Genomic DNA, 57,671 nt, shown 5'->3' on the forward strand with positions numbered 1-57,671 from the left:
CGGTCACAATCCTGCTGGAGGTTGGATGGTCGTCAGTTTGTTGCTTTGTTTATTTTTGCAATGCATCTCAGGTTTAGTTATTGCTGGCTTTACTGATAATTTACCACAGGCAGAAACTTGGTTAACTGATAGGTCATATGATGTTTTTTATATGATCCATAATGCACTTTTTTATGTATTACCGGCGCTTATATTTGTCCATGTTGCAGCTGTTATTGGTTATAAACTGCGTCATAAACCGTTAGTGTTAGCGATGATCACGGGCTACAAGGCTAAATGTGGTGCTGTTTCTTTGCGTTTTTCATCAAATTTAAAAGCCTTGTTGGTGCTTATTGTCGCAGTATTAGTTACCATGACAATAGTTGCGTATTCATAGTTAGTGCTGCACTGTCATAATTAGTGCTGCGCTGTCATCATCATATTAGGTACAGAATGGAAACAAAATTTGATCGTCAGAATAGTTTTGGTTGGTTACTCAATGTTGTTGCCAACAAAGCGTCTAAAGATTTTGATACTGAGTTAAAAAAACACGGCTTGTCGTTAGCATTATGGCCTACGCTAATGTGCTTATGGGAAGAGGAGGGGGTTACTCAACGTGAAATAGCCTTGAAATCTAAAGTTGAGAGTTCAACAACGACACGGACACTGGATAAATTAGTGGCTTTAGAACTGGTAGAGCGCCGGGATGATCCGAACAGTCGCCGCTCTTTTCGTATTTATCTAACTGATGCTGGCAGAGCGCTAAAAGAAGAATTATTACCTATTCCGCTTGCGATTAACCATGATTTATTAAGCGCGTTAGATGCACAAGAGCAACAACAGATGATTTTATTGCTAAAAAAATTAGTTGCTGATATTTAATCTCTCATATTTAGCACCTACTGCTCACCACTTTACTTTTATTATTAGCGGTTTAGAACAATCATCACTATATTTAAAGCTATATGTAAAACTATATTTAAAACTATATTTAAAACTATATTTAAAACTATATTTAAAACAGTCCTATAAATAAGTGAGAAGCAGAAATGAAAGGGATAATTTTTTCTGAGTTTTTAGAGCTAGTGGAAGATAAGTTTGGTCTAGAAGTTTGCCAAAACATGCTAGATGGAAGCAGTGACGAAGGTGTTTATACGACTGTTGGCACGTATGACCACAAAGCGTTAATTAAACTGATCATGACATTGAGTAAGCTGACGGGGATCTCACCTGAAGACCTGCAAGCTGTTTATGGCGAGTCTGTCTTTAAGACTCTCTATAACAGTATGCCAGGACTAGAGGGTAAAGCGTTGTCGACCTTTGATTTTATCGAAAAGGTGGAAGAGTACATCCACATTGAAGTGAAAAAATTGTATCCTGATTCTAACCCTCCGACATTTAAATTTATTTCCGTGACTGAAATGGAAATGGTCATGGACTACATCTCCGTCCGCTGTATGTCGCATGTCTGCTTCGGTTTAATTAAAGGATGTAGTCACCATTTTAATCAACAAGTAGACATTAAAATGGAACCATTGAAACAAGACCAATCAGAAGTTCGATTCACGTTACGCTATCTGTAATGCACATAGCCTATCAATGGGAATGTTGATGGACGGAGTTAAAATGGATTTAGAACAGCAAATTGTTTTATTAATGAAGAAAGTGGCGCGTGAAAAAGCCAGCCGAAAATCAGCCGAACAATTGCTTGAAGAGAAAAGTAATGAACTGTTTTTAGCAAAAAAAATGGTTGAGGACACATTAGTGCACGTCCAACATCAAGCTGAACAGGATATGGCCTTGTTGACCTTGAAAACTTATCTTGATTCTATTCTGCTTGATTTCAACCAATTATTTCTTAAAAATTCAATTTCAGATACCTTATTACAGCGACTGTTAAATAATCTCTCCCATGTTGATACGATAAATGCGGTGCAGTTAAAAATTCAATCCATCAATGTTGTGGATGAAATGACCGTATTGAATGCGGGCATATGTACGCGATGGGATGAGTCTGCCGAACAAGTTTCATCGTGCCGTTGGACTGACGACCATCTACAATTACACATCATTATTGATGGTGAAGACGCTCAACTTGGGGTGTTGTCGGTGTCTCTTGAGACGAAAAAACAATGGCAGCAAACCATTGAAAAGCAATTGTCCTTATTTTCAGAGATGATCAGCGTTGCCTACCAACGAAAATACCTGCTTGACCGTACTATTTTGGAAATGCACAGAGCTGAAAACTCCGAAAAATCGACACGTGATTTTGTCGCTATGATTAATCATGAATTACGGACGCCATTAAATGGCTTACTTGGTTCTGCAGACTTAATGTCAGACACCAAGATCAATAAACAACAAGCCAGACTACTTACGACAATTCATCAATCAGGCGAGTTATTACGTGTCATTATTAATGATTTGTTAGATTTTAGTAAAATGAGCGCAGGCATGCTGGAACTCATCATTAAACCTTTTGACGTTGTCAGTGTTAGCCGTGTTATCGAGGATATTTTTTCGATTCGCGCTGAAGAGCAAGGGTTACAGTTTGAACTTATATTTTCCGAGCAGATCCCAACAGAATTACTCGGTGATGCCGAGCGCATAAAACAAATTTTAGTTAACTTGATTGGTAATGCATTGAAATTTACCAGTGACGGAAAAGTCTCGGTCTATTTCTTATGGGAAAACGAACAACTGGTATTTAATATCGTCGATACTGGTTGTGGTATTCCAGCGGACAAACAAAGTAATCTGTTCGAACCCTTTGTACAGGTTGATAATTCCAGTAATCGAAAACATGAAGGTACGGGGTTAGGCCTGTCTATTTGTTTGCATTTGATTAAAGAAATGCAGGGCGAATTGATCCTCACGAGTGAGTTGGATAAAGGCTCGGAATTCAAAGTCTGTCTGCCTTTGGCTATTCCGGCTGAAAATATTAAAACGACGGAAGAGCAGGACGAGATTGATTATCCTATTCATCAATTAAAGTTACTTATCGTTGAAGACATCAAAATGAATCAAGTCGTTATTGAGATGATGTTGAAAAAGTTAGGGCTGAATTGTGATATCAAAAATAATGGCAAGGAAGCACTTAGCTATCTGGAACACCATCATGTCGATATTATTTTAATGGATTGCCGGATGCCAATCATGGACGGGTTTGAAGCAACGCGCATATTACGTCAACAGGGCTATGATAAACCCATTATTGCATTGACCGCGGGTACCACAAATACCGAACGTGATGAATGTTTAGCCTGTGGCATGGATGATATTGTTAATAAACCATATCAATTAAAAGACTTACAAAGAACGTTAAATCATTGGGGAAAGCAGCTAAGCAATCCCCTATGAGTATCGTAAAGTGTTTTTTCTACGGATGTTCACTGTTAACGGTCTTTAAGGTGTGATAACCGGCCCAAATGCGGCTTGCTGTGGTGATCCAGCACAAGGCTGCAAAACCATATGCAATTTGCGAGAAGTACTGTGGAAACAAGCATAATAAGATAAAGCAGGATATTGTTTCAGTGCCTTCCGTTAGTCCACCGATATAGTAGAGCGATTTATTCTTATACACCGGATTTTCAATGTTTTGTTTACTCGCCATGATCGCAAAGGCTAAAAAACTAGTGCCGGTGCCAATAAACGCAAAAATCAAGAATGCGCCTGCCACAGCATTGGCGCTCGGGTCTGCCACTACAAAGCCAAACGGTACTAGCGAATAAAACAAAAAATCTAAGGTAATATCTAAGAACCCACCACTGTCAGTGATGCCTTGTATTCTGGCTACTGCACCATCTACCGCGTCAAGTATGCGGTTTAAAGCGATGAAGCCTAACGCGATATTGTATTCTTGCAATGCCAATGCAGGAAAGCACATTAATCCAAGCACAAAACCCAACAGGGTCACTTGGTCGGCTTTCATGCCAGTCTTATGCACTAATTTTGCAGTGATATTAATCGGCCAGCGGATAATTTTTATCGCATAACGGTCAAGCATCTAGAGTTTCCTTATTCCATGGCCAGTGTAGGCATTTGCTCCCCACAGGGACATCGTCAACGTCGTGCGTCACCATTAACACGGGTAATTGTCTGCTGCGTGTTTGGGAAAATACCCAGTTTCTAAATTCACTACGTAATGATTTATCTAACTTGCTAAAGGGTTCATCCAGCAATACCACGGCAGGCTCTGCCAGTAACAACCGCATCATACTAATACGCGCACGTTGACCGCCCGATATTTGCATGGGTGACTTATCTGCAAGCTCGACTAAGTTGAGCTCGGTCAGTGTTTTCAATGCCTGTATTTTTCGTTGCGCTTTTTTAATGTGGTTGGGTAGGGCGATAGCTAAGTTTTCCCAGATATTTAAATGCGGAAATAATAAATCATCTTGAAACAAGATGCCGATATTACGTTTTTCTGCAGGCAGGGCATTTAATAATCGTTGTTGATAATAGCATTCACCCTGATAGCTAAAGTCAGCCGATTTATGCCCGGCAACGGCGCTTAACAAACTGGACTTGCCACAGCCGCTGGGCCCCATTAACGTTAATATTTCACCGGGTGAAACTGTGAAAGTGATAGGCGCAAACAAAGGCTGTTGAGCACTATCAAGAATACTGAGATTATTTACTGATAGAGACATTGTGTGTTGTTACTCTATTGGTTGATGTTAATGAAGCCGAATTAGCGCGTTGCTGTTCGAGAGAGCCGGTTTTACGGCTGGCAACGATGGCGATAATATAAAATACAAATGGCGTTATTGATTGCAGCAACGCATAGATGGCGCTGATACGGCGATCTTGTCCGCTCGAGAGTGCGACCGCTTCTGTTGTCAGTGTTGATATCCGCCCTGCGCCTAGCATTAGTGTCGGTAAATATTGCGCCAGACTCACGCTAATACCCACGGCCCACGCGATCCAGATCGCGGGCAGTAATAACGGGCGTTTTATCTGCCACCATACTTTGAAAGGCGACATGCCTAGACTGGCGCCGACTTTATCTAAGCGCTGATCATAACTGCGCCAAGGGCCATCGAGGGCAAGAAATACATAGGGGAATACAAAGAACGTATGCGCCCATGTGACCCAAAGGTAATAATGTTGATGGGCGATATACAAGGTCGCCACCTGCATGCCAAACAATAACGATAACTGCGGTGCAAGCATCGGGATTGAAATCAGTAATCTGGGTACTTTAAATTTACCCTTATTTAGACTGGCCTTGATACTGTGCTCGTGTATCACAATGGCAAAAAACAAGGCGATTGTGGCGCTAACTAACGCAATCATGATGCTATTGGTGATGATGTCTAATAAGTAATACCATTCTTGTTGCCAAAAACGGAGCGACCAGGTCGACGGCGTAATATCAGGAAATCGCCAGCGTTGAGCCACCGACCACAACAGCAACATTGGCAATGTCGTCAGCGTGATGAGGTAAGTGATGGTAATAATACTCTTACCACCAATCGGCAGCGAAAAACGTCCACTTGACTGCCAAGTTCGACATTTTACCGTCATTATCCATTCAGTTAAGCGTATTCCCAGTAATACCAGCAAACATAACAGCAGCAGTAATAACGCCCCTGCCGAGGCTTTGGGTAATGTGGCAAGGTCGGCATCATTCAACCACTGCCAAACCAATACCGAGAGCGTCGGCGGCTGAGTTGGCCCGATGATCAAGGCGACATCAACAACGGAAATGCTGTATGCCATGACGGCGAATAATGAGAAACGGATCTTCGGTAACCATTGTGGCAGGATTATTTTTTGCCATGCCTGGGCGTTGTTGTAACCCAGACTTTGCGCGGTGATAAGCGTGGTATTTATATTTAATTGTTTCAGCAGTGGAATACTCATGAACAACAAAAACGGTATTTCTTTAAGCGTTAGCGCCGCAATAAGGCCGAGTCCATATTGGTCATGTACCAGTTGCCAATTGATTTGCTCGCCCAATAGCCGCGCGATAAAGCCACTGGGGGTAAACAAAAACGCAAAGCCGACCGCAAAAGCCACATGTGGCAGCGCCATAATCGGTGCGAGTAAGGTTTCTATTTGCTTCCACCAACGGCTATGCCAGCAGGATTGTAGAATTGCAAAGCAGCATAACGCGGATAGTAAGGTACTGGCGACACTGACAAATAACGTCAGCACAACGGATTGTGATAACCCTGGCCAAGCCAGCAATTGCGTAAATCCATCAAGGGATAGCGCGTATTGATCGATAGCTGGAATATAGCCAAATGCAGCGAGTAGCAAGCCAATTAGCCCTGGTAATAGCGGCAAAAAACTAATAATAACAGTCAGTAACACGACCAAATTAAAAGTGAATGCGGTGGCTGACTGTTTTTTTAATGTGGTGAATATAGCGTTCAATTAGTGCCCGTAGCGTTTTTGCCATTCCGCTTCAAGCGCAGTTTGCCAGCTTGGATGTGGTTCTGGAATTGATTTAAACAGCTTGGTGTTTTTAGCTGAACCGGTGATGTGTGACGCTGATAATACCGTCGGATCACCCCAAATAGCTAAATCGCCTTTGCGTGACTGGGCTTCAGGGCTTAACAAAAAGTTAATCGCCACTAATGCGCCTTCTTTGGCACTGGCATTCCAAGGTATCGACAGGAAATGAATGTTTGAGAGTGCCCCTGCTGCCATCGCATAAGCCACCGTCGTTTCGCTAAGCTTACCGCTTTGCTGTGATGTCGTCGCTTCGTTAGGGTTAAACGAAATAGCAATATCGAGTTCACCATCATCTAATAGCTGAATTGTTTCAGATGCACTGGCAGGGAATTGCTTGCCTTGACGCCAAGCGACTGCATGGAACTTGTCGAGATAATCCCATAATGGCGCTGATATAGTCGTAAACGTCTGAGTATCTACCGGTTGGTATAATGGCGCGTTGTTGCTGGCTAATTCTAATAAGGCTGCTTTAAGAAAGCTCGTGCCATGGAATGACGGTGGTTTTGGATAGCTGAGTTTATTTGGGTGCTTAACCGCGTAAGCGAGTAGATCGTTGAAGCTTGCTGGTGGATTACTGAGTGTTTGGGTATCGTAAATAAACACCAGTTGGCCGACACCCCAAGGTGCTTCTAAGCCTAAGGTTGGTTCAGAAAAATCGTTATCAACTGGCAAGGTCTTATCCACATATTGCCAATTTGGTAATTGCGTTGCGAATGAATCCGTGATCAGGTCATAACGTTTCATTGATTTGAAGTTTTCACCGTTAACCCAAACCATATCAACACTGCCGTTACTGTTCTTTTTTGCGGTTTTTTCTGCTGCTAAACGGGTAATGGCTTCGGCAATGTCACCGACTTTAACGTGTTTTATGCGCACTCCGTATTCACTGTTTAGGCGTTTATCGGCCCAGCGTAAATAGTTATTAATTTCAGGACTACCACCCCATGCATAAAAATAGACCGTTTGTCCTTTGGCTTTTGCTTCAACAGCTTGCCAATCGAGTTCTGCGGCTTGACTGAAGGTACTGACGAGTAATAAGCCAAGACCGACGAATAATTTACGCATGAAATATCCTTTTCTTAGTGAATGCACACTACAACCTGTAATGTTTATAAATTTAATTATAACTGATTGTATTTATATTCATACACTCATCTTGGTCACCGTGGGATATATGCACATAACCTACAGCGAATAATGCTGTACAGTGGGGGCTTCATTTTGGGTTAAGGGTGTAAAAGCGAAAAACATGACTAAATTTAAACCGGCGTTAGGTCTGAGTAATAACCACCTGCAATCCATGCTGTCTAGTTCTGGCCCACGAAAATACTTCGAGAAACGCCGTGCTAACCAATTATTGTGTCTAGCGAAACAGCATATTATCACCACGCCACAAGGGGTTCGGTTAGAAGGGTTTCTAAGCCGAAATAACACCACAACGCCATCGAAAGGGCTTGCTGTTATCCTCCATGGTTGGGAAGGCTGTGCTGATTCGCTGTATGTATTATCCAGTGGCCAAAAATTACTGGAAGCGGGGTATGATGTATTTCGCCTTAACTTTCGTGATCATGGTGATACCCATCATTTAAACGCGGAACTGTTTAATTCATCACGCCTAGAAGAAATCGCCGAAGCGGTTAAATACCTTTGCGTCCAATTTGGTGGTCAGCATAATCTGTTATGTGGTTATTCACTCGGTGGTAACTTTTGTCTGCGAGTGGCGAATATCGCCAAAGTTGCAGGTATCGACTTACATCAAGCAATTGCGGTTTGTCCGGTATTACACCCGCCAACCACAATGGCAGAATTAAGTGCGGGTTTTCCATTATATGAACAATATTTTGTCGCGAAGTGGAAACGCTCGTTAATCAAAAAACTGCGCTATCATCCGCAATTAGGTTATGGCAAAGCATTGAAAACCCTAAAAACGCTCGATGACATGAACTTGTTTTTTGTCGACCGCTATACTCACTTTAACAGTCGTGATGAATACTTTGAAGCTTACTCAGTGGTGGATGACGGCTTAAGCCAATTGGCAATACCAACGACAATCATTACTTCTGAAGATGATCCAATGATCCCCGCTCGTCACCTCAACCACTTACACCAATCTGAATGGTTAAGCATTGATTTACAGGCGCAAGGCGGGCATTGTGCGTTTATCAAAAACTGGAAGTTTGAAAGCTGGGCCAGTGAACGTATCGCCGAATTAGCGCAATAAGTCGCAAGCATAGACCTGACGGCTTATTGCTCACGCTATTTATTGCTTGTAGCTATAAATAGCGTGCGCGTTAACGTGAGCAATGCTTGTTAATACTGTGCATGAAATCGAGCAATGAAGGCACGTGATTAGCGACAAACGGCAGCCCTGTATTGACTAATGACACGGAAATATCGCGGTCTGGATCGGCCCATAATAATTTATTGATTAAGCCGATATGGCCAAATGCTTTGCCGCTATGTAGTCCCCACAAACCTACGGGATCTGCACCTAACATGAGTCCCGCGCTGTATCGCATAGGCGCCATTAATGTACGGTCAAATTCGAATGAACCCTCTTCACGTATTAGCTTTCTGACCGTCAGTGGTTGGCATATTTGTTTACCTTCCCAAACACCATTATTTAACAGCATTTGATAAAAACGGCCAATTTCTTCTGCAGTGCCCATTAAATTAGCAGAAGGGATAACGGCTTGCTGGAACAGTGGGGTATTACTAATTTCAGCCACTTGCTCAAATGTATCGCCGAGTGCACGTTTAATAAAGTACGAAATGGGGTACATGGCTTTTAACCCTGTGGCGTAATTATCCGCGAGGTCGGTACGTTGCTCATCACCTAATCCATAACTAAAGTATTTCATCTTCATCGGTTGACGAATTCTTAAGTCGAGGAAGGCTTGTATGCTCATGCCCGATACTTGCTCAATAAGACGTTCTAAAATATAGCCGCTGCTCAGCGCATGATAGGCAAGTTTTCCTGTTTGTGTGGCGGGTATTTGTTGTGTGCAAAGTTGCTGCCATATCTCGTCATTGTTAGTCAGCTCATTAATACCTAATGTACTCGGCATCTTGGGCATACCGCTACGATGTGATAATACTTGGTGAATACTAATGTCTTGTTTACCACATTGGCCAAACTCAGGCAGGTGCAGGCTGACAGGATCGTGTAAATCAATCAATTTGTCTTCATGGAGTAAATGAATTAAAAATGCCGTCACCGCTTTTGAGCCAGAAAAGTAACAAATAGGCGTTTCAGGTTGCATCAACCTGGCGTCAGAGTCTGCTTTTTGATTGGGCTTATGGCCGTTGGCATAACCAATAGCACGGCTAATAATAATTTTACCTTGACGACGAAAACACAGCGAAATAGCAGGGTGAGTTCCGGTTTTATAGAGTTCTTCAACGGTAGCCCAAATAGCATCGACTCCCTCTTGCGTCATACCTACTGATGTCGGTTCAACTTCTTCGTCACGATTGACGGTGGTGACTGTTGCAAGTGATTTTGGCAGCTGGATGGTATTACCAAGGCGCAGGTATCTGTTTGCAACTACTAAACTCTTCAAACCAAAATCAATAATCATGTCGTTAACTCAAATCTTAGGGGATAGATTGAAGATAGAGTTATATTTTAGAATATACAATTAGGTTTAATACATTTATCACATCAATATATTGAAAATAAATTACCATAACTTTGATCTCGGTACTTGTGCCCGAATATGAAGGTTAATATACTCGAGGTTAATGTTTACTAGCGTTAAGATTAAAAACACAAGATTTAAGATATTGATAATAAATGAAATATTGTGTTTTGGAGTGAGAATGGAACAGAGAACTCAACAATATTTGAATGAATATTTAGCTACGCTGACAGAGAGTGACCGTCAACGTTACAACTCATTCAGTGCCGACTATTTTTGTAATGATGAAGTGAATGCTAACCGCTGTGCTGATTTAATCAGTAAAGGGATTAAAACCGCGACTTGCAGTATGAAGTATTGGTACGAATCGGGCGCGGAACCTATGCCAACAGCAGGACATTTGCTCGTGGTCACGAATTGGAGTGGTGAACCGACATCGATTGTTGAGATCACCGCGGTGAGTGAATGTAAGTATGTCGATGTTACCGCTGAATTTGCCTGTTCGGAAGGCGAGGGCGACCGCACGCTAGATTGGTGGCGCGTTGCGCATTGGGATTTTTTTTCCAAGGAGTGTCAGACTGCGGAGATCGACGCTAACGAAGATATGATGCTAGTCCTTGAGCATTTTCAGGTTGTACACGGCGCCGCTGCCTAATTGTTTTTAGTTATGATGGTATTATCATCCCGATATGGTTAACTTCACCTATCTTTAAAGGTGAGTCTAATTGAGGGAATAATGCTTTATGAGAATAATATTATTAGCGATCGTCGCTGTGTTTAGTTTAACAGCCTGTAACGATGAGCAATTGAACAGTGTTGTGAGACAAGCGAGTGATCCGGTTTATAGCGGTAGTCAGGAAGGGCTATTAAGCTATGGTGAACAATTATGGAAAGACCCTAGTATTGGACAAAGTGGCCTTGCGTGCGAGACTTGTCATACTGGCGGCGCTGCATTAAACGCGACCTTTAAACAACCTTATCCCCATCAGGTCGCGATGGTTGAAGATCAAACCGGTCTCACCTCTATAACAGCAGAACAGATGGTGCAATTTTGTATGTTAAAACCAATGCAATCAGATATCTTTGCTTGGGATTCAAAAGAGCTAGCCGCATTAACCTTATACGTTGAAAGCGTCGTCCAGCCTAATTACATCAAACAACATCCTTAAAACTATATTCTTAAGACAATAAAAAAGCAGTACTCAGTGAGTACTGCTTTTTTTATTACTTATTACTTATTACTTATTACTTATTACTGATTAAACATTACGATGACACTGCAACTGCAGGGCGTTTGTTGTGAGAGATGATTAATAATATAAGCGAGATAACACCAACCACAGCCCCAATTGGCTTGCCATATTCACTTGGTAGACTAAAACCAATACCAGCCGTCATAATATAAGACGCCGTCACACTGGTACCAATTACCGCTGGTAAACTCACGATCCAATGGAAGGTGCCGCGATCAAATAAGAACTTCGTCGCTAGCCACAAAACACTGGTAGAAAGCAGCATGTTTGAAAACGCGAAATAACGCCAGATTAATGAGAAGTCTAACTTCGTCATGAAATAAGCAATGGTCAAAATTGGCACTGCAAGTAATAGACGATTACGTAAGTTTTGCGGGATATTGAACGCATCAACTAACGTTAAACGTAATGAGCGGAAAGCGGTATCACCCGAGGTAATAGGGAATACTGCCACCGCAATAATGGCCATAATGCCACCAAGTGCACCAAGATAACTGTTCGCCACATGGTTAACCACTAAACCTGGACCGCCTTGATCAAGCAATACTTTAAGCTCTGAATAACCTTCAGGAAATGCTGCAATACCGGCTAATGCCCATACACAACCAACAATACCTTCACACATCATCGCGCCATAATAAACCGGACGCACGTATTTTTCATTGGTTAGACAACGGGCAATAATGGGTGCTTGAGTCGAATGGAAACCACTGATCGCGCCACAGGTAATCGTCATGAACAATAATGGCCATACAGGTAAACCATCAGCATTCGGTTCTAAGAAATCATGGCTGTAATGATCCGCGTTAAAATAACCAAGGAAGTCACCTGCAACAGGTAAATGTGGTGCATTGAAAAGCAATGAAATGGCGATAAGAGACGTCATCACAATCATTAATAAACCAAAGATAGGATAAAATTTAGTGATGATTTTATCAATTGGTAGCAAGGTTGCGAGTAGGTAGTAACCCAAAATCACTAATACCCAGAATGTATTCCCAGCCAGGAACGTGCCTTCAAAATAACTTAAGTTACTTAATAGACCGGCAGGGCTCATGATGAATACCACACCGACAAAAAACAGTAGCATGGCAGTAAATACCAGCATGACTGCTTTAAAGAATACGTTGTAATAGTGTCCGGCGATTTCAGGTAAACTTTTACCGTCTTCTTTAATACTCATAACCCCAGAGAAGTAATCGTGTACTGCGCCACCTAAGATATTACCTAATACGATCCAAACAAGGGCGATTGGACCATAAAGTGCGCCTAGAATAGGGCCGAAAATGGGACCAACACCGGCAATATTTAAAAACTGAATAAGAAAAGCTTTAACAGGGTGGATTGCGACGTAATCGACACCTTCTTCAAACCTTACTTGTGGAGTTTTAGCGGTAGGGTCGATACCAGCTTGTTTCTCAACAAAGGGGCTATAAAATTTATACCCTAATATTAATAGTGTGATGCAGATAAAAAAGATAATCATGGCTGTTATTACTCCGTCCTGGATTAATAGATTTGGTAGGTAGGGTGTAGGGCTGTGTATGTGCAGATCGCGCATACAAGTCTTAACGCGTGGATTATTAACTATTTATAGGTAACTTCAAGTTTGTGGACTGTATTATGTGACATGACGTTATTTTGTTGTGAATTAACCAGTTAGGAGTAAGAAAACTTGGCAGCAGCGTCAACTATTACCAAGTTGTTCATTTCGTCAGTCAGTCAGTCATTCATTCAATCCAGCAGTCATTCAATTAATGTGGCGATACGTCTTTTAGCTTCAATGCAATTAAAGCTGAAATAGCGATAAATAGCGCCGAGATCCATAAGCACATTTCTAAACCATAAACTTGAAATATCCAGCCAGATAATACCGTACCAATTAATCGGCCCATCGCGTTAGCCATATAGTAAAAACCAACATCCATCGACACGCCATCACTGTCAGCTAAATTGACAATCAAATAGCTGTGTAACGAAGAATTAATGGCAAACAAAGCACCGAAAATCAGTAAACCAACGATAATCGAAAACTGCACATAGAATTGATAATGCAGTGCGATGGCAATCAATACAGGAATAACAGCGAGGTAACTGGCCCAAGATGCTGCTGAACGTGGCGAGGGGTTTTTACCTGTAAAACGAGGCGCGATTGATTGCACCATGCCATAGCCGATAACCCAGCTTGCCATAAAGCCGCCAACCCACCAATGGTCCCAATTAAAGGTCGTCGCTAAGAATACCGGCAGGGCAACGACAAACCAGACATCACGGGCACCGAATAAAAATAACCGCGCTGCAGAGAGCAAGTTTATCGAACTACTTTTAGAAAATATCTCGGTAAACTTAGGTTTGTTTTTAGCTTTGCCGAGCTCGGTCTTTAAACTGAACAGGCTCCAGAGCCAAACGAATAATAAGATGACAGCCATCAGCAGAATAGCGTCTTTAAAACCAAAGGTCGTGAGTAGTACACCGCCTAAGAAAAAGCCGACACCTTTTAAAGCATTTTTAGAACCCGTTAAGACCGCAACCCAGTGGTAGAGTTTATTGTCATTAGCTGTGTCATTACCTTTTGGTACCAGCAGCTTAATGGCACTTTTGGCGCTCATTTTATTCAAGTCTTTGGCAATACCGGACAAGGCTTGGGCTATCATCACATAAACGACAGTCAACATGTCAGCGGGTACGGTTAACATCATCAAGGCAATAATTTGCATCGCCAAGCCAATGTTCATGGTTTTATTTAGCCCTAAACGAGCGCCTAACCAGCCACCGATCAAATTAGTGATGACACCGAACACTTCGTAAAACACAAACAACATCGCGATATTAATCGGGCTATAACCCAGCTGGTGGAAATACAGCACCACCAACATGCGTAACGCGCCATCCGTTAAAGTGAACGCCCAATAGTTACCGGTAATGATGAGATACTGTTTTATTTGTGGCGAAATACCCGCTAACGCTTTTATCATTTGTCTGAGCGACCTACCATGCGAGCCAATTCAGCGGCGCGATTTGCATAACCCCACTCATTGTCGTACCAAGCATATATTTTCACTTGGGTACCATTAACGACCATAGTGGATAAGGCATCAATGATGCTTGAACGAGGGTCAGTTTTGTAATCTACAGAGACTAACGGGCGTTCTTCATAACCCAAAATGTCTTTCAGTTCTTGTTCAGCAGCTTGCTTGAAGTAACCATTCACTTCTTCTGCGGTGGTTTCACGCGCCACTTCAAAAACACAATCGGTTAACGATGCATTCGCCAGAGGTACGCGAATAGCATGGCCGTTTAACTTACCGGTTAATTCAGGGAAGATATTGGTAATTGCCGTTGCAGAACCTGTGGTGGTTGGAATTAAAGACGTACCGCAAGCGCGGGCACGACGTAAATCAGCATGGGGCGCATCAAGAATTGTTTGGGTATTGGTGATGTTGTGGATTGTCGTCATTGAACCGTGTTTAATGCCGATTTTTTCGTTTAATACTTTAACCACAGGGGCAAGGCAGTTGGTAGTACAAGACGCTGCTGTCACAATCGGGTGTAGGGCTTTGTTGTACAGGTTATCATTCACCCCCATGACCACGTTCAATACACCTTCTTCTTTGACTGGCGCTGTAACGACAACACGTTTAACGCCTTGGTCTAAATAAGCTTGTAGCAGTGCGGTTGTTTTTATTTTACCAGACGCTTCAAGTACCACATCACAGCCTGACCAATCGGTATCTGCCACGGCGGTATTGCGAGTGCAAGGGATAAACTGATCGGCGATAATCATTTGATCACCAAGGTAATCAGCTTGGTGCTGCCAGCGGCCATGAATTGAATCAAAATTAAGTAAATGCGCTAACGTTTCAGCATTACCGGCTGGATCATTAATTTGCACAATTTCAACATCATCCCAATTAAACGCAGCGCGCATTGCCAGACGACCCATGCGGCCAAAGCCATTAATACCGATTTTAATAGTCATTTTATTCTCCAAAATACTGATAATTCTGATTTATATTAAATTTATGCATTTAATATTTTAATCTAAGCGCTTAACCTAAGTGTAGCAATTAAGGTTTTGAATTGTCTAACGAATTGTCTAATGAATCGCTTGGTAACCCGCCTGAAGAATCGTCAGATGAATCGCTGAATGAGCCATGGCTACGGTTAATAATCGCCACGAGCGATAACATAATCGGTACTTCAACAAGCACTCCCACCACAGTCGCAAGAGCCGCACCAGAATGCAGGCCAAATAACGAAATAGCCACCGCGACAGCAAGCTCAAAGAAGTTTGACGTACCAATCAAGCACGCAGGACCGGCAATGTTATGCGGTAGTTTTAGCTTTTTAGCAGCAAAAAACGTAATCGCAAAGATCATGTAGGTTTGTAACGCCAACGGAATAGCGATAAGCACGATAGTCGTCGGGTCGTTAATTAAGGTGTTTGCCTGAAAGCCAAATAATAACACCACGGTCGCGAGCAAGCCTAAGATAGACCAAGGTTTTAGCTTCGCAAGTACATGTTGAATGGCTTCTTTGTCATTGGCTTTGTTTAACTTTCTACGCGTAAGAATACCGGCAATCAAGGGCAATACTACATAGAGTACAACTGAGTACAGTAAAGTTTCCCAAGGTACATTGATATCACTGACTTCGAGTAAGAATGCTGCAATCGGCGCGAACGCAAAGACCATGATGATATCGTTCACTGATACTTGTACTAAAGTATAGTTAGCATCACCTTTGGTTAGTTGTGACCATACAAATACCATGGCCGTACAAGGTGCAACACCAAGTAAGATCATACCGGCGATATATTCTTGGGCAGAACTGGGATCAACCATATCGACGAAGAATACTTTGAAGAATAACCAGGCAAAAGCAGCCATAGTAAAAGGTTTAATGATCCAGTTAATGAATACCGTGAGGAATAAACCTTTGGGATTTTTGCCGACATCTTTAATGGCCGAGAAATCGATTTGCACCATCATTGGATAAATCATGATCCAGATAAAGACAGCGACAACCAAGTTAACGTGTGCAATTTCTAAACCTGCGATAAGCTGAAATACGTCGGGCTGCCAAACCCCTAAAATAACGCCTGCGGCGATAGCAAGTGCTACCCATACCGATAAATACCGTTCAAATATACCCATGATCATTTACTCGCAGTGTAGTTGTATGCGTTCAGGGCGGTTGCCCATGTCGTTTAAGCGCTGTATATCTGCGCCAATTAAGCTATTATTTTGTTTAGCACTGAGTGCGATAATGGATTTGATCCACGGTGCTAACTCTGGATTGATGGCATAAAAAACCCACTGTTTGTATTTTCTAATAACCAGTAATTCTGCTTTACGCAGCTGGGCTAAATTGCGTGAGATACTTGGCTGGCTTGCAGTCAGCGCAGAGATTAATTCACATACACACAGCTCTTTTTCTTGATCAATGAGCATGATGATCCTGAGTCGAGAGTCGTCAGATAAGGTTTTGAAAAGTTGTACTGGTTGCATATACCCTCAGTTATATATCTGTTTTTTGTTATATGTAGTATATGCGTAAAATGTTATATGCGTCAAATGTTATATGTGAAAAATGTTATGTTCACTCGTTGTGGTATTTGGACTTTGTTATTTTATCTGTTTACTGTGTATTTAAAGTAACGCTGGTGACTTCTGCTTTAATCAACAAGCGGAATATAAATATTGGTTATACATAATATAAATTTAATACCTAAGTAGTATAAAGGGATTGTTCTAATCCATAAACTATCTTAAAATTAGTAAATTACATCACGTCTCAATGCTTAAAAAATTTTATCGCTAATCATGCTCAGGGTTCTCATGTCGAGGGTATCAGCACTTAGTTCACCTTAAATAGGCCATCGTAAATGGACAGTACTCTTTTACTCTTTATCGCCACTGCATTCAGTTTTGGTATGATCGTTAATCTTACAGGGTTGCCACCTATGGTTGGTTTCCTATTAGCGGGTTTTGCGCTTAATTTTTACGGTTTTGAAGCGACTGCGGGTTTGCAAACATTTGCCGATTTGGGTGTCACCTTACTGCTGTTCTCGATTGGCTTAAAGCTAGACATACGCACCTTGTTTAAAGCTGAAGTATGGGGCGGGGCAAGTGTGCATATCTTTGCCAGCATTGCTTTTTATGCCGTGGTGCTATTTGTTTTAAAGCAAATTGGTTTGACCTTCTTTACTAACCTCGATACCTTCTCGCTGGTATTGGTTGCCTTTGCATTGAGTTTTTCGAGTACGGTATTTGCGGTGAAAATTCTGGAAGAAAAGAGTGAAACCAACTCGTTATATGGCCGTATCGCGATTGGTATCCTGATCATGCAAGATATCTTTGCTGTGGTCTTTTTAACAGTATCAGTCGGTAAGATCCCATCGTTGTTTGCGGTTATATTATTAGCCTTACCGTTAATTCGACCGCTGTTGTTTAAACTGTTAGACCGAGTGGGTCAAGGTGAGTTACTGGTGTTATACGGTATCTTCCTTGCGCTTGTACTGGGCGCTGGATTGTTTGAATCGGTAGGCATGAAAGCTGATCTCGGTGCCTTGATTGCGGGTATGTTGTTAGCGGGACATGCCAGTGCCAAACAGATGGCCAAAGCCTTGTTTAATATGAAAGAGATGTTACTTGTCTGTTTCTTCCTCAGTATTGGTTTGGGTGGACTGCCGACCGTTGATCACTTGTTCGTCGCGATGATTTTAGCGGTGGTATTGTTTGGTAAAATAGCGCTGTACTTTGTGACGTTAGCGCAATTCAAATTACGTGCGCGTACGTCATTGTTTGCTGCTTTTTCACTGGCTAACTACAGCGAATTTGGTTTGATTGTCGCCGCGCTTGCCACGTATAAAGGCTGGTTATCACAGGATTGGTTGATTATTACCGCACTGGCAGTATCACTGAGCTTTGTGATTGCTTCGTTACTGAATAAGTACGCAGACGATATCTATAATCGCTTTACCCATCAGTTAGCGCGTTTTCAGGCCACGGAACTACACATTGACGATCGTCCTGTGTCACTGGGTGATGCAGAGATCTTAGTCATGGGTATGGGGCGTATTGGCGCTGGTGCGTATGATGAATTGAAAGCGCAATACGGTGATAAAGTATTGGGGCTTGATTACAACAACCAGAAAACCTTAGATCATTGTGAATTGGGTCGCCGCGTTATGACGGGCGATGCACTTGATACCGATTTTTGGAATAAGTTGGAAATGACCGATAACATTAAATTGGTGCTATTAGCGATGCCTGATCACCACGGTAACCATTATGCGGCAGAGCAATTACATAAGATGGAACGCTGTAGTTTCCAAGTAGCGGCACTCGCACACTTTAAAGGTGATGAAGACGAATTGAAAGCGCTTGGTGTTAATCCTGTTTATAACATGTACGAAGAAGCGGGTGCTGGTTTCGCTCATCATGTTTGGACTGAGTTAAACATTTCTACGGCGCACGTTGTCGATAAGTCATAATGTAAATCGACGAAGATAACGAGCATGACTGCTGGATTCAAGTAATTTGTTGCTCATTATCTTCGCTGTAGTTTTTAGCTGCGTCATGTCGCTCGTTTGACGTTACGCCTGTCTTTTGTCTAAGCCTCTTACGTCACTAGGCATCGCCAACATCAACACGTTTTTGATTTGCGCCAAGCATGTTGTAGATATCATATCGCCAAAAGCCAATCCATTCGTGCAAGGCAAAATCAGTCAGCGCAAAGTTATAACCCAATGGCAGCCATGACACCGTTGTCGACATATAATCGGCTCTGATTGGTGTTGCGCGCACACCAAAGTGTTCAAAGTACAGTTGGCTACGTTTGATGTGTAATCCAGATGAAACTAAGACGCTATTGTCGTAATCACCCTTACGCAGTATTTCACTGGTAAATTGGGCATTCTGCCAAGTGTTAAGGCTGTTAGCTTCGGTAATAATATCATCGGTGTTAATGCCAATTTGCACTAAACGTTGTTTATATACGGCTGCTTCTGTCGTACCCAATTTATGCGTATCACCACCACTGACGATGATCTTACATTGTTGCTCTGTACTGTTTTTATCTGTACTGTTTTTCTCGGTATTATTTTTCTCTGTATTATTGCATTCATTGTAAAGTCTTGCTGCTTCGTAAATCCGTCCAAAAGCATGGAAGGGCGGTTCGATATTATCAACCTTTTTGACAGTCCCAGCATCAACACTATCAACATCATTACCGACCTTTTCTAAGCCTGCACCAAGTACGATAATGGCGTTATTATCCTGCCATTGTATTGTTGGCTTTTGCGCATAGTCTTGCTGTAATTTATCCAGTAAATATTTCGGAATAACGCCTGTACTAATAAGCAGCGTAAGTAAAACAGTGCTGAATAAGACGATTGATTTGATGCGATGAAAGTTAAACAAGCGGAGTAATAAGTAGATAATAATAAGTAAAGAGATAAGCAGCAAGCTCATGGATTGTCCTTGTTGATGTGCGAATAACAGAGTATTTCACCGGAGTATAAAGCAATAAAATAATATATCATTGTTTAAGCCGCTGGTCGGATGCTATAAACAACTGAAATTTAATATTAATATACGCTCGTTGCTTTATACTGCTGAGCACAAGCTTACCGAGAGATAAATTATGGACGATTCAACACGACTGGGATATTTAGCTGCATTTGGCGCAGTACTGATCTGGTCGGGATTTATATTAGTGTCACGCATGGGCGGGATCAGCCCTTTGTTGTCTTATGATGTTATTGCTATTCGTTATGCCACGTGTGCGGCTTTAGTGTTACCTTTTTGGTTGTTTAAATTTCGGTTCAAATTATGGCAACCGAAGTTTATTATCTGCAGCTTATTTGGCGGCTTAGGTTATGCGTTATTTGCCTTTCAAGGATTTGAAACGACCCCCGGTTCACAGTCTGCAGTCTTGCTACCTGGTTTGATCCCAGTGATGATTATTGTCTTGTCTGTGGTGATAAATAAACAAGGTCACCCGTGGACTAAATGGCTGGGCGTTGGCATCATCACATTGGGTATTGTCGTGCTGTTTTTACAAGAATTCCTCGCCCAAGGGACGTTATCGATTGGCCATTTAAGCCTGACTGGCGCCGCGTTTTGTTGGGGTATATTTTCAGTGTTATTAAGCCGCTGGCAGGTCACGCCGTGGCAAGCGACTGCGAGCTTAGCCATCATCACCTGCACCATTTACATGCCTATCTACTTACTGTTCCTACCGAGTAACATTAGCTTGGAATTGATTAATGCTGGATTGTGGCGCGATATGTTACTGCAAAGCTTCTACCAAGGATTCATGGCGACAATAGTACAAATGCTGTTGTACGTGCGCGCCGTACAGGTTATTGGTGCCGCGAACATGGGTACTATGATGGCAATGGTGCCCGTTATTGCCGGTATCAGCGCGCTATTTGTGTTTGATGAACCTGTTAAGCTGAGTCTTATCATTGCCATGATAGCGGTGAGTATTGGCGTTTGGTTTGCGAATACGCAGTATTTTAATCGTGGGTAGGGGATAGACTGAATTTTAATATAGCTAACATGTTAAACTGAGTCGGCTATTTAATAACATGAACAAATCAATGACAAGGAATAAAATGGAAATTAGCATCGACGATATTATGAATATGGAAATAGAAACACCACCTCCGCTAGCTGTTCAAGAAAATATCGTTGAAGACATCACACGATTAATGTCTGAAGGTAAAAGTCAGGCCGAAGCGCTTCATTTAGTATTTGGATATTCTAAGATGGGCAATAAAGTTAGCTAAGTCTTAGATTTACAAAAGAGCTAAAGAAAAGCACCAAAAGTTATACAATACTCGAGTTGCAAGATCGCAGCATGGATACTCATTCACAGAAAACTTCAAAGTAGTCACATATGTCTAAAGATTTTGATTTCACCACAGAATACACCCTCGACAAGCCCTTTTTTGCTGAGTGTTATGGTCAAACTAACAGTCCTGCTAAATTTCCAAAAGCCTATTTAAAAGGAATGATTTTTCTTATTTTTGGTGTGGTTTTAGTGAAGTTTGAGCTATTACCCAGCAGTTACGTTGGTTGGTTCTTTATTACTTTGAGTATCATTGAGGCGTTCAGTATTTATTTTAAGAGAAGCTGGTGGTTATGCCGACAAAAGTTCAGTTTGAACTCAGGCAGCAAAGTGGTATTTCAGGGTGACGCTAACGGTGTGAGTTATAAAAACGGTAAAAACACCCGCAATATCACATGGACTGAAATCGACCAACTTCAACAAACCGATTTAGGGTTTATCCTTCATATGGGAAAACAGCGCCAATACGTCAGTAAATCTTGCTTAAGTGATTGCGTTCATGGTAGAGCAGCACGCAGTATCAAAAATGAACTAACATCAATGCGTGCCAAATAGAGGTAATACAGCGAATACGGTCAAGCCTTGCAATTAGCCGATTTCAAATGACTGAATAATTTTCAGTCCATTCGGGTAATAAAGGTTTGCTCGTCATCCACAAAAGCCACAAAGCAGCCGTGATAGATAAATACCCGACCACGCCCTTCCACTAGGCAGGCAAGCTGTGGGTTCAAATCTTCTTCGTTATCCTGGCTTTGAAAAGTGCCGGTATCGGTAATTACGCCCCTGAGTGTAGGCAAATATCCATAAGTGCGCTTGGCTTGATCAATCAGGTTCAATTCGCTGGCGGTAGAGAAGCAAAAGGTGATCGCAGCAGCTTCTTCGATAAACATAGTTTTCAGTTCTTCAAAAGCTGTAATCACCAGCCAGTCGATGCCGTTAACATGATGGATTAACATAGAGTTTCTCGGTTATTTTGGTGCGGAGATTTTATCACTATTAGGGGATAATGTAGTAGAGATTTAGTTGCTAAAGCTATATCCGGACATTCATTAGGTCAACTTGACACATGTCAGTATAAACAGCTGACAGGATCACTGACGTTAACAACCAAAATAAATCATCTATATCGAATTTTACCCTGACTAGGAGAAGTGCCTTGTTTAAAGCAGCTATAAAATCCGCCAGCCATATGCTGATCGTCAGCTTATGGCTGGGTATCAGCTCAGTTTCATACGCGACTGACCACACTGAAAAAGCCACTGTTGTTATCAACGATCTGCAGAAACTCCTGAGTGCGGCAGAGCAGTACGCTAAAGATACCGGTGAAGAGCTTACTATTACATCCGATACAAACCCTGCTTATGGCTATCTGAAAATTGATCACCTGATTGAAAATCCGGGTATTCCTGGCTGGAAAGGTCCCTATATTCCGTATAAGGACTACTGGCTCGGCGGCGAGCAGTATATTGATCATCCGGTTTATAATGCAGCTCAACTGCTCAGTAAAGAAGACGGCACCGACTGGGTAAAAGGCAGTTCGCCGGACGGCTGTAGAAAATCATCAGGATCCTGCTCTATTTCTGCCTGCATCTGGCTGATGCCTGGCGAAACAACCCGTCAGGTCAATGTGCAGATTGACGGCGTTGATAGCAAAGCAGATTCAGACTCAGCGGGAAGAGTCAGGTATGACAATGGAATGCTCGGTGGAATAGTCTGTCTGACAGGTGGCAAGTACCCAAAAGAGCTGTCTCCAGTTGAGTAGAAACCATCTCAAATTCATATGGCTACTGCGGCCGCCTGAAACACCTTCGGCGCCCCACACGCAGGCGTTGATCTCAATTTCGCTATACTTTTAGTAATGCGAAGCATATTCTTTGAATCGTAAGCCCTAAGCCATTTTTGTCCAGTAATGGCTTAGAGCACCACCAAGCCAAGCTCCTCAAAAACCAACACTGCCAATAGCATAAATACTATATCTCAGGTAAAGTTATTACCTCTAAAGTAATGCAGGATGCAACACTATGCCGTATATCAATATTAAAATTACCGATGAACAAGTCACGAAAGAGCAAAAAGCCCAATTAATCGCTGGTGCAACGCAATTGCTGGTGGATGTATTAGGGAAGAATCCGAAAACCACCGTTGTTGTTATCGATGAAGTGAATACCGACAACTGGGGTATCGGTGGCGAAGTCGTGACAGAACTACGCCAAAAAGCCCAATCTAAGTAATACCTGTAATAACGAGTTATGGGTCATTTGCTAATAGCTAGCTAAGCCGCTTAGCAATGGCCTCTATTGCCATCGTCACGCCAATGGGTACCGCAGCTTGATAAGCATGCAATGCATAGACATTGACCTTGTCGAGTTGGTGCTCTGGTAATAACTCTGCCAAGCTTTGGTTATGCTTAGCAAAGATAAAGTCTGGAATAATCCCCACACCAAAACCTTGCACTAACATACTCAGACAAGTGGGCAGGGTATTAGCTTTATGATGGGTTTTAAAATTAAGTTCAAAGCGTGGCGTGCCCTTTTTATCAGCCAGGTTTTTATTAGAGCCACTTTTATCACTGCGACTGTTCTTAGGACTAAAGCTGTGATGAATCGACTTTTCTTGCCAGTGATTCGCGACGTATCTGATATTCTCTACTTTTAATGCTTCAATATCACTCTGGCAGGCTTTAACTGTTTGTACTGAGCCACAAAGCACATCTCTAAAATCACCAATGCGCTTTTGTTTAAGATTACTTATCTTTGACTCGCCAACGCGTATCGCTATATCAATGCCTTCTTGCATCAAATCAGAACGACCATCATGACTAATCAATTCCAGTTCAACGTCTGGGTAAGCATGAAATACTTCGTGTAATGCGGGTAAAACCAGATGGTCCATTAACGCATGCGGTGCGGTTATCTTGATTAACCCTTGCGGTGCTAGCTGTAATTGCAGTGCATCTTGCCAAGCTTGTTCTGCCAGTTCATGCATGGTGCAACATTGTTGATAAAAATGCTCACCTGCAGAAGTCAGGCTTTGTTTACGGGTAGTACGTTTGAGTAGGGTAACTGCAAGCTCTGATTCTAGCTGTTTTAGGTGCTGACTGACAACCGACTTAGATACGTCGAGTTTTTCTGCTGCTTTGGTTATCGAACCAAGTTTGACGACATACATGAATACAGTCATCTGTTTCAATTTACTCATGGTTTATGCTTACCTAATGTCATCTGCCGCTGTTGGCTGTTGGCTGTTGGCTGTTAATTGTTAATTGTTAATTGTTAATTATAGCCATTGTTCTGTTTATCTTAACAGTGTTTTCTAATTAGTCTGTTTTTGTTTGTTAATTATAACGCTAAAGTAACGCCATACACTTATATAGTCAGTTAGGCATATAACAAACCTGTACTCATATAACAGCCAGACATTTCATCGGAGAAAGAACATGACACAAGCTCAAATCTTATCAGCATGTAAAACAGCAATCGCAGCATGGCAGACAGCTTTTAATAACCAAGATGCAGCAGGTTGTGCAGCGCAATATGAAGAAGGCACTGTAATGCATGCGCGTCCGTTTGGCACATTCACTGGTCGTGAAGAGATCCAAATATTTTGGCAAGGTATCATTGATCAAGGTTTTAGCGACGTTGATTACACTGATGTTGAATGGGTGGCAATGAATGATGATAGCTATGTATTAACAGCTAAATGGACAATGAACAAAGCCTTCGGCGCAGTGCATCACGAACAATGGCGTGTTCAAGCTGATGGCAGTGCATTGTTAGCAGCAGATGATTTTGAAGTGCAAGGCGAACGCTAAGCAACGCTGTTTATGAGCCCTTATCTTGTAAATAGGTAAGTAGATAAATTGAAAGGCCGAGTGATTACAATATCACTCGGCCTTGTTGTTTTTATAACGTTGGGTCAATCGTACCAGCAATCGAGTTGTTCGTTCTAAACCAGCCTGCAATTGAGTAACGTTCAGATCCTGCGGCAAGTACTTCATGGGGGAAGCGCTCACTTTCAAATACTACCAAGGTACCTGCTTTTGGTGCGACACGTGCGATCACATCATCTGAGTCTTGAGCATAGACAAGCAGTTCACCACCGATATCGGGTGTATTGAGATAACAGACAGTGGTAAATACACGGTTTGATTTACCTTTAAAGGCATCAAGGTGTTTTTTATAAAAATCACCCACTTCATATTTTGCGTAATGACATTCATAATCGAATAAACCTAAGAAAAAGTTGCGATTAACTTCTAATCTCAATTCATCCGTTAGTGCCATAAAGTCAGCTTGTGCAGTACTTGCACCCGTTAACCATAGGGTCTTATCTTTACGTATTTGTTCATTTAGTTGTGAGTCTTGGCGACGGCCAATGCCTGCGGCTTTAAAGTCTGGCTGGTTTTCAAGGCAATCAGTCAGTAATCGTTCAATAACACCTTCTGGAAAGGCATCTTCGATGACAGCATAACCATGCTCATGAATATTGTCTAAAATAGTATCCATGGTGGCACGAAAATTATTTTTTAACGTAATGGGAACAGTGTCCACTTGATTTCGTTATATGGGTAAATGAGAAAATCAGTATACGCTGTTTAATCCATTTAAATATGATAAAAGATAAGACCTAAGTGAATAATCACTAACTGTAAAATTTAAGTGATTGAAGTTGATAAATGAAATAACAATAACAAGGTGTTACAGTGAGCGATATAAACTACATTCGATAGGATACTTCAATGATAAAATGGCCCGCAGTGATTAAATATCAAGGTGAAGATGAACTCATCTACATTGCCTCGTTAAGTGATTGGTTGAATGACCACGATTTATGCCAATCGCATTTTGAAGTAGAAGACCGATTAATCGACATGAGCGGAGACTTGTTTTCGCTGCCTATCGTATCATCAGCTGTAAATACTGCCGCGTTTGTGGCTTTAGATACCCAGATATCAGTACCCGAATTTGTCGAGTTAGTGCGTAAACATGCGGTCATTGAAAATTATTGCTGCTCTGCAAAGATAAACGCTAAAACTCACCCGCAACTGATTGCGATGGTAAAAGAAATCAATTCACTGTAGGTCGGAGTTTTAGTCATGGACGAACACGTCGTTATTTTAATTATTGCCTTAATCGTTTTGTTTTATGGCTTCATTTCCAAAAAGCTCGCCCAGTATGATATATCCGGTCCCATGGTATTTACCGTATTGGGGCTTATTTGTTCACCGTTTGGCTTAGACATTACCGCCGTTGAGATTGACGCTGAATTTGTCACTGTGCTGGTGGAAATAGCACTAGTACTGGTTTTGTTTAGTGATGCAGCCTTACTCGATCTGAAATTACTCCGACGTTCATGGCAGATACCTGCACGTTTACTGTTTATTGGCCTACCGTTAACGATAATTATCGGTACCGCTGTGGCCGTATGGCTGTTTCCCGAGCAACCGATTACGTATATGCTCTTGCTGGCACTGTTGCTTACGCCCACAGATGCTGCGCTGGGTAAAGCTGTGGTATCCGATCCGAAAGTACCTAAAGTGATCCGCTCTAGTATCAATGTTGAAAGTGGCTTGAATGATGGCATTGTTTTTCCAATCATACTCACCGTCGTGACCTTGATAACCAGTGGCCTCACCAGAGCTGACGATTATGGCTGGGTTTGGTATGTCGCCGAGCAGATCGTGTTTGGCATGTTAGTCGGTGGTATTATTGGTTATCTCGGGGCAAAATTACTCAACAAAGCGATACACTACAATTGGATTGAAGAGAGTTATCAAAACCTGATCCCAATCGCGCTGGCTATTCTGGCGTTCTACCTTGCTGAAGCTTTTTTAGGTAATGGCTTTATTGCCGCATTTTTTGCTGGGCTATATATTGGCAATACCAGTCACAAAGCCCGCGAGCACATTGAAGAGTTCGCTGAGAGTGAAGGCGAGTTGTTTATTCTGATTAGCTTCTTCTTGTTTGGTTTAGCGTTTGTGCCGTTAACATTACATGATATTAGCCTAAACGTGGTTATCTATGCCCTGCTAAGCTTAACGGTATTACGCATGTTGCCAGTGGTCATTTCACTCATCGGCACCAAGTTAGACTTGGCGAGTCGTGTGTTTATTGCTTGGTTTGGCCCACGTGGTATTGCTTCTATTCTCTACGTATTGATTGTTGCCCATGAAGTTGGTGACGTCGGCGGTTTTGATGTTGTTTTCGCTGTGGTTACTTTAACCATTTTAATGAGTATCTTTGCTCATGGCTTTAGTGCGCAACCTTTGGCTAATTTATACAGCAAAAAACATCGAGATGTTGAGTAACACTTAGCCAGGTAAATAAAGTCGTTTTGCTTTTTATATAGCAATGACTTATGGTCATCGGCGAAGTTAAGGCAAGCTGTTCATAAACAGCTATTTATAAAATACGATAGGTAAATAAACGAATGAGTATGATCACGCGATTACACTATTTTAATTGTGTTGTGGAAACGGGCAGTATCTCTGCAGCAAGTCGTGCTTTCGATGTGCAGCCCTCGTCTATATCCAGACAGTTGGCTGCGTTAGAGGCTGAATTAGGTATTCGTTTACTGAATCGAACCACGCGTAATGTCGGTTTAACAGAAGCTGGTTCGACTTATTATCATTATTCTCAGCGTATTGTTGCCGAACTTGATGAAGCCAACCGCGCGGTAAATGATTTACAGCAAAGCCCGAAAGGTAACTTAAAAATCAATATGACGGTGGGTTTTGGTGAGTCGTGTGTATTACCGCTAGTACCCGGTTTTATGCAAGCTTATCCCGACGTTAATATTGAATTAGAGCTGACCGAAAGGGTGGTTGATATCGTTGAAGATAATGTTGATATTGCCATACGCAGTGGGCGCTTACCTGACTCGAATTTGATTGCCAGTAAGTTAGCCAATAATGACTTTTTACTCTGTGCGACGCCACAATACTTGGCTGACCATGGTAGCCCCAAAACGCCGGATGATTTGCGTGATTTCAACTGTATCTGTTATGGTTTTAGTGGCTGGCGCGATTGGTATTTGCTGGATGATAAACCGCGTCGATTAGCCATTAAAGAAGGGCTAATTGTTAACTCGGTTAATGGTCAAAAGCAATTAATATTAAACCATGCTGGGTTAGCATTAATACCGCGCTGGGCGGTAAGTCAGCAGCTCAACAAGGGGGATCTAATCCATGTTCTAGCAGAGTACAGCTTCAGCCCTTATGAAAAGCTCAGTTCAACCTATGCGCTGTACCTAAAACGGGATCTCATTTCCCCTAAAATTAGGGTGTTTTTAGATTACCTCAAGCAACACTTATGATGCCGTTAAAAATTAGCGTTAAAAATTAGCGTTAAAAAGTCTAAAACGTCAAACCTAACGCCGCTAACGATTTAGAATTACTGTTAATATCGGCGGCTTCACGCTCAACCAACTCGGTTTGTTGCAGGTTGTGTTGTGAAGCATCACTGATATTAACGATATTGCGGCTAATTTCTTGCGATACCATATTTTGTTCTTCCGAAGCACTGGAAATTTGAATCGCTAGATCTGAAATATCCGTGATCGCGCCATACACATTTTGCATCATGGCTTGAGTGCGCTCTGATTCATTGACGCAGAGTTCTGCAGACTCTTTACCTTGTTGCATGGTTGCCGACCATTGTACTAAGGTCTGTTGAATTTCGTTAATCGACGTTTGAATTTGCTCTGTGGCTTTATGGCTACGGGTTGATAACGCTCTGACCTCATCTGCCACTACCGAGAATCCACGCCCATGTTCACCGGCGCGAGCCGCTTCAATGGCCGCATTCAATGCCAGCAAATTAGTTTGATCGGCAATGCCACGGATCTCTAACATGATCGCGCTGATCTTCTGTGCTTCGTCCGATAGCATGCTTGCTGATGCGGCTGATTCTGACACATCCATCGCGAGTTGACCCACTTGTAGCATGGTATCTGACATGGCTTTGGTTGCACTTTCACAATCATCATGAGCCAGTTGTACTTTTTCCGATGTTAATAACGTATTTTGCGAGACTTCAGCAATCGTCGATGCCATTTCGGTGACTGCTGTTGCGACTTGATGTAATTCAGCTGTTTCTTGTTCAACCCCTGCTTTGGCTTTGTGGGCTGCAGAGGTCAGGTTGTCAGCGCCAGTTTCGAGTGAGCGACTACTATCAACAACGCGGCCTAGAATAGTTTGGATCTTGCCTTCTTCTATCTTCAACTGAAAATCAACAATACCTTGTGGTTTTAAACCAGAGAACACATAACGAGAAACGCTGTCATAGCGTAATTTTAAGCTGGCGAAGTAGCGGGGTACGGTCACTAATTCATTGTGGAAAATAACAAAAGGCAGTAGGGGTAATAACAAACTCAGGTAAGGCATTGTTTGACTAAAATGCAGGATTAATGCGCTTAAGCTGAAGAAAGTTAGCGGTTTTAGGACCGGACGTTGGTACCATTTAAATAAGCTCTTGCCATTATTAATGGTCGTATAGGCCGCCTGCGCTGCTTGTTTGTCTTGCTGCGCTAAATTTTTACGTACCGATTGATAGCCGACTAATTTACCTTGTTCATGGATTGGCGTAACGAAGGCATCAACCCAATAATAGCGACCGTCTTTACAGCGGTTTTTCACTGCACCGCGCCAAGGTCTTCCGGCTTCTAAATTAGTCCAGAGGTCTTTAAATGCCGCCGCGGGCATATCTGGATGACGAACAACATTGTGATTCTGACCAATTAATTCATCGAGTTCAAAACCCGCGACTTGGCAGAACGTGGCGTTGGCGTAAGTAATGACCCCGCGAGTATCCGTGGTAGAAACGAGTTCATCTTGCACATCAAATGAAACTTCTTCATTAATGACCTGAGTGTTTCTTTTATTCATTACTTGTTTATCTCCGCTGTCGCTGTTGTCGCACGAACTAAATCGTAAATAGTAGCCAATATTTTAATAAGGTTTTTAATAACGATTTTAATAAATAGGTTAATCGGTATTTAGCATGCCTCTTAATAGGTGCATGATACCTTAAATTTTTTAATAAATGGGGTTGGGAAGTTAAATTAGTGTAAAGAATTTATTACTAACTATATTATTATTCATTGTATTCTTATCAAAGCGTTAGCTGAATATTATCTGCAGTCATGTTAATACTATTTTATTGAACAGGGGGTTAAGCAGACTTTATGCTAATTCCGAGTTATAAATACGGATTAATGTTATCATTGTCTTCTTTTTACCATCGGTTCTGCAGGCATGATTGCTTTAATGAAAAATAACGCCTTGTTTAATTGGCAGAAATTAAGCTTTAGGCGTCGATTATTATTGATCATGACTTTGTCTGGTATTGTTAAATTATTGATCTTGTCGGTTGCTGGTTTTGCTTATTTAAAGCACTGGGAAGAACAAGACAGTGGTAATAACGCCCTTGGTATTGCTAAATTCTTATCAACTTCCCCCTGTGTCATTAAAGCGATTGAGACAAATAATCCTGCGCTGATTAAAAACAAAATTGAATATTTGCGCGCCTCGGTCAATGCTGCGTTTATTGTCGTGGGTAATAAAGACGGGATACGTTTATCTCATCCTATTGATGCGCGGATCGGTAAGCCGATGAAAGGGGATGATAATGATAGAGCCTTAAAACAAGGATTATCTTATATCTCCGTTGCCGAAGGTTCGTTAGGGCGGTCTGTCAGAGGCAAGACCCCGATTATAGATGCCCAAGGTAATATTGTTGGCGTCGTATCGGTTGGTTATCTGTTGACGAGTATTGAAAGTAAAGCCGATCACTTTCTTATATTTCTGCTTATCATGATCGCATTGGTTGTACTGACTAACGCCGTGATCTCTAATTTTACCGCCAAGAAATTTCAAAATGCGATATTTGGTTTTGAACCTGAAGAGTTCGGGCGTTTGTATATGGAACTCGAAGTCACCCTCAGTACCATTAAAGAAGGCGTCGTGAGTATTGATGCCAACGGTAACTTACGGTCTATTAACCGCAGTGCCTGTGATATTTTTAAAGTGAATGCGGAAGATGTGCTGAAGAAAAAGATGGATGAGGTATTACCCGAGAATAATTTAACTGATATTTTGACCAGTAAAGTCAGTGAGTATAATGTTGAAATGATGATTAAAGGGCAAGCCATCGTAGCGAACAGGCAAATCCTCATTGTTGATGGTCAAGTTGTTGGTGCAGTATCCAGTTTTCGGCTTAAAGATGAAATTAGCGAACTGACCAAACAGTTATCACAAGTACGTGAATACTCCGATCTATTACGCTCGCAAACCCATGAGCATAGCAACAAATTAAATACCATCAGCGGGCTTATTCATTTGGGTAAAAATGAAGAGGTGCTGAGTTTGATAGGGCAAGAAACAGAGCGCTATCAACACCTGATTCAGTTCTTACGCGATGCGATCCACGAGCCGATGATTGCTGGTGTATTACTGGGTAAAAGTGAAAGAGCCAGAGAGTTAGGCCTATTATTAGAGATTGATGACGGTTCACAGCTATTAGCCTTGCCTGCGCATATTCGTGCCGAGGATATGGTGACGGTAATAGGTAATTTTATTGATAATGGCTTTGATGCTTGTATCAGCAGTAATACCCCTAAGTCAGAAAAGAAAGTGACCGTGAGTCTTTCTGATTTTGGCGATGAAATCATAATTGAAGTAGAAGACAATGGTTGTGGCTTACCAAAAAATATTGCCCAAGAAGAGTTAATTAAGCAAGGCGTATCGAGTAAATCAGAAAGTAATCGAGGCGTAGGACTTCATCTTGTTAATCAGATTATTAGCCAGTACAACGGGCAATTAATAATGGAAAGCATAAATAATAAAGGAACAAGAATGACGGTGTATTTACCAAAACAGCATGCGAATAAGGACATTAGCAATGACATCAACTAATCCGATTAAAGTCTTAATCATTGAAGATGATGTGGGTATCGCTGAGATCCACCGTCGTAATTTAATGAAAATAGATGGCTTAGAAGTCATCGGCATTGCCACAACGAAAGCAGAGGCCGAAACCTTACTTGAGGTATTAACACCGGATTTAGTCTTGTTAGATGTGTATTTACCCGACGGTAACGGCTTGGATATTCTGCGTGATTTACGTCAACAGCAACACCAATGTGATGTCATTTTGATTACCGCAGACCGTGACGCTGATACTCTACAAGCAGCCATGCGTGGTGGGGTGGTTGATTATATTTTAAAACCAGTGATCTTTGCGCGTTTAGAAGAATCATTAAATAAGTACCTGAAACAGAAAAACCAATTTGTTAACCTCGATGATTTAGACCAGCACTTAGTTGATTCGATGATTTCGGTTAGCGTTAAAAACTCAGCAGCATCACGTCTACCGAAAGGGATTGATAGTGTAACCTTGGATAAAGTACGGGGTCTGTTTACTGAGCATAAAGATATTACCGCGGATAACGCTGGGGTATTGATTGGTGCAAGTCGTACAACAGCAAGGCGTTATTTAGAGCACCTCATTAGTACGGGTGAATTGGTGGCTGATTTAAACTACGGCACAGTCGGCCGTCCAGAACGAACCTATAAAAAGCAAGCTAGATAATGTTTGTTTATTCAAACTGTTAGTGAGTGAATGACTATTTTATGGATGAAAAAAAACAGCGCTTAGAGCGCTGTTTTTGTTTCCGTTACCGAGCAAACCGTATTGTTAATCACAGTCATCGACAAATTCTGACTTCTTCACTCGACGGCGGTTAAACGCGGTCAGTAGCAAAGGCGTGATTAGCACTAAGGCTGAAATAACCGTGAACGTCAGTGTTATAGGACGTTCCCACAAGAAACTTAACTCACCATCACTGATCATTAATGAACGGCGTAGGTTTTCTTCCATCAAGCCACCGAGAATAAAACCCAGTAATAATGGCGCTAAAGGGAAGGTCGCGAGCCTTAAAAATATCGCTATCACCGCCACTAAGATCATGATAAAGACATCAACAGTATTAAAGGAAACCAGATAGACACCAGTGATTGAGAAGAAAATAATCATCGGCAGTAATACCGTTCTTGGTACCGCGAGCAGTTTGGCGATATACGGGATCAGCGGTAGATTCAGCACCATCAGTACCAGGTTACCGAAGTACATAGAGATGATCACCGACCAGAATATTTCCGGATTATCGACAAACAAACGCGGACCAGGTTGGATACCGTAAGAGATCATTGCACCCAGCATAATCGCTGTGGTACCAGAACCTGGAATACCTAAGGTTAATAGCGGTACAAATGAACCACTCGATGCAGCATTGTTAGCAGCTTCAGGGGCTACTAGACCACGGATACTGCCTTTACCAAATTCATCACGTTTATCTTTAGGAGCAAGATTACGTTCTAAACCATAACTTAAGAACGCCGCAATCGTTGCGCCTGCACCGGGTAATACCCCGACAAAGAAACCCAAAATAGAAGAACGAATTGCCACGGGCGCGACTTCTTTGAATTCTTCTTTAGTCACCTTCATGCTACCTATTTCAGATAAGGCACTGTTTTCTTCTGCTGATGTATCGGGTTCGGGTTTTAAAATACTGAATAATATTTCACCGAGGGCAAAGGTCGCCATCGCTAATAATAAGAAACTAAAACCATCCATCAAATCGGTCAAACCAAAGGTGAAACGTTCAACGCCAATGCCTTTATCAATACCGACGGTAGATAACATTAAGCCAAAAATAGTCATCATCCAGGCTTTTAATACCTGACCTTTACCCGCAAATGCAGCGACGGCAGACAGACCAACGAGCATTAGGGCAAAGTAATCTGATGATTGAAAGCTCAATGACACTCTGGCCAGTGCAGGGGCAGCGATTAATAACATGATCGCAGACAAGGTACCGCCAGTAAATGACGCGTAGGCAGCAAGTGCTAAGGCTTTACCAGCTTGGCCTTTCTTGGCTAACGGATAACCATCAAACGCGGTGACCACGGTGGATGAACAACCGGGCGCATTGATCAGGATTGACGATGTTGAACCACCAAAAATGGCACCATAGTAAACACCCGCCATTAAGATCATGCCCGAAGACGGATCTAAACCATAAGTAATGGGGATCATTAACGCAATCGCGGAAATCGGTCCAAGACCGGGCAACATACCAATAAAAGTACCAACAAAACAACCGACCATCACCATCATTAAGTTGGTTGGCATGATTGCTGTGGATAAGCCTGCTAAAATTCCATCTAACATAATTATCGTCCTACAAGCTTAAAAAGAGGTAACCAGGTTCAAGATAAATATCCAGAACTTTGGTCAGTAGTAACCAAAACACAGTTACAAAAGGGAAAGAGGCACCAAACAATACCGCTTTGCGGCGCTCGCCAAGTAGCCAAAATCCGACTAATAAGAATAAGCTGGTGGCCAATACGAACCCAAGCCAAGTGAGTCCAATACCATAGGCTGTCATTAAGGCAACGAATGCGCCGAGTAGACGCCAATCTAAACTGCTTTCATCAGCAGTTTGTTGTGCGCAAGCAATAGCTCTAGACTTTGTCGCGGGTGACATGACAATAAGTAGCAGTGACATGATGATGCCACCGGCGGTAAGTAAATAAGGTAAAGTACGTGCCGTAAAGGCCTCGTATTCGTCACCAGGAAAAAGCTGAATTTGGGTAGCTTGGTAGCCGTAGATTAAACAGACAAGCAGGAATATTAAGCCACTGACTCGGTCGCGGTTTAATACCGGTAAAGGTGTTGATTGCATGGGATGCTCCGATTTAAAAGAAAGCCACAGTGAAGGTGATTACTGTGGCTGTATCATGGGGATGAGTTAGTTTATTTTAGGAAGCCTAACTCACGCATCAAGGCACCCATTTGCTCTTCTTGTTGTTCTAAGAATGCATAAAAGTCTTTGTCTGCTCTGTAGTTATCAATCCAACCATTACGGTCACGCACTGTTGCCCATTGGTCAGTCTTATACATTTTACTTAATACTTTGTTCCATTCGGCTACTTTCGCGTCACTGATACCCGGTGACGCAAAGAATCCACGCCAGTTAGCAAATACAGTGTTGTTACCCATCTCGGTAAGCGTCGGTACATTTGGCGCTGCGGCTAAACGTTCTGGTGCTGTGATGGCAAGAATACGGACTTGACCACTTTTAGACATTTCCAGTACTTCACCTAAACCTGTTGATAGTAGTGGTGTTTCACCTGACAACACCGCTGCCATTGCTTTACCGCCAGCGTCATAAGCGATGTAGCGCACTTTACGGGCATCAAAACCTTCGCCTTTAAATGCCGCTGCTGCAATTAGATGATCCATGCTACCGCGCGCAGAGCCGCCAGCAATTTTTACTTTTCGTGGATTTTCTTTAAATGCGGCAACAACTTGTGACCAATTTTCAAATTTAGAATCTGCTGCAACGACAATCGCGCCATAATCGGCAATCGTTGTAGCGACTGGGGTTAGATCTCGAAACGACTGTGGGAAAATACCAGTCAAAGAACGGATCACAATCGGTGTAGAGTTAACCATCAAGGTATCTTGCTGACGTGCAGCCGTTTCAATCATGTGGGCAATCGCTTTACCGCCACCGCCACCAGAGAGATTTTGATAAGACACTTTGTTAACTAAGTCGGCCTTCATTAATACATCGCCAGTCCCGCGGGCTGTCATGTCCCAACCACCACCTGCACCGCCAGGTACAATAAAGTGAATCTTCTCTAAATCAGCAGCCCAAGCGGCCGATGAGAGTGTTGCAATACTTGCCACGATAAGTGATGAGGCTACACGCTTCCTAAATTGCTTTAGCATGGTTTCCATTCCTTGTGTTTTTGTTAAAAGCTGAATAATAAATAGCTTAATAGTTAAGACCAATATTGTTGACGTTATGGATCACTGGTTAACATCAATGAATCGATGTTACGTTAATGTTATCGGTATTATTGTGATGGAAGGGAAACTGTAAATAATGGTAATTAACGACGTTGTGGCCATTTTGTTCATAATGTTCACGGTGGGGTTTAGATTTATAGAGGATAAAAAAACCGCCTGCTTTATTGCGATAGAATAAAAGAGGCGGCTTTTTATGTCGTTATTTGACTGCTGGTTAGTGTGGTTAACCCTTAGTCTTTATTTTTCCAGCGTGGTCTTGTCTGCCGCTGTTGTTTCTGTGACGGTCGTATTTGTGAGCGCCGCATGACTTTGCGCCATGGTTTCTAAGATAGCGTCTTTTTCTACCCAAATATCATTCAAGTGTTGTTGGAAGCCGATTTTAAATGCACGGTCTTTTTGATAATCGCCGCGCATTTTAGCATCAATATCGGATACTCGAATATGCACATGTACATCTTTCACTTCACCACACAGGTATTGCCAAAAGGTCGGTGTTTGATCTGGGTAATAAATCGCGACATCAACAATTTTGTGAATATGATCGCCAAGTGCCGAGAGTGCAAACGCTAATCCCCCTGCTTTTGGTTTTAGTAGGTGTTTGAACGGCGAGTTTTGCTTGTCATGCTTTTCGGCAGTTAAACGTGTACCTTCCACAAAATTCATCACACTCACTGGGCTTGATTTGAATTTAGCGCAGGCTTTACGTGTTACTTCGATATCTTTACCGCGTAATTTCGGGTTTTTCTTGAGTTGCGCAGTGCTGTAACGACGCATAAATGGGAAGTCTAACGCCCACCAAGCCATTCCTAAGAAAGGCACAAAGATAAGATCTTTCTTTAAAAAGAATTTTAAGAAAGGGATCTTTTGATTCAATACCCGCTGCAAGATCAGAATATCAACCCAAGACTGATGGTTGGCAATGACCATATACCATTCTTCTTCAGACAGTTCGATACCAGTATTGTGCATATGAATTTTTACGGGGTGAATAAGGCGTTCTATCACCACGTTACCCCTGATCCAGTTACTGGCCAAGTAGACGAGTAAAGAAGAACATAAGGTCTGTAACATTTTAATCGGTAATAGTTTGATTGGGCTTAAAATAATGATTGGGATAACCCAAAACAATAGATTCAAAAACCACAATACAAACGCTAAACAGCCGCGTATAGATGACATAACACTTCCTAAAAATGACAATCAGTAAAAATAGAGTGTCTATACTACTGCGCAGAACAAGGCGACTCAATATTAAATTTACGTATGATGTATAAAATCATCGGATATGACTAAAGGTCGGAGCAGTCAGAGGTGATGCTATAAAGAATATTATTGATTTAAGTCACACTTTTGAGGTAAAGACTAAAACTACAACGATAATTTAATATAAACGCTGTCTCGTCGTCGGTAATCATTTATTCTATTATTAATTATATCTTTTTTATTTAAATTTGATGTAAGCCATTACTTAAAAAGTATTTTTTATCTTAATCCTTAAGGAAGCGAACTTATGAATACTGCAATAGACATACTTTTAACACCGTGGCTTTGGGTCGCAGTGGTCGTCATTTTCACCATTCAAAGAAGTGTATTATTTATTCCTCAAAACCGTGGTTATGTCATCTATACCTTCGGACGTTACAGCGGCACATTGCAAGCAGGGCTTAACTTTATTGTGCCTTTTGTACAGCGCGTTGCTGCAGATCGTAACTTAAAAGAACAGTCGTTAGATATTTCGTCACAACTGGCTATCACCAAAGATAATATTACGTTGGAACTTGATGGTATTTTATTCATGAAAGTGACGGATGCCGCGGCTGCGACTAATAATATTACCGACTATAAATTAGCGGTAGTACAGCTGGCGACAACAACAATGCGTAATGCTATTGGTTCGATGGAACTCGATCAGTGTTTCCAAAACAGAGATAACATTAACGCGTCTATCTTAGCGTCGATGACAGAAGCGACTCAACCTTGGGGTGTGCAGGTAACACGTTACGAGATTAAAGACATTACACCGCCTATTTCAATTAAAGAAGACATGGAAAAACAAATGGCGGCAGAACGTGAAAAACGTTCTGTGATCCTCACGGCTGAAGGTGTTAAGACTGCTGCGATCACGCAAGCTGAAGGTTTGAAACAAGCCCGTGTATTAGATGCAGAAGCGGCTAAAGCAGAGCAAGTACTGGCGGCTGAAGCAAGTAAAGAATCACAAATATTAGAAGCGACGGGTAAAGCCGAAGCGATTCGATTAGTGGCCGACGCGGATTCTAATGCGCTAAATGTAATTGGTGCTGCAGCTATCACTGCTGAAGGTCAGCAAGCGGTGCGTTTGACATTAGCACAAGATACCATTGCTGCGCATAAAGCCATTGCATCTGAAGGTTCTGTGATTTTAACCGATGGTAAAACGGGCGATAATATTGGTAATACGGTTGCTCAAGCGATTGCCGTTTCAAGCGCACTGAAGTTATCTGAATAGTGAGTTTGTCTTCTATCAATGGAGTTTACTAAATGGATACATTAATTAACTACTTACAGAACCATCACGATCAATTACTTTATATTATTGGTGCGATAGCATTGATTGTTGAGTTGAGTGTGACGGGGTTAAGCGGGCCATTACTGTTTTTTGGTCTTAGTTGTCTGATCACTGGGGTATTGGTTAGTACTGGCATAGTCCAAGGCTGGGAGTTTGAAGTATTATCGGTAGGCCTATTGTCTGGCGTGGTAGCTCTATTATTATGGCAACCGCTTAAGCGATTTCAGGGCAATCGGTTGGTACAAGATACCAGTAGCGACATGATAGGACAAACCGTACCGGTGAGCGAAGTTGTCACGATGAACGGCGGTAAGGTTCGTCATTCCGGTATTAATTGGAATGCGCGGTTAAGTGAAACCGCAACGGTTGAACTCCTTGACGTTGGTCTACGGGTTAAGATCGTTGCAGTCGATGGCAACATTCTAATCGTTGAGTAGTGACTAGAGATTATTTATAACATGAGCTAGATAATGCCTAGAGTAAAAGCTCGATGCATTTATCAGCGACTTAACTCATCCGAGCAGATGAGATGTTTAATACACAGTTCATAAAACGCTTGTGCTTGAGGAGAGATAGTATGTTCTGCAAGTCGAAAGATGCCCATCTTTCGTTCTAGCAGTGGGTCGATAAGGGGTAACCACACTAGGTCTGTTTCATTATTGGGAAAGGCCAATTTAGGCAGTGTGGTTATGCCAATTCCCAGTTTTAATACAGAGAATAAAGAGGTGATATTCTCTACCGAGTAAAGCGCTTTATCAATAAGCACCCTTGCTGCGGTTGGTTCTAGCAGTGTACAGGTGCCGTTATGAATAAATGGCTGATCCAATAATGCCCGCCATTCAATACCGTTAATATTACGTGCAATGGGATTATCCTTTAAGCATACCACCCCAATTGGGTCCGAAATCAGTGGTGTGAAATCCACTGCTGCAGCGTCTAAATTGGCACAATTCCCCAACGCTAAATCTACTTCGCCTGACAATAATCTAGCTTCGACGCCTGCCGCGTTATCATCAATTAAACTCACCTCGACATTGGGGTAGTCCTTACAAAACCGTCCCAGTACGTTAGGAATGAGTTTCGCCGCTACCGAGGGCACACTAGCAATACGCACGCGACCTTGTTGGCCTGCTGCTGCTGCCCGTAAGTCATTATCTAATGTTTTATAAATATGCAGAAATTGGGTGACTTTGGGTAAGCATATTTGACCAAAGGGCGTGAGCGTTGACTTGTTGCCCGATTCAAATAGCGGTTGTTCTAAGGTACGTTCAAGCTCTTTGATAGAGGTTGATAATGCCGCTTGAGAGCGATTCGCTCTGCTTGATGCTGCGCGGAACCCACCTTCTTCGACCACTAAAACGAAATGTCGCAATTGTTGTATTTTAATATCCATCTTTAATAGCCTATGAAGTATGTTGTGATAAAGCCTGTCTTGATAAAAAGTATGTCGTGATCACGCTTTTATGGGGTGATAAGTTTTTCTTATCAATCGTACAGAATTTACCGTTAGATTTATCAAGAGTCAAATGGCAATATTCACAACATTGAAACAAAGCAGCTACAAATGGATATAAACATGACAACTCAAAGCTACCCGGTAAAAACTGAATTATTTGCGTCTAAAGCGCCACTCGAATGGGCGATTGTAAATAATGGCACTTTATATACTGCGCAGATCCCGATTGATCAAACTGGGGCAGTTGTTGCGGGTGGCATTGAAGCACAAACTCGCCAAACCTTTGATAACCTGGTCCACACATTAGAATGTGCAAGCGAGTCGCTTAGTTCAGTACTGCAAGTCTTAATCTATGTCACTGACCGTGAATATCTAGCAACGGTGAATAAAGTATATGCCGAATATTTTGATGCACCTTATCCCAATCGCGCTGCCATGGTCGTGGCGGGATTAGCACGTGAAGAGATGCTGGTCGAGTTCGTCGTTTATGCTGCGGTCAGTGAATCGTGAACGCACTCTTAACTTAAATAAAAGCACTTTTAACTTAAATAAAAGCAAAATAAAAGATCAACTATACTCACGAGTGTAATCTAAATTAACTCAATATATCGCCGAAACAAGGAAAGTCGTATGACAACTCAAACACAACGCATTCAAGCAGAAAGCTCACTTTATATTGGCGGCGAATGGCAAGCAGGTGTTAGCACTGTCGCTAACATTAACCCGTCAGATATCAGCCAAAACCTGGGTAATTTTGCACAAGCAAGTACGGCGCAAGTACATCAGGCTATTTCGGCGGCAAAACATGCTCAACCAACATGGGAAAAGACCCCACTAGAACAAAAACAAGCGGTACTACAAGGTATCGGTGATGAGCTGATTGCACGTTGTGATGAACTGGGTCGCTTACTATCAAGTGAAGAAGGTAAACCATTCCTAGAAGGCCGTGGTGAAATTTATCGTGCGGGTCAATTCTTCCAGTACTTTGCAGCTGAGGTATTACGCCAAATCGGTGATAGCGCAGCGTCAGTAAGACCTGGTGTGACCGTTGAAGTAACGCGTGAAGCTGTGGGTGTTGTCGCTATTATTTCACCGTGGAACTTCCCAACGGCAACGGCGGCGTGGAAGATCGCCCCAGCATTAGCCTTTGGTAACAGTGTTATTTGGAAACCGGCCAACCTAACGCCAGCCAGTGCTGTGGCATTAACAGAAATCATTCATCGCCAAGGTTTACCAGCAGGTACGTTTAACCTGGTACTGGGTAGCGGTTCTGAAGTCGGTAATGTATTAATTAATTCAACGGAAGTGAACGGCGTAAGCTTTACCGGTTCTGTTGATACTGGTCGTAAAATTGCCGCTGCAACAGCACCTAACTTTGTGCGTTGCCAGTTAGAAATGGGCAGTAAAAACGCCTTGATTGTTGCTGATGATGCCGACATTAATATTGCTGTTGAAGCGACTATTGCCGGTTCATTCTCGGGCGCAGGTCAAAAATGTACAGCGTCTTCTCGTCTTGTGGTGATGGATGGTATTCACGATGCGTACGTAGAGGCGTTAATTAAGCGCATGAGTCAACTGAAAGTGGGTCATGCACTTGAAGACGGCGTATTTATGGGGCCTGTTGTTGATGGCAAGCAATTAGACGCTAACCTCGCTTGGATTGATACAGCACGTCAAAGTGGCGGCGAACTGGCCTTTGGTGGTGAACGTTTAAGCATGGAACATGAAGGTTTTTACATGTCGCCTACACTGTTTATTAATACTAAAAATGATTGGTCGGTGAATCAAGAAGAAGTATTTGCGCCGATGGCGAGTGTGATCCGTGTTGCTGATTTAGAAGAAGCGATTGCGACAACAAACGATACCCGCTTTGGTTTAACCAGCGGCATTATCACCCAAAGTCTACGTACGAGTACGCTGTTTAAACAGCAAGCGCAAACCGGTTGTGTGATGGTTAACTTACCGACTGCTGGCACGGATTACCATGTGCCGTTTGGTGGCCGTAAAGAGTCAAGCTTTGGTCCGCGTGAGCAAGGCCAATACGCAAAAGAATTCTATACAGTGGTAAAGACTGCTTATCAACGTGCTTATTAAGATTGGTTGAAAGCGGTATTGAAAGCATAGCCAAGTTAATAAAATTCAGATGAATAATGAAGGAGTCGGTATGTATAGCCAAAGGATTGTGATTGACGGATTGCAGTATTGCAATTGGGATCGAGAATACTTCCAAACATTAAAAAACAGTGGCATTACAGCTGTTCACGCCACGATTGTCTATCACGAGACTGCGCGTGAAACGTTAAGCCGTTTTGCTGAATGGAATTTAAGGTTTGAACAAAATGCCGACTTGATTATGCCTATCCACTCTGTTGCGGATATCGAGAAAGCCAAGGCGTTAGGCAAAGTGGGCATTTTCTTTGGCGCGCAAAACTGTTCATCGATTGATGATGAAATCGGTTTGATTGAAGTAATGCGTCAACAAGGTCTGCTTATTATGCAATTGACTTATAACAACCAAAGCTTACTGGCGACTGGGTGTTATGAGAAAAATGATAATGGTATTACTCGTTTTGGTAAGCAAGCGATTGCAGAGATGAACCGCGTTGGCATGATCATCGATATGTCACACAGTGCAGAGCGATCTACACTTGAAGCGATTGACCTTTCGTCACGTCCAATTTGTATCAGTCATGCCAACCCGACGTTTGCGTTTGAAGCACTGCGTAACAAGTCGGATACGGTGATCAAATCGTTAGCAGCGCGTGGCGGGTTATTGGGATTTAGTTTGTACCCATTTCACCTACCCAATGGTAGCCAGTGCACTTTGGATGATTTTTGCCAGATGGTCGCGAAAACGGCCGACATGGTGGGCATTGATCATCTTGGTATTGGTAGTGATCTGTGTCTAAACCAACCGCAAGCGGTATTGGAATGGATGCGTAATGGACGTTGGTCTAAAGCCATGGATTATGGTGAAGGTTCGGCAAGTAATTCAGGATGGCCTGATTCATTGCCTTGGTTCTGCGGTAGCGCAGGCATGGAGAATATATATAACGGATTAATGCGCTACGGATTTTCTGAATCTGAAGCGGGGCAAGTATTAGGCGAGAATTGGTTTAACTTTTTAAAGCAAGGATTAGAGCCTATTTCGTAAGTCGTTACGACACATAGAACGTCAGCCCACCCTTAATCGACAGGGCTGGCGTAAACACACCTTTGCAGTTGCAAAGCATACCTCTGGAGTCAGAGCATGTCAGATTTAACCAAAAGCGCGAAAGCGGCGAGCTTAAACAGTGATGGTAGTAATACCTCAAGCTCATCAAGTGATAGCGCAGTAAGTGAGAATAAGTCTACAGCGGATAAATTGGGTTTTAGTAACCCAGCCTTTTGGTACAGCGGTAGTTTTCTTGCCGCATTTGTACTATTAGCGTTATTCGATGAAGCCTTATTGTCTAGCCTTGTGAATAGCGGGTTCTTGTGGGCTGTAAAAGTCTTTGGCCCCTATTGGCAAGTTTTGTTGTTATTAACTTTTTTGATTGGTATTTGTTTAGCCGCTGGTCGTACGGGGAAAGTTATTTTAGGCGCGCTTCCAGAGCCTGAAATGGATGGTTTCCGTTGGATGGCTATTATCTTTTGTACTCTACTTGCAGGTGGTGGTGTGTTTTGGGCTGCGGCAGAGCCTATTGCGCATTTTGTGAGTCCACCGCCTTTGTATGGTGCACAAGATAATATTCAGCAACAGGCTGTTAATGCCTTGTCACAATCATTCATGCACTGGGGTTTTCTGGCTTGGGCGATTGTCGGTAGCTTGACGTCTATCGTGGTAATGCATTTGCACTACGATAAAGGCTTACCGCTTAAACCGCGTATTTTGCTTTACCCTGTTTTTGGTGACCGCGTACTCACTGGCCACACTGGCGCCTTGATTGATGCGTGTTGTATCGTTGCGGTTGCTGCTGGCACCATTGGTCCGATTGGTTTCCTTGGTTTGCAGGTGAGTTATGCTCTCAACTTCTTGTTTGAGATCCCTAATGGTTTTACTACACAGCTTATTATTATCTTATTTGCGATTGCATTATATACGCTCTCAGCGCTAAGTGGTTTGAATCGTGGTATGCAAATGCTCAGTCGCTACAACGTCATTCTGGCTTGTGTGTTGATGGTTTACATTCTTATTTTTGGTCCAACTAACTTTATCTTTAATGGTTATATCCAAGGTGTGGGTAGCATGGTCGATAACTTCATACCTATGGCGACATACCGTGGTGATGAAGGCTGGTTGAGCTGGTGGACGGTATTCTTCTGGGGTTGGTTCTTAGGTTATGGCCCGATGATGGCAATCTTTATCGCGCGTATTTCACGTGGTCGAACAATTCGACAACTCGTTACCACCATCAGTATTATTGCGCCGCTCACCACGTGTTTTTGGTTCACTATCGTCGGTGGTTCGGGTTTAGCGTTTGAAATAGCAGAACCGGGTTCAGTAAGCTCTGCATTTGAAGGGTTTAATCTACCAGGTGCGCTGCTTGCGGTGACAACGCAATTACCGTTCCCTATGATCACCTCGATTTTGTTCCTGATCTTAACGACGATCTTTATCGTGACGACGGGTGACTCGATGACTTACACCATTAGTGTGGTGATTAGTGGTGACGCTGAGCCGAATGCATTTATCCGTGCTTTCTGGGGCATCATCATGGGGATTACAGCCTTGATCCTTATTTCACTTGGTTCGGGAGGTATATCTGCACTGCAATCATTCATTGTTATTACTGCAGTACCGGTTTCTCTCATCTTATTGCCATCACTTTGGAACGCGCCACAGATCGCGATGAAAATGGCGAAAGACCAAGGTTTATAGACCTGTCTATTTATAACATGGAAGGTCGGTAACTCGGCCAGTTTATAAGTGGATAGTAACGACAAAATGTGAAGCAGGGCGGTTAGCAAGCCGCCTCATTAAAACAATTATAATTAAAATGGAAGTTAATAATATGGATGCTCGTCCTTCAACTTGCGGTGGCACTTATATGCGTGATCCTATAACCGTTATGGCGCCAGAAAGACTTGGTGCAATGCATCAGAATCGGATTAGTTTTGTACGTACGTTAATCCGTAAAATGGCACAACAAAAATGGCAAGTCACTAAGCACGACTGGCAGTTATCACCCCAAGGTTTTGGTCACGTAATTTACAAGTTGACGACGTTAAATCACGTTTATCACTTGGTTATTTTTTGTGATGAAATTGCCGATGAAGATCGTAATGATCGGGTTATCGCCGAGAAGTGGGACGTGACCTTCGCCCTTGTTTATGGTGATGTTGATGTTGAGTTGTTAGGACGCTTACGTGCCAATGTGCCGTTGCAAGAAGCAGGACGAAATCCAAATAAAGTATTGGTATTAGCCAGAGCTAACAAAAGTGTTCGCGTATTTGAACATCTTGTTTCTCACTTGGCAAAAGGCCAACAACCGAATGCCAAAGAACTTGCTGAAGTGGGTTACATTCTACGTACCACGGCCGTTTATGGTAATGGTAAATTTGGTATTGCAGATTTTAATTGGCTTGAAACAACGGAAGATTTTAATCAGTCATTCAGTGCGCAAATGTGTGCCGTGTATATTTTGCGTGAATTCAGCTTGGATTGGGTGCATTACATCGCGAATCAGCAAGGTGGTGATAAGGCGGTCAGTTTAGATATCGACTTGCAACGTTACCTTGGTATCGGTAATGCAACAGGTCTAGGCATGGCGCCATACTTAATCAATCATCCTTGTGTTGTTGATAAGTGGTTGTCGTCACGTGAGTCTGCGCTTACGGCTGTATTGAATACTGCGGTGACGATTAACAAACTTGAACCCTTACAACATTTATTGCAAAAAGGTCTTTGTCATTTAGATCAAATTATTACGATAAATGCACATCAAGACGGCCTTAATACCACCGCCATAGGTGAACTGCATGATTTATTAGGTAAGTTAGAAAGCCTGCTGTTACAAAGCACAACCTGGCATGAGTTGGTTGATTACAGCGGTCAGTATAGTTTGGAAACACAAGAGATACTGCTGTCGTGTTTGATGGAGATTTATCCTGAGTTAGTCGATAGCTATGAAACTAAGATGAATTGTGATGAAAACCTAAATCTACCGAGCGGTAAGCGTATCGAAGATTTGATTGCGGTTTTGGAAAATCGTTATCGCTGGGCCATTGATACTGACTTTAAGCAGCCAGAAAATAACTATTGGTTTTGGTATCGTTCACAAGACAAAGAAGAACCACGTTTAGGCGTTCGCGGTGAAGAACCAGGCGAAGACCGTGAGTTGCCACTTGATATTGGTCGTCAAGCGTACCGTCTTTATCATGCATTACTGATATGTAAACCAAACATGCAATTGGCTGAATTTTTAGTGCTACATCCTCAATATCGCGCTATTTCGCGTCGTGTTTGGACGCTTGGCAATAAAGAAATGGGCGAGATCCAGATGAACGTATTGCACAAAACAGCATTGCCAATGCATTTGTTACGCTGCAAATTAGCGGTCTTTGGAGCCACTAAATTTGACCCACGTTCAGAGCGTTGGGTACGGGTTACCTTTTTTCAAGGTGCACCTTTACTTAATGAAATACACGATGGCGAATGGTTATTCCCGTTGCTACCGAGCCATTCATTAAATCAAGCAATAGCAGAAGGAGAAGCGTCATGATTGTTTCACATAATGAATTAACAGCCGTAGTGAACAAAGCCTTTCTTGGCATGCGCCGTACCTGTGGTGAAGCTGATATTATTGCTAATATGGTTGCTGGTTTACAGATGGTGGGTTTGAATGGTATTGGTCATTTTAATAATGCAGCGCAGTTTTTAACTGCCGAGAAAGATTGCCCTGTCGATATTTTTATGACCAATGAGGGTGGCTTAGTCGTTGACTTGCATGGCTGTAGTTTGGCCTGTCACTTGCCTGTGGTGATTGACTATGCGATTGAAAAAATGGTGGGTAAAAAGCACCTGACGATTGAATTAAAAAATTGCCACAACCGTTGGCTGGCGTATAACGAACTGGTGAAACTCGCCGCTAAAGGCTTGGCTTGTAAAGCACAATGGAATAATGGTTCGTCACCACAAAACACCCTGTATATTTTAAATCAAGGTTGTGTGTCACCCGAGTTGTTTTTATCTGATCATCTCGATTTAACGGGGCGTACATTACATGATATGACCATTCAATTATCAGTGAAGAATTTTGATATTGCCGGTTATTCTGCGGGTTACGAAAGACATATTAACTCTTCTGCACTTAATAGCGCGCAACGTGATACTTGGTATGATGGTATTCTTGTTGATGATGCAGAGTGGGAAAAATTGAAGAAAACCGCAACGGCACTTTTGGTTGAAAATAGTGAGGCATCCGTTAAGGGCGCAGGGGAACTGGTTTAAACTTGCGAAACACCAACTAAAAACGAGCAAGTTTATCCTCGCTCGTTTTTTAGTTGTTAGAAGTAGTGGCCAGAAGTAGTTGTCAGAGTCGCTGACGTAATGAATTAATAAGATTCGTTACCATAAGGTGCGGTCTATTGGCATCGCCTAGGTAACTGATGCACTTCAACACTCGGCGATAACTGCTTATAAATATTCAGTATATCCATTAAGCAATGGTCAAACGAGGCTATTACGCTAGGATCAAACTTGCTACCTGAGAATTCTCGAATTTTATTAATGGCGATCTCAATTGGGATCGCATTTTTGTAACAACGAGGGTGAACCATGGTATCAAAGGTATCAACAACGGCGACAATACGCGCTGACAATGGAATGTCATGATATTGCAGTTGGTGAGGGTAACCACTACCATCCCAGTGCTCGTGTAAGGTCAGGGCTATATCATGCGCGAGTTTAAGGGTTGCAGATTCCGCATCTTGTAAGATCTTGGCTCCGATCACTGGCGCTGTTTTCATCATTTTCCATTCTTGTATCGTCAAGGCTGCCGGTTTTGATAAAATCTGTTCCGGAATACCTATCTTACCTAAATCATGTAATTTTGCTGCGGCACGCAACTCTTTTGCTTTGTCTTTTGACATGCCCATGTCTAAACCAATTAATTCACAATATCGAGAAACTCGGCGGATGTGGTTTGGCGATGAATCATTCTTATATTCGGCCGCTAGCCCAAGTCGCGTAATGGTTTCGGTATTGGTTTTCTCTAACATTAAGTGGAGTTGTTCATTTTCTTTACGCGATGCAATCAAACTATCGATCATATTGTTGAAGGCGTATTGCGTTTGCTGCAGCTCTACAAACGTCGATTCAGCGATATTGGTTTTAATGAATTGACCACAACGGATACTCTCTGCAATCAGTTTTATTTTTCGCAATGAATCGGTAATGTGATTAATAAAAAAGAACGAGGTGAGACAAGCGATAATACTGATCACCAAGCCAAATAGAATATTCAATTTTTGGTTATCAATGAGCTCACTGAGGAAAAAATCCTCTGGCATATAAATAGCGATGATCCACGGCCATTTATGATGGGTGAATTGTTTAAACAAACCATGGTATTTATTGTTATCGTAGCTAAACGTAACCGCAGTAGCTGTACTACCTGTTGAGAATAGTTGAGTTTCGTCCTGCAGCGCTTGCCAAGCGGTTAAAGCGATAGGGTTGTTAATTTCATTGATACGTGGAAAGCGTAAACTTTCACTGGCGGTATCTTGAATGATTTTTTGGTCAGGGTAGGCGATTATTTCGCCAAGCCGGTTAGTGACAAAGGCAGTGCTGTGTTCACCGAGATCCAGGTTATCGAAAAATGATGAAATAGTGGCTAAGGACACATCGACGCCAACCACACCGATTAACTGCTTATCTTTGTCATAAACAGGCATTGAACTGGTGATACCGGGTTTACGTGAAGAAAAGAATACATAGGGATCGGTCCAGGATAAGGCGGCGTTATCGAGTGCTTTATTAAACCAAATGCGGTCTCGTGGATCGTAAGATTCTTTGGCTATCTGTTTGACTGAAAGTTGTGCGAAATTGTTGTCATGGGTGAACAGCTGTGATGATGTTAATACATCCTGATCATCGAATATGATGAACTTGCGTGAAAACAATGGGTCTTTGAAACCTTGCTCGCGTTGTACATGCACAAAAGTACCGCTGGTATTGGCAAAGTAAATGCCGGATATATGTGGTGATTGTTTTAACTGCTGAAAAAAATATAAACTCAGATCTTCGGGGCGATTAATGGATAACACATCAGCGCTTAATAATTCACTACTTAATAATGTGGTTGCTTCTGCGGTATCAAGAAAACGCTTTGAATTGTTAATGATGTTATCTGCATAATCAATCATTAACTTGTGCGCATGGGCATTAAAGGAACGCTGGTTCGAGATGTAACTCGATACTAACAGTGTGGTTAATGTGACAAATTGCAGTAAAATAACACCGCTAAGAAGCGCTTTTTTTATGGTGATACGCACGGTAATTCGTCCTTGAATTATGCATAAGAGCTTGAATTGAAGGCTATTATTAACACCGAAGCTTAATAGAGTCAAGTAAGCTTAAAGGCTTAGACCCGGTAGTTATTTAGTGTATTAATCACTTCTTCTGACTGACGTAAGGCTCTTAATTGGGTAAACAAGTCAGCGGCTTCAGGATACTGCTTACGCAGGTAGCTAAACCATTGTTTTATTCTGTTTGGCAGATACTTCTCTTTATCACCTCGAATCTCTAATTGGCAATAATTTTGTAATAAAGTGACGACATCAGCCCAAGGCATTGCTGCTTGGTTATATTTAACCACCGCCCCTAAATTGGGTAAGTTTAATGCGCCGCGACCAACCATTAAGTCTTCACAGCCAGTCACTGCTAAACAACGCTGGCCATCTTCATAATTCCAGATCTCACCATTGGCGATAACCGGAATTGATACGTGCTTTTTAATTTCAGCTATGGCTTCCCAGTTAATCGCTGCTGCACGATAACCGTCGGCTTTAGTTCGACCATGTACGGTCAGCTCATTGGCGCCAGCTTGTTGCACTGCATCCGCAATTTCTAATTTTTGATTACTGTCATCCCAGCCTAAACGGATCTTGGCACTGACAATATGCTCTGCAGGTACTGCTTCACGTACTTGCTTAACGATTTGATACACCAGCTCGGGCTCACGTAAACACGCGGCGCCACCTGATGACTTGTTCACTTGTTTTGCTGGGCAGCCAAAATTGATATCTAAACCGTGAGAACCCAATTCAATCGCACGAACGGCATTTTCAGCCATCCACTCGGGGTGTTGGCCTAATAATTGAATGCGTACGGGCGTACCGGCTTGAGTACGGCAACCGTGATTTAATTCGGCACAATAGCGGTAATAAATTTTCTCAGGTAATAGTTGTTCGACAACTCGAATAAACTCGGTTACACATAAATCATAACCGCCTTGCGCGGTAAGTAACTCGCGCATCAAATTATCAACAACGCCCTCCATTGGGGCTAAAACTACGCGCATGTTATTGTCCTGCGTTGGCAAAATGAGCGATTAAAACAGAATTAACCATAATTGCCAAATATATCGTATAATAATTTCTTCAAAAGGACGTTAATTTTAATACTCGCTTGCATATCAACAAGCAGTTACTTAAAATTTATCCCCAATATTTATTTTATATATTGAGCACATGTTATAGCCAAAGTTATTTGGTGATATGACAGTTCGCTCATCAAATTAACAGGTTGTAATATGAACCAAGATACACTCGGGTTTATTAAAAGTAGTATTAAATCAATTCCAGATTATCCAAAAGCAGGCATTATCTTCCGTGACGTAACAAGCTTAGTTGAGAATGGTCCCGCTTTTGCTGCGACAATTGACTTACTTGCAGAACGTTTTAAAGATGCTGGTTTTACTAAAATTGCCGGCACTGAAGCGCGTGGTTTTATCTTTGGCGCACCGTTAGCAAAAGCACTTGGCCTTGGTTTTATTCTAGTGCGCAAGCCGAACAAACTACCGCGTAAAACGATCGAACAAAGCTATGAGTTAGAATACGGTACCGATACATTACAAATTCACGTAGACGCGGTAGACGCAGGCGATAAAGTACTTATCGTTGATGATCTATTAGCAACTGGTGGTACTGTGGCTGCGACGGTTTCGTTGATCCGTCAGCTTGGTGGTATTGTTGAAGAAGCTGCATTTGTTATCTCACTACCAGACCTTGGCGGTGAAACTGTATTGAAGAATCTTAATGTTAATATTACTAAATTAGTTGATTTCGACGGCGAATAATCCGCAGTCAGATACACTATTGTAATAATCATGATTAGCTGGTGGCCGACTGCCAGCTATTTTCAGTCCCGAGCATATTAGTGCTTATCAATATTAAGTAATCATAGAACTGTTATGAGTTATCAAGTCTTAGCGCGTAAATGGCGCCCGCATAATTTTCAGCAAGTTGTTGGTCAACAACACGTGCTGACCGCTTTAGTTAATGCGCTAGAGCAAGACCGTTTACACCATGCATATTTGCTCAGTGGTACGCGCGGTGTGGGTAAAACCACCATTGCCCGCATTTTAGCCAAAAGCTTAAATTGCGAGAAAGGCATCACCAGCACTCCTTGTGGCGAATGTTCAACGTGTGTCGAGATTGATCAAGGTTGTTACGTTGATCTGCTCGAGATCGATGCGGCATCGCGAACCAAAGTGGAAGATACGCGTGAGTTACTTGATAACGTGCAGTACAAGCCAGCTCGTGGCCGTTTTAAGGTGTACTTAATCGATGAAGTACACATGCTTTCTAAGCACAGTTTTAATGCGTTATTAAAAACGTTAGAAGAACCACCTGAATATGTGAAGTTCTTACTGGCGACAACCGATCCGCAAAAACTACCGATTACGATCTTATCGCGTTGCTTGCAGTTCCATTTAAAAGTCCTCACGACTGAGCAGATTTCTCAGCAGTTAGTGCACATTTTATCCCGTGAACATTGCCAGTATGAATTGTCAGCATTAAATGCAATCGCGAAAGCAGCTGATGGTAGTATGCGTGATGCCTTGAGTCTCACCGACCAAGCATTATCTCATGGTGCGGGTGAAGTATTATACCAAACAGTGTTGGATATGTTGGGCACGCTAGATCATACACACATGTTGCAACTACTGCGCTTAATTGTCAGTGGTGATGCCAATAACTGTATGGCTAAAATTGCCGAAGTCAGTTCGTTAGGACCTGATTTTGACCAACTGCATGTCGAGCTAGCAAGCTTGTTACACCGAATTGCGATGGCGCAAATTTTGCCGTCATCTGTGGTTGATAGCGAGAATGCCGATAAAGTGAAAGCTTTGTGTGCTGAGATGTCACCCGAAGATGTGCAGCTGTATTATCAAATTACCTTAACCGGTCGTAAAGAGCTACCGCTTGCACCCGATCCACGTAGTGCGTTAGAAATGACGATATTGCGTATGTTAGCGTTTCGTCCACAAGGCCGTTTACAAGCGCCTGAGAGAGATGTGACACCAGCACCTGTGGCAATTGCACCCGTTGTGACTGAAACCGTTGTGGCTGCGCCGATTGAGCAAACACCTGTTTCTCAAATAGCAGCACAAGAGCAAGTTCCAGTAGCTGCTCAAGTGACAGCTCAGATACAACCGCAAGCGCCGCAGCAAGTACAGCAACCTGTACAAGCATTACAACCATTAGAACCACAGCCTGTAGCCCCAGCGGTTGATGTTTCTGCGCCACTGACGCCGGTTATTGATACTGCAATGACAGATGGTTCAGTCGTTGAACCGACTGATGAAGCTGTTATGAATTTGAACCTAGAGCAAAACGAGCTGTTACAAGCTGCGCAAGCGATGGGTCATATTGAACAGCAAGCAGCTGAACCGCAACAGTATGCTGCGCCGCAAGTTGCTCCACAGGATGATGTTGCGCCGCAAAACACGGTTGCACCAGAATACGCGCCACAGCCAATGAATATCGCGCCGACACAGTCTGCACCGATTCCATCAGCACCAGCTACGCCAATTCAACCAGAACAAGTAAGCACTGCACCGCAGCAACAACAGAATCAAGCGCCTGCGCCAGTAGCTGAGAGCAGTGTTGACCAAGGGCGTAAAACGCGTAATTTTTTACGTAGTCGTTTAGGTACAACTGCAAAAAAGTCGACAGCGACGAAGAGTGAACAGGCTCAATCGTCGTTTGTACCGCCGAAAAAAGCGGTAGCACCTGTTATCCAGCATACACCCGCTATGCAGAGTCGTTTTAACGCACCTGCAAGCCAACCTATGCAACAGCAACAACAAACACAGCAACAGTCTCCACCAACGTGGGACGAGTTACCTCCGCTTGATTCATATCAGGACCAAGGTAATTATCCAGACCAAGGACAATACCAAGATCAAGGGCAGTATCAAGATCCGGGTCCTGCTCCTACTCATTATCAAGGCCAAGGCCAAGGCCAAGGTCAAGGCAATTCACAAAGCCAAGGGCTGGGGGGGTATAACAACCAAGTACCTGCGCAAGGTTTTGCTGAGCCCGTGGTACGTCAAATTGATCGTTTTAGTCAGGTAGCTGTTGATATTAATGATTTGTCACCGGCGTTTCAGGGACAAAAATCGGGTAAATCAACAACCATTACACGACTAGATAACAAATTACGTGATGAAAATGATCCGTGGTGTGGTTACATCAATCAGATGAGTTTAGGTGGACGAGTTCGCCAAATGGCATTGCACAGTGTCATGGAACATGAACCTGGTCGTGTTACCTTGACCATGAATCCAGACCAACGTTACGTGACCAATGACAAGTCTCGTCAGCAGTTAACTGAAGCGCTGCAAGAAGTGCTATCAGAACCTGTTGAGTTAGTGATTAACTTTGGTGAAAACCCAAGCAAATCAACGCCAGCGCAACTTGAAGAAATAATTTATCAACAACGCTTAGCGAATGCGACTAAAAACTTGTATGATGATAAGTATATTCAGTTCTTTATGAACCGACTCGGCGCTGTCATTGATGATAGTTCAATCGTGCCGTTATAGTGCTGTTTTAGTACCGTTATAGTACTGTAATCGCGCCGTTATAATTTTTATAGTGTTGATATCAATCGTTATCAACCTTGATTTTTTTCCAGTGATACCCATATAGTATGGATATTCAATGCGCAACAATCAGTATTCATTTATTGTTGTTCGCGGTAGACAATAGAAAGAGAGTTTAATATGTTTGGTAAAGGCGGAATGGGCGGCTTAATGAAGCAAGCTCAACAAATGCAAGACAAGATGGCTAAAGTACAAGAAGACCTAGCTAACATGGAAGTCGTTGGCGAATCTGGTGCAGGCATGGTTAAAATTACTATGACTGGTAGCCACAACGTACGTCGTGTACAAATTGACCCAGAATTGATGGAAGACGATAAAGAGATGTTAGAAGATCTTATCGCTGCTGCAATCAACGATGCTGCTCGTCGTGTTGAAGAAGAAAATAAATCAAGAATGGCTGACGTTACTGGCGGTATGAAATTACCACCAGGTATGAAAATGCCTTTCTAACTCTTTAATTAGAGAATAGTTAAACAGATATTTAATATTTATTTAACTCAAATACAAAATAAAATGGCAAGTAACCATCTCTATATTAGAGTCGGTACTTGCCATTTTTTATTGCTGTTATTTGATCGATTTTATTTTATAACGATCACAGTGAGATATAAACTGGCCAGCCTAACAAACCTGTTAGTCCTTCTTTATATTCATATCGTTCTAATCGCTCTGGACTTGCGTCTGTTAATCGCAGGTCTCGATAGTTCTTAGCAAACGTTAATGTGCGCAGTAAACCCGCTGTAAAGTATTTACCTTGATCAATCTTGATCGTATCGGCAAGTTGCGTTGGCATTTCAGACAACGTCAGCTGAATTTGTTGCTCAATATGTTCGGTCGAGAACCACTCATCTTCAAGTTCAATCTTCGCTAACCGTTGCTTAAGGTCAAATCGCACCTTAACAGGGCCAAAGAATAGACGGTACAGCACCACTTCGGCAAACACGTTTTCGAGGCTTAAACAATCTAAAGGATCGTAGGTTGTTCGAGCATAAAACTGCTGTAACAAGCACACGATAGACTCTTCACGATTAAAGTCTAACAGCGCGTCTTGATAGCCCTGCCAGCCTTGCCATTCATCCGCATCACTCGGTGTTGATACTTTATCGAGTAACGTCGGATCTATGTCGCCATAGACTGATTTACCGTTTAGCTTGTACTTACTGACACTGCTGAGCATGCTCCAACCTTTCTGGAACGCAGTTACAATACCGTTTGGTGTCAAAAGTAGCTTAAGCGCTTGCGCTAGGTCGTGATTACTTAACGACATTAAACCTAAGCTAGCCACACCGATCACATCATAAGCCGCGTTTTCTAGCAAATGCATCTTATGTTTATTATAAAATTTATCTGCTAGTTTAAGGCTCATTAACACAGCTTTGCTTTTAATTTGGCCAAGTTGCGTTTCAGTTAATAGCCCTTCAGCTTGGCCATAACCTAATACTTTAGTTAAAAAAGGCCCTTGATTACTGTCTCTTAGTACAATTTGCATTAACGAGATCCTTAATCAAGAAAACTAAACATGTCATCTACTTCAGCGTATTCATCATCTACTTGGTTTTTCTCTTTTGCTTGCAGCACTAACTCATTGACGAAACTGTCGATGATAGCTACCCAGCTTGAGTTTTCGCTACGCAGTAAATTCTTAATTGATTTTTCAACTTCAGGCGCAAGTTCACGGATCAACGCTAATAAACTACGTGGATCATCAATGCTTAAACTATGTGCATCTTCTTCGGCACTTCGATCTGTGTAACCAACCGTTTCGCCATCATCTTCATCATCAAAGTTATCGGTGATGTGACTGTGCTGGTCTGCTTCTGCCGCTGGTGCTAATAGATATTCAATAAACGGGATCGACAAGTAAAAAAGACCCGCTTGATCTTCGGCAATGCATTCTAAAATAGCCGCTTGTTTCGCTTCGCTATCTTGAATACGAATAAGGTAGGTTAGAAAATCAAAGGTATGCTGGATCAATTCATCAGCATTGTTTTTAACTTTTTCTTCCCAATATAGCGGTTGTTGGCAAACAATATCGCGGATCTGTTCAGGGGTCATTAACTCTGACATGATAGAAGGGCAAGAAATATCATGGTGACTGTTTATCTGTGTTAACGTCACGATATCCATCTGCTCGATTACTTCAACCAAAACATCATCAGTCATGGTGCTCGCCATCAACTCAAACTTTTTACTTGCTTGTTGAGGCTCTACATCTGCTAATTGTTTGATTTCAATTACGGCAGTTTCAATTAAGCTCTTCATTATAGCTCTTCCTCTTCCTCATCAAAGTGATCGTAATAACCTTCTTCTTCTTCGGTGTAGTCATTATCATCTTGTTCTTTACTTGTAGACGTCGCTACATTGTCATTCGCCAACAAGAATAAAACGATACAGCTTTCAATTAATAATGTCTCTGAGTAGTTTCTTACGGCTAAAACAAGCGGTAAATCAGGCTTATTAAAAGCAACTGTCGTTTTAAAATCATCCCATTCAGGCTGGATGCCTTCTTTTATCCAGTGAGCCCATTTGAGTTTTGCTTCAGATGGAAATTTAACCTGTTCATAAAGTGCAATAGGCAGGTACTCAGGTACAGAGTCGAGTAACTTAGGGTCTGCCAGTAAAACGGCTTTAATTTGGCTAGTAAATTCAGCAAGTGCATTCGGCGTATCGGGATCGTTATAAGATTCGATATTGCTGTATGCATTTTCTTTTAATTCATCAATACGTGAGAGATCGAGTGCTTTTGTCATGGGTGCTCAGCAATTAACTAATAGGATAAAATTGATCCCACAACTCGCGCATAGCGGCTGCAGGGTCGGTCACAATAACGTTACTAAAATTCTTTATAAACTCGCGTTTAAGCTTCGGATCTGAAAGCACTTCATACGCGTTTCTTACTCGTTGTAATTGGGCTTCTGCATGAATTTTTTCATCGTCAGATGCGCCGAGTAATTTATCAGGGTGAAACCGATTCGATAGACGTTTATAGGCTTTCTTTATGTCGTCTTCATTGGCGTTCGGCTTAATACCAAGCACACTAAAGTGGTTAATCATATTGTTACCTGTGGCAAATTAGTCTGTGATGTTCCGATATAAACGGTGTTATCCAATATAATGAATGTCCATCGGCTAAAAATCTATCAATCTTTAGCTTAACCAATAATTTGGGAGGCAGAAGTTTAACGGCAGAAAGGTCAGATCACAACACAAAATCTGATATTGTTGTGGCTTAATGAACTACTTTGCGGCTTGCGAGCCGTTCTCGGGTTTACACTCTGCTGTTTTGTCTTAGTAGTCGTTGTGTTTGCAGCTTATTTAACCCTATACCAAGAGTAGGTCATGCCGTCGATTGGGGGGGGAATTAGTGGCTAAAACAATAGATTTAATGTAATAGCTGAATAGAAGGTACAAAAATGCCGCTAATGATAGCGGCATTTTTGTTTTAAGTAGGTTCGTTATTATTAACGTGAACCCAGGTTATGTGCAACAAGGATTGCAG

Annotated in this window: 57 protein-coding genes (2 of these 57 running past the window's edge); 30 read left to right on the plus strand and 27 right to left on the minus strand. The window is 42.3% G+C overall.

Features of this window, described 5'->3' with window-relative positions; genetic code table 11:
- The 4 genes from A923_RS0104875 to A923_RS0104890 form a co-directional block, all read left to right on the plus strand.
- On the plus strand, window positions 1-376 hold the 3' portion of the coding sequence (locus A923_RS0104875; protein ID WP_017220536.1) for a cytochrome b/b6 domain-containing protein. 251 nt of this gene lie to the left of the window's left edge; only the last 376 of its 627 coding nucleotides appear in the window; its start codon lies off the left edge, out of view; the stop codon is at window positions 374-376.
- Window positions 377-432: 56 nt separating this feature from the next.
- Window positions 433-861 carry a MarR family winged helix-turn-helix transcriptional regulator gene (locus A923_RS0104880; RefSeq protein WP_017220537.1) on the plus strand — a complete coding sequence of 143 codons (429 nt, stop codon included), beginning with the start codon at window positions 433-435 and terminating at the stop codon, window positions 859-861.
- Window positions 862-1,028: 167 nt separating this feature from the next.
- Window positions 1,029-1,562, plus strand: coding sequence for a heme NO-binding domain-containing protein (locus A923_RS0104885; RefSeq protein ID WP_017220538.1), 534 nt, complete (start codon window positions 1,029-1,031; stop codon window positions 1,560-1,562).
- A gap of 28 nt (window positions 1,563-1,590) precedes the next feature.
- Window positions 1,591-3,339 carry an ATP-binding protein gene (locus tag A923_RS0104890; protein ID WP_237716176.1) on the plus strand — a complete coding sequence of 583 codons (1,749 nt, stop codon included), beginning with the start codon at window positions 1,591-1,593 and terminating at the stop codon, window positions 3,337-3,339.
- Between the two features lie 19 nt (window positions 3,340-3,358).
- On the opposite strand, the gene A923_RS0104895 is transcribed toward A923_RS0104890, so the two are convergent.
- From A923_RS0104895 to A923_RS0104910, 4 genes are read right to left on the minus strand one after another with little or no spacing between them, the layout of a single operon-like run.
- On the minus strand, window positions 3,359-3,985 hold the full coding sequence (locus A923_RS0104895) for a CDP-alcohol phosphatidyltransferase family protein (protein ID WP_017220540.1): 627 nt from the start codon (window positions 3,983-3,985) through the stop codon (window positions 3,359-3,361).
- Entirely contained in the window at window positions 3,978-4,631 is a 654-nt protein-coding gene (locus tag A923_RS0104900) for an ATP-binding cassette domain-containing protein (protein WP_017220541.1), read from the minus strand. The genes A923_RS0104895 and A923_RS0104900 overlap by 8 nt, the downstream gene beginning before the upstream one ends.
- On the minus strand, window positions 4,612-6,363 hold the full coding sequence (locus A923_RS0104905; RefSeq protein WP_017220542.1) for an ABC transporter permease: 1,752 nt from the start codon (window positions 6,361-6,363) through the stop codon (window positions 4,612-4,614). The genes A923_RS0104900 and A923_RS0104905 overlap by 20 nt, the downstream gene beginning before the upstream one ends.
- A complete protein-coding gene (locus tag A923_RS0104910) occupies window positions 6,364-7,509 on the minus strand; it encodes an ABC transporter substrate-binding protein (protein ID WP_017220543.1) in 1,146 nt (381 codons plus the stop codon).
- Between the two features lie 184 nt (window positions 7,510-7,693).
- Here A923_RS0104910 and A923_RS0104915 point away from each other — a divergent pair, with 184 nt between their 5' ends.
- Window positions 7,694-8,665, plus strand: a complete 972-nt coding sequence (locus A923_RS0104915; RefSeq protein ID WP_017220544.1) for a YheT family hydrolase — start codon at window positions 7,694-7,696, stop codon at window positions 8,663-8,665.
- Window positions 8,666-8,735: 70 nt separating this feature from the next.
- Here A923_RS0104915 and A923_RS0104920 read toward each other — a convergent pair whose 3' ends face one another.
- Window positions 8,736-10,025, minus strand: a complete 1,290-nt coding sequence (locus A923_RS0104920) for a serine hydrolase domain-containing protein (RefSeq protein ID WP_017220545.1) — start codon at window positions 10,023-10,025, stop codon at window positions 8,736-8,738.
- 241 nt (window positions 10,026-10,266) lie between these two features.
- Between A923_RS0104920 and A923_RS0104925 the strand changes: the two genes are divergently transcribed.
- Complete coding sequence (locus A923_RS0104925; protein ID WP_017220546.1) at window positions 10,267-10,740, plus strand: ASCH domain-containing protein; 474 nt, start codon at window positions 10,267-10,269, stop codon at window positions 10,738-10,740.
- Window positions 10,741-10,828: 88 nt separating this feature from the next.
- Entirely contained in the window at window positions 10,829-11,254 is a 426-nt protein-coding gene (locus A923_RS0104930) for a hypothetical protein (RefSeq protein ID WP_017220547.1), read from the plus strand.
- A gap of 97 nt (window positions 11,255-11,351) precedes the next feature.
- On the opposite strand, the gene A923_RS0104935 is transcribed toward A923_RS0104930, so the two are convergent.
- The 5 genes from A923_RS0104935 to A923_RS0104955 form a co-directional block, all read right to left on the minus strand.
- Window positions 11,352-12,824 carry a carbon starvation CstA family protein gene (locus A923_RS0104935; RefSeq protein ID WP_017220548.1) on the minus strand — a complete coding sequence of 491 codons (1,473 nt, stop codon included), beginning with the start codon at window positions 12,822-12,824 and terminating at the stop codon, window positions 11,352-11,354.
- Between the two features lie 268 nt (window positions 12,825-13,092).
- Window positions 13,093-14,313 carry an organoarsenical effux MFS transporter ArsJ gene (gene arsJ, locus A923_RS0104940; protein WP_017220549.1) on the minus strand — a complete coding sequence of 407 codons (1,221 nt, stop codon included), beginning with the start codon at window positions 14,311-14,313 and terminating at the stop codon, window positions 13,093-13,095.
- Window positions 14,310-15,317 (minus strand): ArsJ-associated glyceraldehyde-3-phosphate dehydrogenase, encoded by a 1,008-nt coding sequence (locus tag A923_RS0104945; protein ID WP_017220550.1) that lies wholly within the window; start codon window positions 15,315-15,317, stop codon window positions 14,310-14,312. The genes arsJ and A923_RS0104945 overlap by 4 nt, the downstream gene beginning before the upstream one ends.
- An 88-nt stretch (window positions 15,318-15,405) precedes the next feature.
- Window positions 15,406-16,494 (minus strand): ACR3 family arsenite efflux transporter, encoded by a 1,089-nt coding sequence (gene arsB / locus A923_RS0104950; protein WP_026006069.1) that lies wholly within the window; start codon window positions 16,492-16,494, stop codon window positions 15,406-15,408.
- A gap of 6 nt (window positions 16,495-16,500) precedes the next feature.
- On the minus strand, window positions 16,501-16,848 hold the full coding sequence (locus A923_RS0104955) for a metalloregulator ArsR/SmtB family transcription factor (protein WP_026006070.1): 348 nt from the start codon (window positions 16,846-16,848) through the stop codon (window positions 16,501-16,503).
- A gap of 377 nt (window positions 16,849-17,225) precedes the next feature.
- Between A923_RS0104955 and A923_RS0104960 the strand changes: the two genes are divergently transcribed.
- Window positions 17,226-18,836 carry a cation:proton antiporter domain-containing protein gene (locus A923_RS0104960; protein ID WP_017220553.1) on the plus strand — a complete coding sequence of 537 codons (1,611 nt, stop codon included), beginning with the start codon at window positions 17,226-17,228 and terminating at the stop codon, window positions 18,834-18,836.
- A gap of 136 nt (window positions 18,837-18,972) precedes the next feature.
- On the opposite strand, the gene A923_RS0104965 is transcribed toward A923_RS0104960, so the two are convergent.
- A complete protein-coding gene (locus A923_RS0104965; protein ID WP_017220554.1) occupies window positions 18,973-19,815 on the minus strand; it encodes a YdcF family protein in 843 nt (280 codons plus the stop codon).
- A gap of 172 nt (window positions 19,816-19,987) precedes the next feature.
- Here A923_RS0104965 and A923_RS0104970 point away from each other — a divergent pair, with 172 nt between their 5' ends.
- From A923_RS0104970 to A923_RS22475, 3 genes are all read left to right on the plus strand, one after another.
- Window positions 19,988-20,878: a DMT family transporter gene (locus A923_RS0104970; RefSeq protein ID WP_017220555.1), complete on the plus strand. Its 891-nt coding sequence runs from the start codon at window positions 19,988-19,990 to the stop codon at window positions 20,876-20,878.
- 85 nt (window positions 20,879-20,963) lie between these two features.
- Window positions 20,964-21,137: a hypothetical protein gene (locus A923_RS23075; RefSeq protein WP_017220556.1), complete on the plus strand. Its 174-nt coding sequence runs from the start codon at window positions 20,964-20,966 to the stop codon at window positions 21,135-21,137.
- Between the two features lie 110 nt (window positions 21,138-21,247).
- Entirely contained in the window at window positions 21,248-21,754 is a 507-nt protein-coding gene (locus tag A923_RS22475) for a YcxB family protein (RefSeq protein ID WP_237716177.1), read from the plus strand.
- Window positions 21,755-21,816: 62 nt separating this feature from the next.
- Here A923_RS22475 and A923_RS0104985 read toward each other — a convergent pair whose 3' ends face one another.
- On the minus strand, window positions 21,817-22,155 hold the full coding sequence (locus tag A923_RS0104985; protein WP_017220557.1) for a hypothetical protein: 339 nt from the start codon (window positions 22,153-22,155) through the stop codon (window positions 21,817-21,819).
- A 200-nt stretch (window positions 22,156-22,355) separates the two neighbouring features.
- On the opposite strand from A923_RS0104985, the gene A923_RS0104990 reads away from it, so the two are divergent.
- Window positions 22,356-22,961, plus strand: a complete 606-nt coding sequence (locus A923_RS0104990) for a hypothetical protein (RefSeq protein WP_017220558.1) — start codon at window positions 22,356-22,358, stop codon at window positions 22,959-22,961.
- A gap of 259 nt (window positions 22,962-23,220) precedes the next feature.
- Window positions 23,221-23,430, plus strand: coding sequence for a 2-hydroxymuconate tautomerase family protein (locus A923_RS0104995; RefSeq protein ID WP_017220559.1), 210 nt, complete (start codon window positions 23,221-23,223; stop codon window positions 23,428-23,430).
- A gap of 37 nt (window positions 23,431-23,467) precedes the next feature.
- On the opposite strand, the gene A923_RS0105000 is transcribed toward A923_RS0104995, so the two are convergent.
- Window positions 23,468-24,397 (minus strand): LysR family transcriptional regulator, encoded by a 930-nt coding sequence (locus A923_RS0105000; RefSeq protein WP_017220560.1) that lies wholly within the window; start codon window positions 24,395-24,397, stop codon window positions 23,468-23,470.
- A gap of 238 nt (window positions 24,398-24,635) precedes the next feature.
- On the opposite strand from A923_RS0105000, the gene A923_RS0105005 reads away from it, so the two are divergent.
- Window positions 24,636-25,010, plus strand: coding sequence for a nuclear transport factor 2 family protein (locus A923_RS0105005; RefSeq protein ID WP_017220561.1), 375 nt, complete (start codon window positions 24,636-24,638; stop codon window positions 25,008-25,010).
- Between the two features lie 91 nt (window positions 25,011-25,101).
- Here A923_RS0105005 and A923_RS0105010 read toward each other — a convergent pair whose 3' ends face one another.
- A complete protein-coding gene (locus A923_RS0105010) occupies window positions 25,102-25,704 on the minus strand; it encodes a 2OG-Fe(II) oxygenase (protein ID WP_051039715.1) in 603 nt (200 codons plus the stop codon).
- Window positions 25,705-25,937: 233 nt separating this feature from the next.
- On the opposite strand from A923_RS0105010, the gene A923_RS0105015 reads away from it, so the two are divergent.
- From A923_RS0105015 to A923_RS0105025, 3 genes are all read left to right on the plus strand, one after another.
- The gene (locus A923_RS0105015) at window positions 25,938-26,279 is read left to right on the plus strand and encodes a DUF4144 family protein (protein ID WP_017220563.1); all 342 of its coding nucleotides are present in this window, start codon (window positions 25,938-25,940) and stop codon (window positions 26,277-26,279) included.
- A 15-nt stretch (window positions 26,280-26,294) separates the two neighbouring features.
- Window positions 26,295-27,506, plus strand: a complete 1,212-nt coding sequence (locus A923_RS0105020) for a cation:proton antiporter (protein ID WP_017220564.1) — start codon at window positions 26,295-26,297, stop codon at window positions 27,504-27,506.
- Window positions 27,507-27,628: 122 nt separating this feature from the next.
- Complete coding sequence (locus A923_RS0105025; protein WP_017220565.1) at window positions 27,629-28,513, plus strand: LysR family transcriptional regulator; 885 nt, start codon at window positions 27,629-27,631, stop codon at window positions 28,511-28,513.
- A gap of 40 nt (window positions 28,514-28,553) precedes the next feature.
- Here the strand turns inward: A923_RS0105025 and A923_RS0105030 are convergent, their stop codons facing one another.
- Complete coding sequence (locus A923_RS0105030) at window positions 28,554-30,083, minus strand: methyl-accepting chemotaxis protein (RefSeq protein WP_017220566.1); 1,530 nt, start codon at window positions 30,081-30,083, stop codon at window positions 28,554-28,556.
- Between the two features lie 369 nt (window positions 30,084-30,452).
- On the opposite strand from A923_RS0105030, the gene A923_RS0105035 reads away from it, so the two are divergent.
- Together A923_RS0105035 and A923_RS0105040 are read left to right on the plus strand one after the other, a co-directional pair.
- Entirely contained in the window at window positions 30,453-32,111 is a 1,659-nt protein-coding gene (locus tag A923_RS0105035; RefSeq protein ID WP_017220567.1) for an ATP-binding protein, read from the plus strand.
- On the plus strand, window positions 32,098-32,787 hold the full coding sequence (locus tag A923_RS0105040; protein ID WP_017220568.1) for a response regulator: 690 nt from the start codon (window positions 32,098-32,100) through the stop codon (window positions 32,785-32,787). Before A923_RS0105035 ends, A923_RS0105040 begins: the two co-directional genes overlap by 14 nt.
- Before the next feature lie 105 nt (window positions 32,788-32,892).
- On the opposite strand, the gene A923_RS0105045 is transcribed toward A923_RS0105040, so the two are convergent.
- The 4 genes from A923_RS0105045 to A923_RS0105065 form a co-directional block, all read right to left on the minus strand.
- Entirely contained in the window at window positions 32,893-34,428 is a 1,536-nt protein-coding gene (locus tag A923_RS0105045) for a tripartite tricarboxylate transporter permease (RefSeq protein WP_017220569.1), read from the minus strand.
- 10 nt (window positions 34,429-34,438) lie between these two features.
- The gene (locus tag A923_RS0105050) at window positions 34,439-34,942 is read right to left on the minus strand and encodes a tripartite tricarboxylate transporter TctB family protein (protein ID WP_017220570.1); all 504 of its coding nucleotides are present in this window, start codon (window positions 34,940-34,942) and stop codon (window positions 34,439-34,441) included.
- A 71-nt stretch (window positions 34,943-35,013) separates the two neighbouring features.
- The gene (locus tag A923_RS0105055) at window positions 35,014-35,994 is read right to left on the minus strand and encodes a tripartite tricarboxylate transporter substrate binding protein (protein WP_017220571.1); all 981 of its coding nucleotides are present in this window, start codon (window positions 35,992-35,994) and stop codon (window positions 35,014-35,016) included.
- A gap of 318 nt (window positions 35,995-36,312) precedes the next feature.
- Window positions 36,313-37,254, minus strand: a complete 942-nt coding sequence (locus tag A923_RS0105065; RefSeq protein WP_017220573.1) for an acyltransferase — start codon at window positions 37,252-37,254, stop codon at window positions 36,313-36,315.
- A gap of 331 nt (window positions 37,255-37,585) precedes the next feature.
- On the opposite strand from A923_RS0105065, the gene A923_RS0105070 reads away from it, so the two are divergent.
- Together A923_RS0105070 and A923_RS0105075 are read left to right on the plus strand one after the other, a co-directional pair.
- Complete coding sequence (locus A923_RS0105070; RefSeq protein WP_017220574.1) at window positions 37,586-38,560, plus strand: SPFH domain-containing protein; 975 nt, start codon at window positions 37,586-37,588, stop codon at window positions 38,558-38,560.
- A 32-nt stretch (window positions 38,561-38,592) separates the two neighbouring features.
- Window positions 38,593-39,057, plus strand: a complete 465-nt coding sequence (locus tag A923_RS0105075) for an NfeD family protein (protein WP_017220575.1) — start codon at window positions 38,593-38,595, stop codon at window positions 39,055-39,057.
- Between the two features lie 62 nt (window positions 39,058-39,119).
- Here the strand turns inward: A923_RS0105075 and A923_RS0105080 are convergent, their stop codons facing one another.
- On the minus strand, window positions 39,120-40,013 hold the full coding sequence (locus A923_RS0105080; protein ID WP_017220576.1) for a LysR family transcriptional regulator: 894 nt from the start codon (window positions 40,011-40,013) through the stop codon (window positions 39,120-39,122).
- A 183-nt stretch (window positions 40,014-40,196) separates the two neighbouring features.
- Here A923_RS0105080 and A923_RS0105085 point away from each other — a divergent pair, with 183 nt between their 5' ends.
- The 6 genes from A923_RS0105085 (at window position 40,197) to A923_RS0105110 (ending at window position 47,508) form a co-directional block, all read left to right on the plus strand.
- Window positions 40,197-40,586 carry a RidA family protein gene (locus A923_RS0105085; protein WP_017220577.1) on the plus strand — a complete coding sequence of 130 codons (390 nt, stop codon included), beginning with the start codon at window positions 40,197-40,199 and terminating at the stop codon, window positions 40,584-40,586.
- A gap of 120 nt (window positions 40,587-40,706) precedes the next feature.
- Window positions 40,707-42,170: an aldehyde dehydrogenase family protein gene (locus tag A923_RS0105090; protein ID WP_017220578.1), complete on the plus strand. Its 1,464-nt coding sequence runs from the start codon at window positions 40,707-40,709 to the stop codon at window positions 42,168-42,170.
- 70 nt (window positions 42,171-42,240) lie between these two features.
- Window positions 42,241-43,230, plus strand: coding sequence for a membrane dipeptidase (locus A923_RS0105095; RefSeq protein WP_017220579.1), 990 nt, complete (start codon window positions 42,241-42,243; stop codon window positions 43,228-43,230).
- Between the two features lie 96 nt (window positions 43,231-43,326).
- Entirely contained in the window at window positions 43,327-44,937 is a 1,611-nt protein-coding gene (locus A923_RS0105100; protein WP_017220580.1) for a BCCT family transporter, read from the plus strand.
- 133 nt (window positions 44,938-45,070) lie between these two features.
- Window positions 45,071-46,780, plus strand: coding sequence for a hypothetical protein (locus A923_RS0105105; RefSeq protein WP_017220581.1), 1,710 nt, complete (start codon window positions 45,071-45,073; stop codon window positions 46,778-46,780).
- Window positions 46,777-47,508 (plus strand): DUF3726 domain-containing protein, encoded by a 732-nt coding sequence (locus A923_RS0105110; RefSeq protein ID WP_017220582.1) that lies wholly within the window; start codon window positions 46,777-46,779, stop codon window positions 47,506-47,508. Before A923_RS0105105 ends, A923_RS0105110 begins: the two co-directional genes overlap by 4 nt.
- 134 nt (window positions 47,509-47,642) lie before the next feature.
- Here A923_RS0105110 and A923_RS0105115 read toward each other — a convergent pair whose 3' ends face one another.
- Complete coding sequence (locus tag A923_RS0105115; RefSeq protein WP_017220583.1) at window positions 47,643-49,553, minus strand: HD domain-containing phosphohydrolase; 1,911 nt, start codon at window positions 49,551-49,553, stop codon at window positions 47,643-47,645.
- An 89-nt stretch (window positions 49,554-49,642) separates the two neighbouring features.
- Window positions 49,643-50,581, minus strand: coding sequence for a tRNA dihydrouridine(16) synthase DusC (dusC, locus tag A923_RS0105120; protein ID WP_017220584.1), 939 nt, complete (start codon window positions 50,579-50,581; stop codon window positions 49,643-49,645).
- Between the two features lie 231 nt (window positions 50,582-50,812).
- Between dusC and apt the strand changes: the two genes are divergently transcribed.
- The 3 genes from apt (at window position 50,813) to A923_RS0105135 (ending at window position 54,622) form a co-directional block, all read left to right on the plus strand.
- Window positions 50,813-51,358 carry an adenine phosphoribosyltransferase gene (apt, locus tag A923_RS0105125; RefSeq protein ID WP_017220585.1) on the plus strand — a complete coding sequence of 182 codons (546 nt, stop codon included), beginning with the start codon at window positions 50,813-50,815 and terminating at the stop codon, window positions 51,356-51,358.
- Between the two features lie 114 nt (window positions 51,359-51,472).
- The gene (gene dnaX / locus A923_RS0105130) at window positions 51,473-54,112 is read left to right on the plus strand and encodes a DNA polymerase III subunit gamma/tau (RefSeq protein ID WP_017220586.1); all 2,640 of its coding nucleotides are present in this window, start codon (window positions 51,473-51,475) and stop codon (window positions 54,110-54,112) included.
- Between the two features lie 180 nt (window positions 54,113-54,292).
- Window positions 54,293-54,622 (plus strand): YbaB/EbfC family nucleoid-associated protein, encoded by a 330-nt coding sequence (locus A923_RS0105135; RefSeq protein WP_017220587.1) that lies wholly within the window; start codon window positions 54,293-54,295, stop codon window positions 54,620-54,622.
- Between the two features lie 145 nt (window positions 54,623-54,767).
- Here A923_RS0105135 and atcC read toward each other — a convergent pair whose 3' ends face one another.
- From atcC to A923_RS0105160, 5 genes are all read right to left on the minus strand, one after another.
- Window positions 54,768-55,661 (minus strand): cold adaptation protein AtcC, encoded by an 894-nt coding sequence (gene atcC / locus A923_RS0105140; protein WP_017220588.1) that lies wholly within the window; start codon window positions 55,659-55,661, stop codon window positions 54,768-54,770.
- An 11-nt stretch (window positions 55,662-55,672) separates the two neighbouring features.
- On the minus strand, window positions 55,673-56,437 hold the full coding sequence (atcB, locus tag A923_RS0105145; protein WP_085984814.1) for a cold adaptation protein AtcB: 765 nt from the start codon (window positions 56,435-56,437) through the stop codon (window positions 55,673-55,675).
- The gene (gene atcA, locus A923_RS0105150; RefSeq protein WP_017220590.1) at window positions 56,434-56,922 is read right to left on the minus strand and encodes a cold adaptation protein AtcA; all 489 of its coding nucleotides are present in this window, start codon (window positions 56,920-56,922) and stop codon (window positions 56,434-56,436) included. The genes atcB and atcA overlap by 4 nt, the downstream gene beginning before the upstream one ends.
- Window positions 56,923-56,935: 13 nt before the next feature.
- Window positions 56,936-57,226, minus strand: coding sequence for a cold adaptation protein ActJcold adaptation protein ActJ (gene atcJ, locus A923_RS0105155; protein WP_017220591.1), 291 nt, complete (start codon window positions 57,224-57,226; stop codon window positions 56,936-56,938).
- 407 nt (window positions 57,227-57,633) lie between these two features.
- On the minus strand, window positions 57,634-57,671 hold the 3' end of the coding sequence (locus A923_RS0105160; RefSeq protein WP_017220592.1) for a glycerol dehydrogenase. 1,048 nt of this gene lie beyond the right edge of the window; the window shows 38 of its 1,086 coding nt (coding positions 1,049-1,086); the start codon falls outside the window, past its right edge; it ends in the stop codon at window positions 57,634-57,636.

Source organism: Moritella dasanensis ArB 0140 (assembly GCF_000276805.1).
In the GTDB taxonomy this organism is placed as follows: domain Bacteria; phylum Pseudomonadota; class Gammaproteobacteria; order Enterobacterales; family Moritellaceae; genus Moritella; species Moritella dasanensis.

What these genes read in the sequence shown, in the direction of transcription:
- A923_RS0104885 (WP_017220538.1), top strand. Translation starts at nt 1,029, where the DNA reads ATGAAAGGGATAATTTTTTCTGAGTTTTTAGAGCTAGTGGAAGATAAG.
- A923_RS0104890 (WP_237716176.1), top strand. Translation starts at nt 1,591, where the DNA reads ATGGACGGAGTTAAAATGGATTTAGAACAGCAAATTGTTTTATTAATG.
- A923_RS0104945 (WP_017220550.1), bottom strand. Translation starts at nt 15,317, where the DNA reads ATGACTATTAAAATCGGTATTAATGGCTTTGGCCGCATGGGTCGTCTG.
- A923_RS0104960 (WP_017220553.1), top strand. Translation starts at nt 17,226, where the DNA reads ATGGACAGTACTCTTTTACTCTTTATCGCCACTGCATTCAGTTTTGGT.
- A923_RS0104965 (WP_017220554.1), bottom strand. Translation starts at nt 19,815, where the DNA reads ATGAGCTTGCTGCTTATCTCTTTACTTATTATTATCTACTTATTACTC.
- atcA (WP_017220590.1), bottom strand. Translation starts at nt 56,922, where the DNA reads ATGACAAAAGCACTCGATCTCTCACGTATTGATGAATTAAAAGAAAAT.
- A923_RS0105095 (WP_017220579.1), top strand. Translation starts at nt 42,241, where the DNA reads ATGTATAGCCAAAGGATTGTGATTGACGGATTGCAGTATTGCAATTGG.
- A923_RS0105080 (WP_017220576.1), bottom strand. Translation starts at nt 40,013, where the DNA reads ATGGATATTAAAATACAACAATTGCGACATTTCGTTTTAGTGGTCGAA.
- A923_RS0105135 (WP_017220587.1), top strand. Translation starts at nt 54,293, where the DNA reads ATGTTTGGTAAAGGCGGAATGGGCGGCTTAATGAAGCAAGCTCAACAA.
- atcJ (WP_017220591.1), bottom strand. Translation starts at nt 57,226, where the DNA reads ATGATTAACCACTTTAGTGTGCTTGGTATTAAGCCGAACGCCAATGAA.
- A923_RS0104915 (WP_017220544.1), top strand. Translation starts at nt 7,694, where the DNA reads ATGACTAAATTTAAACCGGCGTTAGGTCTGAGTAATAACCACCTGCAA.
- arsB (WP_026006069.1), bottom strand. Translation starts at nt 16,494, where the DNA reads ATGGGTATATTTGAACGGTATTTATCGGTATGGGTAGCACTTGCTATC.
- A923_RS0105050 (WP_017220570.1), bottom strand. Translation starts at nt 34,942, where the DNA reads ATGCAATCAACACCTTTACCGGTATTAAACCGCGACCGAGTCAGTGGC.
- A923_RS0104920 (WP_017220545.1), bottom strand. Translation starts at nt 10,025, where the DNA reads ATGATTATTGATTTTGGTTTGAAGAGTTTAGTAGTTGCAAACAGATAC.
- A923_RS0105035 (WP_017220567.1), top strand. Translation starts at nt 30,453, where the DNA reads ATGATTGCTTTAATGAAAAATAACGCCTTGTTTAATTGGCAGAAATTA.
- A923_RS0105020 (WP_017220564.1), top strand. Translation starts at nt 26,295, where the DNA reads ATGGACGAACACGTCGTTATTTTAATTATTGCCTTAATCGTTTTGTTT.
- A923_RS0105005 (WP_017220561.1), top strand. Translation starts at nt 24,636, where the DNA reads ATGACACAAGCTCAAATCTTATCAGCATGTAAAACAGCAATCGCAGCA.
- A923_RS0105110 (WP_017220582.1), top strand. Translation starts at nt 46,777, where the DNA reads ATGATTGTTTCACATAATGAATTAACAGCCGTAGTGAACAAAGCCTTT.
- arsJ (WP_017220549.1), bottom strand. Translation starts at nt 14,313, where the DNA reads ATGATAAAAGCGTTAGCGGGTATTTCGCCACAAATAAAACAGTATCTC.
- A923_RS0104970 (WP_017220555.1), top strand. Translation starts at nt 19,988, where the DNA reads ATGGACGATTCAACACGACTGGGATATTTAGCTGCATTTGGCGCAGTA.
- A923_RS0105075 (WP_017220575.1), top strand. Translation starts at nt 38,593, where the DNA reads ATGGATACATTAATTAACTACTTACAGAACCATCACGATCAATTACTT.
- A923_RS0104895 (WP_017220540.1), bottom strand. Translation starts at nt 3,985, where the DNA reads ATGCTTGACCGTTATGCGATAAAAATTATCCGCTGGCCGATTAATATC.
- A923_RS0105030 (WP_017220566.1), bottom strand. Translation starts at nt 30,083, where the DNA reads ATGAATAAAAGAAACACTCAGGTCATTAATGAAGAAGTTTCATTTGAT.
- A923_RS0105015 (WP_017220563.1), top strand. Translation starts at nt 25,938, where the DNA reads ATGATAAAATGGCCCGCAGTGATTAAATATCAAGGTGAAGATGAACTC.
- A923_RS23075 (WP_017220556.1), top strand. Translation starts at nt 20,964, where the DNA reads ATGGAAATTAGCATCGACGATATTATGAATATGGAAATAGAAACACCA.
- A923_RS0105000 (WP_017220560.1), bottom strand. Translation starts at nt 24,397, where the DNA reads ATGAGTAAATTGAAACAGATGACTGTATTCATGTATGTCGTCAAACTT.
- dnaX (WP_017220586.1), top strand. Translation starts at nt 51,473, where the DNA reads ATGAGTTATCAAGTCTTAGCGCGTAAATGGCGCCCGCATAATTTTCAG.
- A923_RS0105055 (WP_017220571.1), bottom strand. Translation starts at nt 35,994, where the DNA reads ATGCTAAAGCAATTTAGGAAGCGTGTAGCCTCATCACTTATCGTGGCA.
- A923_RS0104985 (WP_017220557.1), bottom strand. Translation starts at nt 22,155, where the DNA reads ATGTTAATCCATCATGTTAACGGCATCGACTGGCTGGTGATTACAGCT.
- atcC (WP_017220588.1), bottom strand. Translation starts at nt 55,661, where the DNA reads ATGCAAATTGTACTAAGAGACAGTAATCAAGGGCCTTTTTTAACTAAA.
- A923_RS0104925 (WP_017220546.1), top strand. Translation starts at nt 10,267, where the DNA reads ATGGAACAGAGAACTCAACAATATTTGAATGAATATTTAGCTACGCTG.
- A923_RS0104955 (WP_026006070.1), bottom strand. Translation starts at nt 16,848, where the DNA reads ATGCAACCAGTACAACTTTTCAAAACCTTATCTGACGACTCTCGACTC.
- A923_RS0104900 (WP_017220541.1), bottom strand. Translation starts at nt 4,631, where the DNA reads ATGTCTCTATCAGTAAATAATCTCAGTATTCTTGATAGTGCTCAACAG.
- A923_RS0105040 (WP_017220568.1), top strand. Translation starts at nt 32,098, where the DNA reads ATGACATCAACTAATCCGATTAAAGTCTTAATCATTGAAGATGATGTG.
- A923_RS0105045 (WP_017220569.1), bottom strand. Translation starts at nt 34,428, where the DNA reads ATGTTAGATGGAATTTTAGCAGGCTTATCCACAGCAATCATGCCAACC.
- A923_RS0105100 (WP_017220580.1), top strand. Translation starts at nt 43,327, where the DNA reads ATGTCAGATTTAACCAAAAGCGCGAAAGCGGCGAGCTTAAACAGTGAT.
- A923_RS0105105 (WP_017220581.1), top strand. Translation starts at nt 45,071, where the DNA reads ATGGATGCTCGTCCTTCAACTTGCGGTGGCACTTATATGCGTGATCCT.
- A923_RS0105010 (WP_051039715.1), bottom strand. Translation starts at nt 25,704, where the DNA reads ATGGATACTATTTTAGACAATATTCATGAGCATGGTTATGCTGTCATC.
- A923_RS0104995 (WP_017220559.1), top strand. Translation starts at nt 23,221, where the DNA reads ATGCCGTATATCAATATTAAAATTACCGATGAACAAGTCACGAAAGAG.
- apt (WP_017220585.1), top strand. Translation starts at nt 50,813, where the DNA reads ATGAACCAAGATACACTCGGGTTTATTAAAAGTAGTATTAAATCAATT.
- dusC (WP_017220584.1), bottom strand. Translation starts at nt 50,581, where the DNA reads ATGCGCGTAGTTTTAGCCCCAATGGAGGGCGTTGTTGATAATTTGATG.
- A923_RS0105070 (WP_017220574.1), top strand. Translation starts at nt 37,586, where the DNA reads ATGAATACTGCAATAGACATACTTTTAACACCGTGGCTTTGGGTCGCA.
- A923_RS0104935 (WP_017220548.1), bottom strand. Translation starts at nt 12,824, where the DNA reads ATGATTATCTTTTTTATCTGCATCACACTATTAATATTAGGGTATAAA.
- A923_RS0104930 (WP_017220547.1), top strand. Translation starts at nt 10,829, where the DNA reads ATGAGAATAATATTATTAGCGATCGTCGCTGTGTTTAGTTTAACAGCC.
- A923_RS0104880 (WP_017220537.1), top strand. Translation starts at nt 433, where the DNA reads ATGGAAACAAAATTTGATCGTCAGAATAGTTTTGGTTGGTTACTCAAT.
- A923_RS0105085 (WP_017220577.1), top strand. Translation starts at nt 40,197, where the DNA reads ATGACAACTCAAAGCTACCCGGTAAAAACTGAATTATTTGCGTCTAAA.
- A923_RS0104910 (WP_017220543.1), bottom strand. Translation starts at nt 7,509, where the DNA reads ATGCGTAAATTATTCGTCGGTCTTGGCTTATTACTCGTCAGTACCTTC.
- A923_RS0105090 (WP_017220578.1), top strand. Translation starts at nt 40,707, where the DNA reads ATGACAACTCAAACACAACGCATTCAAGCAGAAAGCTCACTTTATATT.
- A923_RS0105065 (WP_017220573.1), bottom strand. Translation starts at nt 37,254, where the DNA reads ATGTCATCTATACGCGGCTGTTTAGCGTTTGTATTGTGGTTTTTGAAT.
- A923_RS22475 (WP_237716177.1), top strand. Translation starts at nt 21,248, where the DNA reads ATGTCTAAAGATTTTGATTTCACCACAGAATACACCCTCGACAAGCCC.
- A923_RS0105025 (WP_017220565.1), top strand. Translation starts at nt 27,629, where the DNA reads ATGAGTATGATCACGCGATTACACTATTTTAATTGTGTTGTGGAAACG.